This window comes from Pseudoalteromonas sp. SR44-8 (genome assembly GCF_014163635.1).
In the GTDB taxonomy this organism is placed as follows: Bacteria; Pseudomonadota; Gammaproteobacteria; order Enterobacterales; family Alteromonadaceae; genus Pseudoalteromonas; species Pseudoalteromonas rhizosphaerae.
Window position 1 is genome coordinate 1 of sequence record NZ_JACJDS010000037.1, and the last position, 51,052, is coordinate 51,052.

The 51,052-nt window shown below is 38.4% G+C and carries 44 protein-coding genes; 32 read left to right on the forward strand and 12 right to left on the reverse strand.

Annotated features, from left to right (window positions below):
* Positions 1–112: 112 nt before the first annotated feature.
* A complete protein-coding gene (gene trmH, locus H5183_RS16800; protein ID WP_182732244.1) occupies positions 113–799 on the reverse strand; it encodes a tRNA (guanosine(18)-2'-O)-methyltransferase TrmH in 687 nt (228 codons plus the stop codon).
* A gap of 54 nt (positions 800–853) precedes the next feature.
* Entirely contained in the window at positions 854–1,312 is a 459-nt protein-coding gene (gene asnC / locus H5183_RS16805) for a transcriptional regulator AsnC (RefSeq protein ID WP_145237092.1), read from the reverse strand.
* A 198-nt stretch (positions 1,313–1,510) separates the two neighbouring features.
* On the opposite strand from asnC, the gene asnA reads away from it, so the two are divergent.
* On the forward strand, positions 1,511–2,506 hold the full coding sequence (asnA, locus tag H5183_RS16810) for an aspartate--ammonia ligase (protein WP_145237095.1): 996 nt from the start codon (positions 1,511–1,513) through the stop codon (positions 2,504–2,506).
* 51 nt (positions 2,507–2,557) lie between these two features.
* On the opposite strand, the gene H5183_RS16815 is transcribed toward asnA, so the two are convergent.
* The 5 genes from H5183_RS16815 to gmk form a co-directional block, all read right to left on the reverse strand.
* Positions 2,558–4,162 (reverse strand): DUF342 domain-containing protein, encoded by a 1,605-nt coding sequence (locus H5183_RS16815; protein ID WP_145237098.1) that lies wholly within the window; start codon positions 4,160–4,162, stop codon positions 2,558–2,560.
* Positions 4,163–4,315: 153 nt separating this feature from the next.
* Positions 4,316–4,708, reverse strand: a complete 393-nt coding sequence (locus H5183_RS16820) for a RidA family protein (RefSeq protein ID WP_145237101.1) — start codon at positions 4,706–4,708, stop codon at positions 4,316–4,318.
* A gap of 12 nt (positions 4,709–4,720) precedes the next feature.
* Entirely contained in the window at positions 4,721–6,826 is a 2,106-nt protein-coding gene (gene spoT, locus H5183_RS16825; protein ID WP_145237104.1) for a bifunctional GTP diphosphokinase/guanosine-3',5'-bis pyrophosphate 3'-pyrophosphohydrolase, read from the reverse strand.
* A gap of 128 nt (positions 6,827–6,954) precedes the next feature.
* A complete protein-coding gene (gene rpoZ / locus H5183_RS16830; protein WP_064667923.1) occupies positions 6,955–7,230 on the reverse strand; it encodes a DNA-directed RNA polymerase subunit omega in 276 nt (91 codons plus the stop codon).
* 117 nt (positions 7,231–7,347) lie between these two features.
* Positions 7,348–7,968, reverse strand: coding sequence for a guanylate kinase (gmk, locus tag H5183_RS16835; protein ID WP_182718084.1), 621 nt, complete (start codon positions 7,966–7,968; stop codon positions 7,348–7,350).
* A gap of 342 nt (positions 7,969–8,310) precedes the next feature.
* On the opposite strand from gmk, the gene H5183_RS16840 reads away from it, so the two are divergent.
* From H5183_RS16840 to H5183_RS16850, 3 genes are all read left to right on the forward strand, one after another.
* Positions 8,311–10,506: an LruC domain-containing protein gene (locus H5183_RS16840; RefSeq protein ID WP_182732245.1), complete on the forward strand. Its 2,196-nt coding sequence runs from the start codon at positions 8,311–8,313 to the stop codon at positions 10,504–10,506.
* A complete protein-coding gene (locus tag H5183_RS16845; protein ID WP_182718086.1) occupies positions 10,506–10,970 on the forward strand; it encodes a hypothetical protein in 465 nt (154 codons plus the stop codon). Before H5183_RS16840 ends, H5183_RS16845 begins: the two co-directional genes overlap by 1 nt.
* A gap of 89 nt (positions 10,971–11,059) precedes the next feature.
* On the forward strand, positions 11,060–12,022 hold the full coding sequence (locus tag H5183_RS16850; RefSeq protein ID WP_259397372.1) for an endonuclease/exonuclease/phosphatase family protein: 963 nt from the start codon (positions 11,060–11,062) through the stop codon (positions 12,020–12,022).
* Between the two features lie 81 nt (positions 12,023–12,103).
* On the opposite strand, the gene H5183_RS16855 is transcribed toward H5183_RS16850, so the two are convergent.
* Entirely contained in the window at positions 12,104–13,030 is a 927-nt protein-coding gene (locus H5183_RS16855) for a glycosyltransferase family 2 protein (RefSeq protein ID WP_182732246.1), read from the reverse strand.
* A 210-nt stretch (positions 13,031–13,240) separates the two neighbouring features.
* Between H5183_RS16855 and H5183_RS16860 the strand changes: the two genes are divergently transcribed.
* The 14 genes from H5183_RS16860 (at position 13,241) to H5183_RS16925 (ending at position 30,631) form a co-directional block, all read left to right on the forward strand.
* A complete protein-coding gene (locus H5183_RS16860; protein ID WP_182732247.1) occupies positions 13,241–14,392 on the forward strand; it encodes a glycosyltransferase in 1,152 nt (383 codons plus the stop codon).
* 9 nt (positions 14,393–14,401) lie between these two features.
* Positions 14,402–15,814 carry a lipopolysaccharide biosynthesis protein gene (locus tag H5183_RS16865; RefSeq protein ID WP_182732248.1) on the forward strand — a complete coding sequence of 471 codons (1,413 nt, stop codon included), beginning with the start codon at positions 14,402–14,404 and terminating at the stop codon, positions 15,812–15,814.
* Entirely contained in the window at positions 15,807–17,159 is a 1,353-nt protein-coding gene (locus tag H5183_RS16870; RefSeq protein WP_182732249.1) for an O-antigen ligase, read from the forward strand. The genes H5183_RS16865 and H5183_RS16870 overlap by 8 nt, the downstream gene beginning before the upstream one ends.
* 4 nt (positions 17,160–17,163) lie before the next feature.
* Positions 17,164–17,868, forward strand: coding sequence for an acyltransferase (locus H5183_RS16875; RefSeq protein WP_182718090.1), 705 nt, complete (start codon positions 17,164–17,166; stop codon positions 17,866–17,868).
* 4 nt (positions 17,869–17,872) lie between these two features.
* Positions 17,873–19,009, forward strand: a complete 1,137-nt coding sequence (locus H5183_RS16880) for a glycosyltransferase (RefSeq protein WP_182732250.1) — start codon at positions 17,873–17,875, stop codon at positions 19,007–19,009.
* 131 nt (positions 19,010–19,140) lie between these two features.
* A complete protein-coding gene (locus H5183_RS16885; protein ID WP_182732251.1) occupies positions 19,141–20,634 on the forward strand; it encodes a GNVR domain-containing protein in 1,494 nt (497 codons plus the stop codon).
* Position 20,635: 1 nt separating this feature from the next.
* A complete protein-coding gene (locus H5183_RS16890; RefSeq protein WP_182732252.1) occupies positions 20,636–21,712 on the forward strand; it encodes a glycosyltransferase in 1,077 nt (358 codons plus the stop codon).
* A 10-nt stretch (positions 21,713–21,722) separates the two neighbouring features.
* Entirely contained in the window at positions 21,723–23,522 is a 1,800-nt protein-coding gene (locus H5183_RS16895) for a sugar transferase (RefSeq protein WP_182732253.1), read from the forward strand.
* A 166-nt stretch (positions 23,523–23,688) separates the two neighbouring features.
* Entirely contained in the window at positions 23,689–23,997 is a 309-nt protein-coding gene (locus tag H5183_RS16900; protein ID WP_149980667.1) for an STAS domain-containing protein, read from the forward strand.
* Between the two features lie 20 nt (positions 23,998–24,017).
* Positions 24,018–24,872: an OmpA family protein gene (locus H5183_RS16905; RefSeq protein ID WP_182732254.1), complete on the forward strand. Its 855-nt coding sequence runs from the start codon at positions 24,018–24,020 to the stop codon at positions 24,870–24,872.
* 4 nt (positions 24,873–24,876) lie between these two features.
* On the forward strand, positions 24,877–26,961 hold the full coding sequence (locus H5183_RS16910; protein ID WP_182732255.1) for an SLBB domain-containing protein: 2,085 nt from the start codon (positions 24,877–24,879) through the stop codon (positions 26,959–26,961).
* Positions 26,958–27,662: an AAA family ATPase gene (locus H5183_RS16915; protein WP_182732256.1), complete on the forward strand. Its 705-nt coding sequence runs from the start codon at positions 26,958–26,960 to the stop codon at positions 27,660–27,662. Before H5183_RS16910 ends, H5183_RS16915 begins: the two co-directional genes overlap by 4 nt.
* Before the next feature lie 7 nt (positions 27,663–27,669).
* On the forward strand, positions 27,670–29,130 hold the full coding sequence (locus H5183_RS16920; RefSeq protein WP_149980671.1) for a SpoIIE family protein phosphatase: 1,461 nt from the start codon (positions 27,670–27,672) through the stop codon (positions 29,128–29,130).
* A 97-nt stretch (positions 29,131–29,227) separates the two neighbouring features.
* Positions 29,228–30,631, forward strand: a complete 1,404-nt coding sequence (locus tag H5183_RS16925) for a sigma-54 dependent transcriptional regulator (protein ID WP_182718099.1) — start codon at positions 29,228–29,230, stop codon at positions 30,629–30,631.
* Here H5183_RS16925 and H5183_RS16930 read toward each other — a convergent pair.
* On the reverse strand, positions 30,626–31,651 hold the full coding sequence (locus tag H5183_RS16930; RefSeq protein ID WP_182732257.1) for a glycosyltransferase family 4 protein: 1,026 nt from the start codon (positions 31,649–31,651) through the stop codon (positions 30,626–30,628). The two genes, H5183_RS16925 and H5183_RS16930, sit on opposite strands and share 6 nt — an antisense overlap.
* Positions 31,652–31,672: 21 nt before the next feature.
* On the opposite strand from H5183_RS16930, the gene H5183_RS16935 reads away from it, so the two are divergent.
* Positions 31,673–32,005 carry an Hpt domain-containing protein gene (locus H5183_RS16935; RefSeq protein WP_182732258.1) on the forward strand — a complete coding sequence of 111 codons (333 nt, stop codon included), beginning with the start codon at positions 31,673–31,675 and terminating at the stop codon, positions 32,003–32,005.
* On the opposite strand, the gene yvcK is transcribed toward H5183_RS16935, so the two are convergent.
* Positions 32,002–32,874 carry a uridine diphosphate-N-acetylglucosamine-binding protein YvcK gene (gene yvcK / locus H5183_RS16940; RefSeq protein ID WP_182732259.1) on the reverse strand — a complete coding sequence of 291 codons (873 nt, stop codon included), beginning with the start codon at positions 32,872–32,874 and terminating at the stop codon, positions 32,002–32,004. The two genes, H5183_RS16935 and yvcK, sit on opposite strands and share 4 nt — an antisense overlap.
* A gap of 169 nt (positions 32,875–33,043) precedes the next feature.
* Between yvcK and H5183_RS16945 the strand changes: the two genes are divergently transcribed.
* The 11 genes from H5183_RS16945 (at position 33,044) to H5183_RS16995 (ending at position 46,818) form a co-directional block, all read left to right on the forward strand.
* Complete coding sequence (locus tag H5183_RS16945) at positions 33,044–35,041, forward strand: response regulator (RefSeq protein WP_182732260.1); 1,998 nt, start codon at positions 33,044–33,046, stop codon at positions 35,039–35,041.
* Between the two features lie 166 nt (positions 35,042–35,207).
* Positions 35,208–35,504 carry an IS66 family insertion sequence element accessory protein TnpA gene (gene tnpA / locus H5183_RS16950; RefSeq protein WP_182732261.1) on the forward strand — a complete coding sequence of 99 codons (297 nt, stop codon included), beginning with the start codon at positions 35,208–35,210 and terminating at the stop codon, positions 35,502–35,504.
* Positions 35,504–35,851, forward strand: coding sequence for an IS66 family insertion sequence element accessory protein TnpB (tnpB, locus tag H5183_RS16955; protein ID WP_182732262.1), 348 nt, complete (start codon positions 35,504–35,506; stop codon positions 35,849–35,851). Before tnpA ends, tnpB begins: the two co-directional genes overlap by 1 nt.
* A 95-nt stretch (positions 35,852–35,946) precedes the next feature.
* Entirely contained in the window at positions 35,947–36,813 is an 867-nt protein-coding gene (gene tnpC, locus H5183_RS16960) for an IS66 family transposase (RefSeq protein ID WP_259397375.1), read from the forward strand.
* 90 nt (positions 36,814–36,903) lie between these two features.
* Positions 36,904–37,545: an inovirus-type Gp2 protein gene (locus H5183_RS16965; RefSeq protein WP_182732263.1), complete on the forward strand. Its 642-nt coding sequence runs from the start codon at positions 36,904–36,906 to the stop codon at positions 37,543–37,545.
* A 201-nt stretch (positions 37,546–37,746) separates the two neighbouring features.
* The gene (gene mads1, locus H5183_RS16970) at positions 37,747–37,923 is read left to right on the forward strand and encodes a methylation-associated defense system helix-turn-helix domain-containing protein MAD1 (RefSeq protein WP_182732271.1); all 177 of its coding nucleotides are present in this window, start codon (positions 37,747–37,749) and stop codon (positions 37,921–37,923) included.
* Positions 37,920–38,852 (forward strand): restriction endonuclease, encoded by a 933-nt coding sequence (locus H5183_RS16975; RefSeq protein WP_182732264.1) that lies wholly within the window; start codon positions 37,920–37,922, stop codon positions 38,850–38,852. Before mads1 ends, H5183_RS16975 begins: the two co-directional genes overlap by 4 nt.
* A 37-nt stretch (positions 38,853–38,889) precedes the next feature.
* Positions 38,890–41,238 carry a class I SAM-dependent DNA methyltransferase gene (locus H5183_RS16980; RefSeq protein ID WP_182732265.1) on the forward strand — a complete coding sequence of 783 codons (2,349 nt, stop codon included), beginning with the start codon at positions 38,890–38,892 and terminating at the stop codon, positions 41,236–41,238.
* Positions 41,238–42,530, forward strand: a complete 1,293-nt coding sequence (locus H5183_RS16985) for a restriction endonuclease subunit S (RefSeq protein ID WP_182732266.1) — start codon at positions 41,238–41,240, stop codon at positions 42,528–42,530. The genes H5183_RS16980 and H5183_RS16985 overlap by 1 nt, the downstream gene beginning before the upstream one ends.
* A gap of 10 nt (positions 42,531–42,540) precedes the next feature.
* Complete coding sequence (locus tag H5183_RS16990) at positions 42,541–43,134, forward strand: hypothetical protein (protein WP_220496344.1); 594 nt, start codon at positions 42,541–42,543, stop codon at positions 43,132–43,134.
* A gap of 9 nt (positions 43,135–43,143) precedes the next feature.
* Positions 43,144–46,818, forward strand: coding sequence for a type I restriction endonuclease subunit R (locus tag H5183_RS16995; protein WP_182732268.1), 3,675 nt, complete (start codon positions 43,144–43,146; stop codon positions 46,816–46,818).
* A gap of 133 nt (positions 46,819–46,951) precedes the next feature.
* On the opposite strand, the gene H5183_RS17000 is transcribed toward H5183_RS16995, so the two are convergent.
* Entirely contained in the window at positions 46,952–48,187 is a 1,236-nt protein-coding gene (locus tag H5183_RS17000) for a site-specific integrase (protein WP_182732269.1), read from the reverse strand.
* A 197-nt stretch (positions 48,188–48,384) separates the two neighbouring features.
* Entirely contained in the window at positions 48,385–49,245 is an 861-nt protein-coding gene (locus H5183_RS17005) for a YicC/YloC family endoribonuclease (protein WP_145237110.1), read from the reverse strand.
* Between the two features lie 178 nt (positions 49,246–49,423).
* Between H5183_RS17005 and rph the strand changes: the two genes are divergently transcribed.
* Positions 49,424–50,137 (forward strand): ribonuclease PH, encoded by a 714-nt coding sequence (rph, locus tag H5183_RS17010; RefSeq protein WP_145237114.1) that lies wholly within the window; start codon positions 49,424–49,426, stop codon positions 50,135–50,137.
* 20 nt (positions 50,138–50,157) lie between these two features.
* Complete coding sequence (pyrE, locus tag H5183_RS17015) at positions 50,158–50,802, forward strand: orotate phosphoribosyltransferase (protein ID WP_145237117.1); 645 nt, start codon at positions 50,158–50,160, stop codon at positions 50,800–50,802.
* Positions 50,803–51,052 lie beyond the last annotated feature (250 nt).

Sequence of the window (51,052 nt, forward strand, 5' to 3'; positions counted from 1 at the left end):
CAACGCCTTTGAGGTCAGTGATTGGGTAGCGGCTTAAAGTTGGCTTTGACACAATACGCTCAAATCTTTCATTTTTAGATACTTTTTAGTTTACGTGCGAACAGGCCTGTCATCAAGCATGTTTTAATTTGTGCCAAAACTCATCATCAGCGATGATTTCACCATTTTCATCGAGGGCTGGATAGGGTTGCGATTTTTCTTTGCATTTTTGTGCAATGATTGGATGGCAACCTTCAAATAACATCTTATGTTTTATGCTCTCATCCAGCATAGTGCGCTCATATAAGCCGGCTTGCAGGCGTTGGTTTTGTGCCTCAAATAATATCAGTGCAGCGGCCACAGACACATTCAGAGACTGCGCCATACCTTGCATTGGAATAATAATGTTTTTATCTGCGTGGGCAAGTGCTTGTGGAGAGATCCCGGTTTTTTCTTGGCCGACAATAATGGCTGTTGGCAGAGTATAATCAATCTCACGGTAGTCAACAGCATCAGGGCATAAGTTAGTAGCGAGTATTTGTACTTGCGGATTATGCAGTCGCATCATAGCCACAGCGCTGTCGATATCTTTATGTAAGTGAGTTGCGATCCAATTTTTACTGCCCCCAGAGGTATTATTGGTGAGCCATTTTTGGTTTTGTGGCCATACTGCATGAACATTATGGCAACCCACAGCATCAGCGCTGCGAACAATTGCAGACAAGTTATGGTGTTTGTGCACATCTTCTAAGCACACGGTTAAATCGGTTTGACGACGATCTAGTACGTGTTTAATGCGATGATAGCGGGTGTTTTCCATTTTTAGCCTTGTCTGAACTCATAAAATTGCCGCTATTATACGGGAATTACCGTCTTAAGGCATTACTGAGCGGCTAATTGGGTTTTGCAGTGATATTAGCGTTTCGGTTGACTGAATAGCTTCGATAGCTTGAATCTTATTGATCAATACATCTTGTAAATGATCAATTGAACGGGTCATTACCTTAATAAAAATACTGTAGTTACCGGTTGTGTAATAAGCCTCAACGACTTCTTCAAGTTCCTTTAGATGCAATAAGGTTTGTGGGTAGTCTCGAGCATTATTGAGGTTGATGCCAATAAAACAACATACATCGTAGCCTAACTGCTTCGCATTGACGCTAACTTGGGTGCCTGTAATGATCCCGGCTTGTTTCATTTTTTCAATCCGTACATGAATTGTACCTGCGCTAACGGCGAACCGTTTGGCTAATTCTGCATAGGCTGTGCGGGCATTATCCATTAATGCGTGGAGGATCTGTTTATCAAGATTATCGATTTGATAATTTTCCATATAAATATCATCTTTAAATTATTGAATCATCATTTTTTATACCACTAAATTAATCAAATTAATATGGTAAAGGTGTTTTTGTTATTGGTTATTGAATTAAAGTGCAAAATGATTGAGGATTGCTTTAACGACATGGTTGCTCGTAGTGCAATCATGCATTTATGCAAGTAACAATAACTGGGAATGAGGCCAATTATTATGAGTTCACACTTTGTCCAGCAACAGCTGCAAATTAGTAAAGTTAAACAGTATTTTTCACACCAGCTAGAACAACAGCTAGGGTTAATTGAAGTACAAGCGCCTATTTTGGCTAAAGTAGGCGATGGTATCCAAGATAACCTAAGTGGCACTGAAAATGCGGTTGCGGTAAAAGTTAAAACTATTCCAGCGAGTCAATTTGAAGTGGTTCACTCTTTGGCAAAATGGAAGCGAAAAACACTAGCTGAGCACGGCTTTGCAATTGGTGAAGGTTTATACACACATATGAAAGCGTTGCGCCCGGATGAAGAGTCATTAAGCCCCATCCATTCTGTTTATGTTGATCAGTGGGATTGGGAGAAAGTAATTTGTGCCAGTTCTGAGCGCTCTCTTGATAAGTTAAAAGAAACAGTACAAGCCTTGTATAAAGGCTTAAAAGCAACCGAGCAATTTGTTGCTGATGAATTTGGTATATCACCATTTTTACCCGCTGATATTACTTTTGTACACAGTGAACAGTTACGTCAAATGTACCCTGATTTTACCGCCAAGCAGCGCGAAAAAGCGATTACACAAGAATATGGTGCGGTGTTTTTGATAGGCATTGGTGGGGCATTAGCCGATGGTAAGATTCATGATGTACGCGCACCTGACTACGATGATTGGTCGACTCAGACCTGCGAGCAATACAGTGGCTTAAATGGTGATATTTTACTGTGGAACCCTGTGCTTGAAGATGCTTTTGAAATTTCATCAATGGGTATTCGCGTATCACCAGAAGCATTAGTTGCACAGCTTGCAATTACCGGTGACCAAGCTCGTTTAGAATTTGATTGGCATAAGCAACTACTAGCTAAACAATTACCACAGACAATAGGTGGTGGCATTGGTCAATCTCGATTGGCGATGTTGTTATTACAAAAACCTCACATCGGTCAAGTACAAGTAAGTGTATGGCCGGAGGAGTTAAAACAACAAGTGGCTGGTATTTTATAACGTAGACGAGACAATAGAGACTATCTGCTGTTAGTCTCTATCTGCTTGCGATCAACTGGTTTTAAATTCAATCTCTATTTTTCCTTCTTGCAGTTTTACGTTACAAGGAGGATAGCTGCGATTTGTTCTTAATACTTTATCGAAAATGTGGATTTCTACCCCAGAATGCAATTTTTTATTGACCGCTAAATTAGCATTATCAAGTAGTTCATATAGACTTTGTTCTAGCGTTGTTAGGCGTTTTTCTAGCTGCTCTGCTTGTTGGCAATAATGTTGCTGAGTAGCTCCAATTTTAGCGAGCAATAGTTTTTTCTTATCTAAATCTTTTACTAAATCGGCCTTTTCTAGCGTTGCTTGCAGGGTGTCTAATTGCTCATCGGTTTTAGCTAATTCTTTAAGGCATTCATCGGTTTCAGTAGTAACAGACTTTCCTGAGGCAACCATGTTTATGAGCATTTTAGCGCCAGATTCATTACCAATTTCACCAGCGATAATCATTCCGGCATCCAGGATCTCTCCACCAAATAACTTCCCTTGTGGATTGTCTGCTTGGCCTATCTGTAAAAGCTTAGTCGCTTTCATTGCGCAGTGGCTAGCTTGGCGCTCAATAAAAATATTATTACCTTCAAGGTAGCTATATTGGGCGTGAGATAAATGAATATCACCGTTACAAATAATTTTGCACGAAAGTGTTTTATCATCTAGCTGGTGGCCAATCACACCTTGTTTAATGGTGATATTACCTTGCGCTGTCAGTTCTCCGGATTCAACCGTCCCCATCACAGTTATATCGCCTTTCGCGGTTACTTTCATGCCTGGCTCTATATTATGAGTGACAATAATGCTGCCATCAAAGTTTATATGGCCGCTTTTAACTGTGACATCGCCAATCGTAAAAATATCATCAACGCGCATGCCATTTTGTATTTCGACTGGTACGCCCGCAATACTTGAGATTAATTCAAGAGGATTAGTTTTTGATATTTCACTGCCCTCACCAGCAACTAGCGGGCTACTTTCTCCTGCTTTTGCCGGAAGTACATCGCCTTTTACGGTAAAACCTTCTTTACCAGGGGTTGCGGGTTGCTGTCGAACTAACAATGTACCGGGTTCAACACTTGCTAACTTGCCAAAGTCGCGCATATCGACAGTGCCATCTTCGCGCAGTTTCGGGGTATGCAAACGCTCTTTTAAAGTTAATACTTGAGGGAGTAATTTTGATGATTTGCCGTCTTCTGGTAAGCGACCTTTAGCGAGGATACCTTTAACGGTAGTGCCAGCGGGTAATTCAAATTGTTTTTGTAGCAGCTGCTCTAAAAATGCTTGTTTGTAGCCCCGAGCAACCCCAGCTTTGATCAGCTGCTGTTTCGCTTGATCAAGGGCTAAAACTTTGCCACCTTGTGCGAGTGTGAGTTCGCCTGTTGCTAACATTTTATCATCACTGAGTGTAACAGTTAGTGTGGCGTCATGCTTACTGGCAACCACTAAACTACGTTCGCTACTAGGCTCTTTAAAAAAAGCATTGATAGCATCATAGTCTATGCGACATTCACAGAATGTTGATTTTTCTAGAGCCTCAATAACAAAAGCGGCACTAGGCGGCGAATGTTCTATAACATCGAGTAGTACATTACCGTTATGAGCAAGCTTAAACACGGATCATCCTTTTACAACACTTAAGTTAAAGGTTTTTATAATTATATAAGGATAGAGTGCTAGAGATTTGAATAACTGTCAAGAAAATCGAGGAAAAGGGGACTGATGAGTTAATACACCTAAGCATAAATACTTAGGTGTATTGCTGTAAGCTTAATTTGTTGAAGGCAATTCCATAATACCGTCAATTTCAACTTGCACGTTTTTTGGTAATGCGCGCACGCCAATTGCTGCTCGGGCAGGATAAGGTGCTTTGAAGTATTGGCTCATTACTTCATTTACCGTCGCAAAGTTAGATAGATCAGTTAAATAGATATTAACTTTTACCAAGTCTTGGATGTTGCCACCGGCTTCTTCACATACCGCACTAATATTTTTAAATACTTGATGTGTTTGTTCTGCGAAATCTTCAGAGATCACTTCCATCGTTGCGGGAACTAATGGAATTTGACCCGATAAGTAAACTGCTGTACCAACTTTTACTGCTTGGCTATAAGTGCCGATGGCAGCAGGTGCTAGATCCGTAGAAATAAATGCTTTATTCATGATTTTCCTATGTTATTTTTTACGATAGACTTTTTGCACATCAGGCATTACGCGAATGCGGCGCATGATATTTGCAACATGGACACGATTTTTCACGGTGATCCCTAAATCTATCACGTATAAATTACTTTCTTTTTCATCTGTGGCAATTTCCACTATGTTTGCTTGGGTTGTAGCAATTACATTGGTTAGTTTTGCGAGTGCGCCTTGGTGGTTTATGATTTCCACACGCAGTGCTGCAATATATTCTTTTTCTGGATTATCATCCCATTTAACAACCAAGTACTTGGAGCGTTCAGTTTCCCAGCCGCGAATATTTTTACATTCTTGGCGGTGAACCGTGATGCCTTTACCTTGGCTTATATGTGCGGTGATAGCATCCCCAGGCACTGGTCGACAACATTTAGAATAATTAACTAGCATGCCTTCAGTGCCAATAATGGTCGCTTTAGCATTTTTAGTCATATCGCCTAAATCATCATTGTCATTTTGCAGTAAGCGGCGTGCGATCAGCATGCTCATTAAATTACCGCAGCCAATTTCAACTAATAGCTCTAATACAGTATTGAGTTCATGTTCTGCTAATACGCGACTAATATTTTCGTCAGGCAGATCATCGAACTTCGTTTCACCTAAAGCTGAGTCGAGTAAGCGACGGCCAAGTAATAAAGCTTCTTCATGATGTTGGCTCCTCAGGTAATTGCGAATTCCTAAACGTGCTTTACCGGTAACAATAAAGTTTAACCACGTTGCGTTAGGGTGCGCACCTGAGCTGGTAATCACTTCAACTGTTTGACCCGTATCTAATGCTTTACTTAACGGATGAGGTTTACGGTTAACGCGTGCACCCACACAGGTATTACCAACATCGGTATGGACCGCGTATGCAAAATCAACGGCGGTTGCACCCATAGGTAACTCGACTATGCGACCATCAGGAGTGAACACGTAAATTTCTTCTGGGAATAGCTCTGTTTTAACGTTTTCAACAAATTCAAATGATGAGCCTGCGCTTTGTTGTAATTCCAATAAACTTTGCATCCACTGACGTGCACGTTGTTGTGCAGTGTGGCCTGCGCTATCACCGGATTTTTTATACATCCAATGAGCAGCAACTCCTTTATCTGCCATGTGATCCATATCGTGAGTACGGATCTGGATCTCAACAGGGATCCCATGTGGACCAACTAATGAGGTATGCAACGATTGATAACCATTAGTTTTAGGTACTGCTATATAATCTTTAAAGCGAGTTTCAATTGGCTTATATAAATTATGGGCAACACCAAGTACCCGATAGCAGATATCCATTGAATCAACTGCAATTCTAAATGCGTAGATATCCATGACTTCATTAAACAGTAACTCTTTATTAAGCATTTTTTTATAAATACTATATAAGTGTTTTTCGCGCCCAGAAACAGTGGCTGTAATACCAGCTTCTTCAAGGCGTGCTGTTATCTCGGTTTGGATATTTGAAATGACTTCTTTGCGATTGCCGCGCGCTTTGGCAACTTCTGACTTTAAAGCGCGATGACGCATCGGGTAGAGGGCTTGAAAACCTAAATCCTCTAACTCATTTTTAATATCGTGAATACCTAAACGATTAGCAATCGGCGCATAAATCTCTAACGTTTCGCGGGCAATACGTCGACGTTTGTCAGGACGTAATGCTCCAAGAGTGCGCATATTATGAGTACGATCAGCAAGTTTGATTAAAATAACACGAATATCTTGTGTCATTGCCATAATCATTTTTCGATAGTTTTCAGCTTGGAATTCTTTTTTATCTTTAAAGCTGAGCTTATCAAGCTTGCTTACGCCCTCAACTAATTCGGCGACTGTCTCGCCAAAAATTTCGGCTAAATCTTGTTGGCTAAAGTCGGTGTCTTCAATCACATCATGCATTAATGCAGCCATTAACGTTTCGTGATCTAAATGCATACCAGCCAGAATTTGGCTTACTTCAACAGGGTGAGTAATGTAAGGTTCGCCACTTGAGCGAGTTTGACCCTCATGGGCCTCTCGGGCTACCACATAGGCTTTTTGTACCAGCTCTACATCAGCAGCAGGTAAGTATTCTGATATTTTCTTTTTTAGACCTTCAAAAAGATACATTCACACTCCAATGTTCTCGTGAAGCAAATAGGTAACGGTATGTTAAGAATATACGATGAAAAGAAGGGATTGCCAACGGCTAGAATAGAAATACTATACCGTTGGCTAAATCAGACAAGGAAGTCAGATTATTGGTTGCCGCCTACAATAGCTGCAACTGCAGCCATTTCAGCCGCCTCTTGATGTTGTTGCTCTTCACGATCAATAAGATCCATTGATGAGCTATCTACTAAACCAAGTTCAATTTCACGTAAAGCAACAACCGTTGGTTTATCGTTTTCAGGATCAACCAGTGGCTTTTTACCACCGACCGCGATTTGACGGGCACGACGGGCCGCAACTAAAATTAAATCAAAACGATTACCAATTGCATCTACTGCATCTTCAACAGTTACGCGAGCCATCTTAGCACTCCAAATAAATTTTTAAGCAAAGACGTAGTTTACTGCACCGAGTCAGATTCGCCAATAGCTTGTGGTTAATTTAAACAAATAAAATACTTACTGAACCCAAATTAGGATTTAACGCAGTAAGTCTACGAGTAAATCTTGATGGCGAATAGCTTGGCTTTGTAGCGATAAGCGTTTTGCCAATACGATCGTCTCAATTTCCTTCAGCGCAGTTGCAAAATCATCGTTAACCACGACATAGTCATATTCATTGTAATGAGACGTTTCAGATTGTGCTTTTGCCATGCGACCAGCAATGATTTCTTGTGAATCTTGGCCGCGATTATTTAAGCGCGCTTCAAGCTCAACTTTTGACGGTGGTAGGATAAAAATGGTTTCAACATCAGCGACCAGATCACGAACTTGACGTGCACCTTGCCAATCAATATCTAAAAATACATCAATACCTGCTGCAAGCTGCTCTTCAATTGCTTGCTTTGATGTACCGTAGTAATTATCGAACACTTGCGCCCATTCAAAAAAATCATTCTTTTCAATTAATGATTTGAATTCATCAACATTTACAAAGTGGTAATGCACGCCATTTGCTTCGCCCGGACGAGGCGAGCGAGTAGTATGCGATACAGATACTTTCATATCATTATACTTAGTTAACAATGCATTGATTAAGCTGGATTTACCCGCACCAGATGGTGCCGATAAAATAAATAAGTTTCCGCGAGAGTGTGCCATGGGTTTTTACCTAAAATAAACCGACTAGAGCTGCTAATAAGCTCCGCCTTAATTTTGGTATTGTACTTTATTTAGTGAAGTTTACTCAACTGCCGAAAGTATCCTAGTGAGGTGATTAAATTTTAACGTATTAATAACCGTATTTTTGTTACGGCAATGATGACTGTTTAAAAAACTCCCGCATTTTAACGATTATTTGTACTTAGTTGCATAATGCAAAAATGGTCGTTGCAAGTTGCATCTTTCATCTTCAACTTTATTTTATTTTGTTTTATTTCAATGTTTTATTTTTTGGAATGATGCCTGCATTGGTACAGTTACTTAATGATTGAGGGCTTACTAATGAGATTAACCCATTTAGCCATAGCGTGTTTAGTTTCACTTCCTTGTGCTGTATTTAGCCTGCCATTCGATAATTGCCCTAGTCAGGCATTTTTGATGCAGGATGCAAAGGCACAGCTTTACGGTATAGATTTAGTATCGGCTAAACCTACGATTTTATCATCGGCTTTGACGTTTGCTAGCGAGGCAAATAATGAAAGTGTGAATGCCGTCGGTTTTAATTACAAAGACCAATACTTATACGGTTTTAGCCGACAATCGCCTAAAAGCGTGGTGCAAATTGGTAGCAACTACGAAATGAAGCGGTTAAATGTTACTGGCCTACCCGATACTAATTTTTATGTAGGTGATATTCAAGTGACTGGTGAGCAAGCAAATCAAAGTGCGATGTATTATGTATATACTCCCAATTTTGGTTTATATGAAATCAATCTAGAGGGTGATCTAGATGCCCCCATAACTGCTCGGCTACTACCTGCAACCGACACATGGAACTTAGGTATATTTGATTTTGCATTTCATCCGCAAAGTAACCTGTTATACGCAGTTGAATCAAATGGTGATTTGCATGAAATTAACGTTGCAGAAAATACTACCAAGTTTATTACTCAAGTTGATATTGGTGATGATACGGGCGCATTTGGTGCTGCCTATTTTGATATCAATGGTCAGTTTTATTTTAGTAATAATAAAAGCGGAAAAATTCACAAAGTTGATTTAAGTATTAGTCCTGTTGTTGGTTATACGCCTGTTGCGAATGTGTTTACATCGGGCCCTAAGTCAAGTCAGAACGATGGGGCTCGTTGTGCTATTGCCGAAGTTGAGGTAACAGATAGTTCGATTGATTTTGGTGATGCTCCTCTACCTTATAACACCAGTTTAGAGCAAAGCGGAGCCAGGCATTTATTCGATCCTAACAGCACTGGCAGTAACCTGATTTATTTAGGCGATACAGTCGATGGTGAAAATATCAATACTGATGCCGACTTAATCAACAACCCAGTTGATGCATCAGATGATGGGGTGAGCTTTGTGACGGCAATATCGGCGGGTCAAGATAGCCAAATTATTGTAAACGCCTCTGCGAGTAGCTTTTTATATGCATGGTTTGATTGGGATCAAAATGGCGGCTTTAGTGAAAGTGAGCGCATAATAACTAAATATCAACTTAATCAAGGCGATAACAGTATTTTAATTAATGTACCTAGTAATGTTAAAGCTGGGCAGACATGGGCTCGTTTTAGGGTAACTGATGGCTCGGAGGCTTCGCTTATTACTGCCACTGGCGGTGTTTTAGGTGGTGAGGTGGAAGATTATGAAATAACAACATTTGCTAGTGCTGTATACCCAGGAGAAAACGATTGGGTGACACTTGCTTATGAAGATAAATGGCCGTTTGCAGGTGATTATGATTTTAATGATGTGGTCGTAAATTACCGTACTACTCAGCTCATTGAGGGCACTAATGTTGTTGGTTATAAAATTGATGGCCAGTTAATTGGTGTAGGAGCAACCTATCATAATGGCTTTGCGGTAAGCCTTAAAGAGACGGTAAATAATACAACTTACTCAATTTTAAGTAGAGAAGTCGATGCCGATAACATTCGGTTTGTGATTAATGGCGAACTACAAACAGGCTCATTTTTGGAAGCAAACACAGAGCAGGCTATTTTAATTTTTATGCAAGACACTTGGCTGCATGTGAATAAGCAATCAGGGTGCGAGTATTTTAGAACGGAAAGTAATTGCGACGTCAACAGCAAAGTAACTTTTAGTATGACTATCCCATTAAAAGTCCCTAAAGCGAAAATATTATCCCCCGGAACATTATTAGACCCTTTTATTTTTGCTACAGAGGGCTTTTATCATGGCGATTTTTTAGTTGGTAAAAATGCGCGCAGCTGGGAAGTACACATGAAAAATCAAGCGCCCACAGAAGTATTTGACGCGACTTTGTTTGATCTCAGTGGTGCAGATGATGTGAGCCAGCAAGAAAGTGGTTTGTTTTTCTTAACTGAAAACGGCCTACCATGGGCGATTGAAGTAGGAGTGCAATGGTTACATCCACTTGAAGGTGTAGATATAACCGATGCCTACGATAGCTTTGCTAATTTTGCTCAGTCGTCAGGAAAGCAAAATCCACAATGGTTCAATCACTACAACAGCAATAATGTGGCAGTTAGAGGAGAACAGTAATGAAAAAATTAACCGTTATTTTATGCTTATCATCATTTTTAGTTGCGTGTGGTGGTGGTGAAAGCGAAAGTACTGCGGCAGTACCTGCAGCTGTTGAATCACTACCATCGAGTGTCGTTCCTATCACCATCGACTCAGCCGGAATGGCCAGTTTAGTGATAGATGATCGTTTTGATTTATCAACGAAATTTAAACTAAAGATTGATGTAGATCTCTCTATAGGTGACGTAAGAGCTTACTTAAATATTTGCCAAAAAAAGGCCAATAGCCTACGTGCTGATTATGGAAACTGCTTAGTTAGAGCTCCTTTATCGCAAGGATCTATAAAAACTACGCTTGCAATGAGTAGACAAGATATCGAGCTGATTGCAGAAATTTGGTTTTACGATACCAGCACTCAACCCCTTTCATTCGCATGGCAGTTTGATACACAAGTAGAACATCAGATGTTTGAAATAAGGTAGTAAAAGTCAAAGGTAAGCAGTAACGGTAAAGTGATCAAGCTAAAGAATACACCTAGGTATATTCTTTATACTAGTTAGGGTAGTGATTTATGTTGAAGTTTCTTAATGATAACAATGGCGATCTTTTGCAAAAAAAGAGGCTAGTAAAATTTTTTGTCGCAGCAGCTGCGTTTATGCTAATTGCGATTGCCTATAATCCTTCGCAATATTATTACGCTGATCTTTTAGTATCATTGCGTATGCCATTACTAGTTATTGCCTTATGCTTTGCCATGTTGCTTTTAATTATAAAAGCAACATATTTAGGTGGGTCGCTATCAATTATATGCTTGATAAGTTTGAGTTCATTATTACCATTGCATTCGTTACCAAGTGAGCAAACCAAAAATGCGATTTCGATAAAACAAATAAACTTAAATTATAGTAACCCGTTTATTGAATCGCACTTAGTTCGCTTACAAAAACAATCTTGGGATGTATTAATTCTGCAAGAGTTTAGTGATTTAAATCGGCATTTGCTCTCTCGTTTTTTAACCAAGGCTAGTTTATTTGGTTATCGTGAAGTAGAGGGGATCCCTTACGGCATCGTTGTTATTTCGCGTTTACCTATAATTTATAGACAACAAGTAAAACTTCAAGGGGATAGGTTAGGTTACATTAAACTGCGCTTGTTATTTAATAATGAAGTTATCACTACGTATATTGCCCACCCACCATCACCAAGAACCAAGCAGCACTGGGAAAATAGAAATATTTTACTCGCGGCGCTGCATGCAGCAACAATACAAGAGCAAACACCATGGCTAATTGCAGGTGATTTAAATATTGTCCCTTGGTCACGTTATTTTAGTTGGCAAAGTACACAAAGTTGTTATGGAGCAAGTCCTTATAGTAGTTTTATGCCCTTAAATATTAAGCCGACACTGCTAACCGGGTTACCCATAGATCACTGTGTTTTTGACGAGCAATTTACGTTAAACAGCTTAATAGTGAGTAATTTTGCAGGAAGTGATCATAAGATGCTTAGTTATAGTTTGAGCCTTCATGATTAACCAAAGTTCAGCTTAGTTAGTTAATAAAAATAGCATGCAGGATTAACTACATGCTATTTGATTAAATAAACCAATGCGGATTTATTTTACTGTAATGGCAAAGGTCATTTTTAAGTCATGTAGTAAATGACGTAGGTTTCGCTTATGTGGAAAAAGTGTGAATGCAGCAGTTGCAATCGATAGGGCTTTAAATTTAGAACCTATTTCTCGATAGTACTCACCATAGCATTCTAAAATGCGTGCTTGTGCTTTTATTTTTGCCATAAGGCCAGCATCATGTTTACAACGCGAGACAATTTCTTTCATTGCATTGAGTCTATTTTTACGATTTGCAGTAATAGAACCCGCTCTCATCAAGTAATCCATTGCGATACGCGGTGAAAACGCAACATCACCGATCCTTGCAAGTTTTAACCAGCAATCCCAGTCGCTAGCGCTATTTAATTGGTTATCAAATCGGCCAATATAATTAATCGCTGAACGCTTAACTACAACCGAAGATGTGCCAATTACATTAGCAAAAATCAGTAAATCCATTGGGCATTTTAAATTTTGATAACCCATATTATTTTTATCAACAAATTTTGAAAATTCAGGCCAAAAAGAAAAACAATCGACAATGGGTTCATATTCTTCGTTAATATGCATATAGTTTGTGAAACTTAAAACGCACTCTGAGTGCTCTTTCATATAGCTTAATTGTTCGTATAACTTATCATCACTCCAGTAATCATCAGCGTCTAAAAAAGCAATGTAATCACCTTTTGCTGAGGCAATAGCGCGATTTCTTACATTGACAACGCCAGTGTTTTCTTGCTCTATAACAATTAACTGGGGAATTGTTATTTGGGCGGTTTTTAACCACTCAACACTACCATCTGTTGAACCATCATCAACCACAATAATTTCTAAATTCACGTTTTTTTGTTTAACAACACTACTAATGGCTTTGGCTAAATATTGCTTACAATTGTAGTTAGGGATAATAACGCTTATTTCTATACTCATGATCCGCATCCTAGTTCTATAAATTAACTAACTAAGTACTACGCAAGTTCAGCGCCAATTATTTTAATAGGTTTGCGAGGGGGTTTTTGTCTAATGCTTTGCATTTTGCAACAGATGTTCGCAAATTGACTTTTTAATCATGTTTTTGGTGTGTTTTAACTGGGCATGCTTCTTGCGAAATAACCATAAGTTATATTTGGAGTGTTGAGCATGAAACATATTGGCATTGTGGTACCGAGTTTCCATATCCCCTCAGAAACCTTTGTGGTAACTGAGATAAACGCATTAGTAAGAGCTGGGCACAAGGTCAGTGTTATCACCTTTGCAAATTTAAATAGTTGTACCAATCTTGATAGCAGTGTAAACGTCATTACTATTGAAAAATCGTTGTTATATGCGGCTAAGTTTGCCATGAAAAAACCGCTGGCAGCATTGAAAGCGGCATTAACAGCAACAAGGTTTACCTCAATCTCGGTCACTTCACTGCTTGGCTACGGATTAAATATTGCTGACATAATCAAACAACATGGTATTTCCCACATACACTGCCACTTTATGCATGCGCCTCTGGCGTACTCAATTATAGCCAGCAAAATTGCAGGCATTAGTATCTCCTCGATTGGCCACGGGCATGACGTATACGTTAATGATACTGATCTTAGGCTGAAACTCTCATTGTGTAATTTCTCCGTGGCCGTGTGCAAAGATATGGCTGAAAAGTTAGGTAAATACAAAGCGGGTAAAGTTGAGTTGCTGCATTGTGGAGTTGATCTAAGTTTATTTAACGCAACGCCTAACCGACTTAATGAGTCTGTGAAACTATTATTTATTGGCCGTTTAGTTGAAAAAAAGGGACTACAATTTTTACTACCCGCAATAAAAAAATTAAATAAAAAATACTCAATATTTTTAGATGTTGTTGGTGAAGGCCCTTTGATGAACGACCTAAAGTTTTTATGTGAAAAGTTAGGCATTGAAAAAGAAGTTAGATTTTTAGGCAAGCAAACGCCACTGTGGCTATCAAAAAACACCAGTAATTACTCTGCGTTAGTTGCGCCATTTTGCATTTCAAGTAACGGAGATAGAGATACTGGTCCGGTGGTTTTAAAAGAGGCTATGGCTAGTGGTATTCCAGTGCTCACAACTCAATTAATGGGAGCCAAAGAAATTGTTAATGACTCGGTGGGTTTTAAGTGTGAGCCGTCGAGTATTTCAGGGTTGGAGAAAATTTTAACGGAGTTTTGTGAATTAAATCCCTATGAGAGATACGCCAAAGGAATTAACGCCAAACGCTTAGTTGCAAATAAGTTTAACGCCAGCTCACAAGCTAAAAAATTGTCATCTTGGGTGCAAAACTCTTAAGGAATAAAGATGAATGGATTAAAGCAAATCGCCTATTTTGGACTATCAACCTTGTTACTTAAGGGGCTTGGCTTTGCTTTGTTGCCTATATCTACTCGTCTTTTAAGCCAAGCTCAATTTGGTGAGCTAAACTTTTTAGTTTCTATTTCCGCTGTTATGTCTTTGTTGTTGTGTTTAGGGTTACCCGAATTATTGTTCAAGCAACAAATGAAAAATGCGGTTTATAAACAAGCCTTGTTTAGAGACGCGTTTATTTTATGTAGTGTTTTGAGTGCGTTGTTTGTTGTTATTATGGTGTTATTTACCTGCTCATTTAGTGTGTTATTACCCATCTCCATTAATAAACTTGATCTGCAGTTATTAGCGGTTAATTTAGCATTTTCTGCTGTGCTATCCATTGTGTTTTGCTTTTTAAGATATTACGAAATGGCTAAGCAGTTCTGCTTTTTAGCTATTTTACAAGGAGTAGGGCAAACGCTACTCACCATTATATTACTTTACTTAGGCTATGGAGTAACGGGGGTTATGGTGTCGGGTGCTGTGTCGAGCTTTATTGTGCTGATGATTTCGTTATGCGCCATTGGCCGCACAATTACGATTAGTTTTAACTATGTTCCTTGGAATATAAGTTATAAAAATAGTTTGTTTTTATTAAGTATTATTGCTTCATCGCTGTTTGTGTATGCAAATAATGGCGCTGAAAACTGGTTTATTGCAGCCAGTGTCGGAAAAGAAAAGCTTGCCCAATATTATGTGGCAATGCAATTTGCAGTTATGACTTCGTTTACCTTTGAACCGATCAGAATGTGGTGGTTTTCTCGTCGTTTTAATGAATTAACTTCTTGTCGCACTCGTTATGTTTCTTTATGTGAGCTAAGTTTAGAAATCGCAATTGCGTTGTGTGCAGTAATGCTTATTGTTGCGCCTCATTTATTTATCTTGGTTTTACCACAAGGTTACTTACTAAATTCTTGGCTTTTACCCAGTTTAATATTTATTGTTGTACTTAGGCATCACAGCGATCTACTCAATATTGGTTGTTATATTCATTTTAACGCACTATTTGTCACTATTATTAATGCTGTTAGTGCAGCTTGCGTACTAATAGCATTGGGTATTCTAGTGCCTAAATGGGGAGTGCTTGGCGCAGTGGTCAGCTTAGTATTTGCACAAACTCTTAAAACAGTGTTGTTTGTTGTTGTTAGCCAAAAGCTCGAAAATCTGGCATTTAGTATTCAGCGATTAGTACCTAGCTGGCTCTGTTTTATTAGTATTTTTGCTCTGGGCGTAAGTGAAATTACTCATTATGTAATTTGGCAAATCGCGGCTTTAGTTGGCTTAATAGGCGTTTTATTTAATAAGTATCAAAACAGAATAATGGCAATACTGAATCAGTATGTAACAAGGAAAGCACATGGTTAATTGGTATAAAGCGCATTGCCACTTAATAAATGGCTTGGTGATTACTGTGCTCATTTTAGGTTTGTATTCGCTATTTGGCCCCATAGCCGCTTTTGCCTTGTTGCTATTACCGTTTGCGGGTTTTTTGGCGATACGTATTAGCACCGTGTTTATTATATTATTTATTTTGTTTAGCTATTTTAGAATCCACGAGGCGTTTGTTTTTCTAATGCCGCTTAAAATTCCTAAATTACTTGCTTTAGCATCTTTACTGGCCATTGCATGGCATTTATTTGTATCTAAAACTTTAAAACCACATTGGAGCTCTACGCATCTTATTTTTGTAATTTGGTTCGCTTGGCTCACGGTATGCGTATTTTCAGCTTCAAATAGAGGCGTTGCTATTGAGTATTGGTCTGGTGTGTTGGTTAAAGTATTTATTATGGTATTTGCTATTAGCTGGTGGTTAACGCGGTTTTCGCATTTTAGTTACATTAGGCTGGGTATTATGATCTCAGGTGTCACTATCGCTTTAGTGGCGTTGAATAACAAAATAAATGGTGTGGGGTTAGTTGAAGGAACTAGAGTGACTATTTCACGGGAATATCGCTCGCAATTAGGTGATCCCAATGATTTATCTTTGGTGTTGATGTTTCCTGTTTCATTTTTAGCAGCTGAACTTTTTGATACAAATAGTAATAAGTATCGACGTACTTTTGCCGGAGTTGGTTTGATCTTGGCTATTTCCGGTGTTATTGCCACTCAAAGTCGTGGTGGTTTATTAGGAATAGCCGCTATTTTAAGTTTCTTTTTATATCAAAAAGTCAAAAATCCCTTCGTAGTGGCTATGTGCGGTGGTGTCGCTATGCTTGCCATGATGATTTTTGCTGGTATTTCTGACCGACAAAGCGGTGGTGCGGCAGAAGGAGGTGTCGATGAATCAGCAATGGGTAGGATCTATGCTTGGCAGGCTGCAATCAATATGGCGTTGTCTAATCCATTAACTGGCGTTGGAGTTAATAATTTTTTTGTAAATTACTATTTTTACAGTCCTCATTGGGATGGCAAGAATCATGCAGTACATAGCACATGGTTTCAGGTGTTAGGTGAAACTGGCTTTGTTGGCTTTTGTATTTTTTTACTCGTGATAGCCAGTATTTATCGAAGTCTGTCGCGGGTTTATTGTATTAATAAACTTAGTTTTAATCCTGAAGTGATGGTGAACGCTAACGCATTAAAGGCCGGTTTAATTGGCTTTATGGTTGCTGGCACTTTTTTAACTCAAGCTTTTACATGGCCACTGTATATTATTCTGGCTCTGACTATTGCACTAGAAAAGCTTACTATAGAAAGTAATAAGGAATAACAATATGTTGATACAGCTTAAACTTTGGCTAAAAAATAGTAATAATCCATTAGCGACATGGTTGTTTCAATTTGCAAAGTCGCTTCGCAATCCGCAAATCATCGTAATCCCTGTGCTACATGCTTCACTTTACTATTTGCACTATTTTATAAAAGAGTTATGCCATGAGCTAGTTCGGATTTTTTATTATACACCTTTATTTAAAAGCCAAATTAAGGGCAGTAAAAAGCGCTTATATTTATATTCAGGTATGCCGCAAATACTTGGCAAGTTAAAAATTGAATGTAAAGACGATGTGAGAATTTCAGGGATCAGCACCTTATGTGGGCGGGTGAGTAATGAGCGAGAGCCGCTACTAAGTATTGGCAATAATGTTGATATTGGTTGGCAAAATGCTTTTTCTGTAGGGCGTACCATTATTCTTGAAGACGATGTCAGGCTGGCAGGACGAGTTTTTTTAGCCGGTTTTCCTGGGCATCCAATTGACTGTGATCGCCGCGCTAACTCTGAAAGCGATGATGAATCTCAAATTGGTGACATTATAATAAAACGCGGTGCTTGGCTGGGCACTGGAGTGACTGTACTGGGCGGTGTCACAATCGGTGAGGGAGCGATAATTGGTGCGGGAAGTGTGGTTACTAAAGATATTCCTGATTTTACTATTGCTGCGGGAAACCCTGCCAAAGTAGTTAAAAAAATTAAGGAGTAAGTGTATGAAATTTATTGTATTTGGTGAAGACTGGGCGAGTCATCCAAGCAGTACTCAACATTTATTTTCAGAGCTTGCTAAGCAGCATGAAGTACACTGGATAAACTCCATTGGTATGCGAAAACCAAGCGCTAAATTTCATGATATTAAACGTATGCTCAGCAAGTTAAAGCAGTTATTTCGACAGTCTAAAACTGCTGCAATAGCCACACCCAACAATATGACTGTTTATAAGCTGCCTGTATTACCTTGGCACGATAATCGACTCATTCGATGTTTTAACCGCTGGATTTTTTCTCGTTACCTTGCACCCTCAACTTGTAGTGAGCCGATTATGTATTGGTTAAGTGTGCCAACTGCACACTATCTATTTGATAAAAAAACCACGGATAAGTTAATTTATTATTGCGGCGATGATTTTTCTGCATTGGCAGGGGTTGATGCTAAACTCGTTGCCCCCTTTGAGCTGCAGCTTATTAATAGCGCAGATCTTATTTATGTGATCAGTGAGTTATTGCTGGCAAAGATGCCCGCTACAAAAACAAAAATGCTGACCCACGGCGTAAGTTATGAGCTATTTACAAGCGACGTTGAAAAAGCCGATGAAATACAAACTATAAAAGAACCTATTATTGGCTTTTACGGAAGTATTAATGCTTGGTTAGATATTGCGTTATTAACCGCCTTGGTGGCTGCAAGGCCGCATTATCAACTCGTGCTTATCGGAGATATTGTGACTCCTGTTACACAGCTATTGCAGTTTAAAAATGTTACGCATATTGGCGCAGTTAGCCACGACCGTTTAGTATCGTTTTCTGCTCATTGGGATGTGTCGATTTTACCTTTTGTGAATAATGAGCAAATCAGAGCGTGCGATCCGCTAAAACTTAAAGAATATTTAGCGACAGGTAAACCGATTGTCGCAACTGATTTTCCTGCAGTTAGTAATTATACGCCGCATATTTTTATTGCTCACTCTAGTCATGATTTTATTAACAAGGTCGATGAGGCGCTTTCGTTAACTCAGCCACAATTAACATTATTAAACAGCGTACAAAAGAATCTAGCAAAAGCGCACAGCTGGCAGGCAAAGGCGCTTATTGTTAACGAAGACCTGCTGCGACTAAATCCTCCACATTGAGCATTAAAATGTAATCTTGGCGCGCCCTGTGCAACTACCTTATTAAACTAGGCTATTTACAGTGTAAATTTTTATTATGCAAATAGCCGTTAAATTTCGCATTGCAATATGCAAATTAATAGGTAGGGATTATGTTAGTTAGAGAGCAAATAAAAAGGTTACTTTATTTAGCTTTGTATGCAGTTTATACAAGGGCGAAACTATTTGTTTTGCCTCTGTTCATCGTACCTGTTGTGGTTATTTTACTCGCTGCAACGGCGCAAAAGCAGTACACAAATCATGCAACAATCTTAATAGAAGAATCTGCATTACTAAACCCATATTTAGATGACTTGTCTTTTTCGTTTGATTTATCAAATCGTATGGCTGCATTACGCACGCTTGTAATAAGTCGAAAGGTGTTGATAGCTGTTGCGAAAGAAACAAACTTAGTTGCTAAAGATGCAAGCCCTGCTGTTATTGAAAAAATTCATCAAGAACTCTCACAAGCGCTTTCTTTATCACTGGTTGGTGATGAATTGGTGCGAGTTAACTTTACTTGGTATGACCAAACTCAAATGAAAGCAGTATTAGAAAAAGTGGTTGAGAAATTTATAGAGAGTTTATTAGCACCAACCAAGGCCTCGCTTGATACGTCTGAGCAATTTTTTTATCAACAGTTAGTCAGTTTACGAGAAGAACTCGAGGTTTCTGAAGAGTCGCTAGCTAATTTTAAAGCTAAAAATAGCAACACTTTACCTGCTGTTTTACATAGCAATAGACAAACGTTCGATAAGTTACTGAGTGATCAACAACAAAAGTCTATCGTCTTATCAGGTGCAAAAGCCAAGCTTGAAGCGCTAACAACAAAAATGGGCCAAGCAAACCCAATTTTAGGACGCATAGAAGAAAAAATCATTAATGCCGAATCACAGTTGAGCTTTTTAAAAACCCGTTATACCGAAAAGCACAGTAAAGTCGTGTCGAAAAAACGTGAACTGCTGAGTATTCGAGCTCGCCAACAGGCTTTAATAGAAAGTGGCAAAAATCTAGATGCAACAAACATAGATCAACTTTGGCAAATGGCCAATACACTTCCTGATGGCAAAGACAATGAAAGTAATGTGCTTGTTTCACAGATACTTGCATTAGAAGAAGCAAAAAACACTGTGCTCCAACATCAACAAGAGTTTGCCATGTTGGAGCAGCAAGTTAATACGGTGAGTGAAAGATTATTAGTTACAAGCGATATAGAGAAACAATTAAGAAAGCTAGAGCGGGATTACGACGTTAAGCAATCACTTTATAAAGATATGCTGGGACGTTACGAAATGGCAAAAGTAACGGGTAAATTAGTTAAATATGAAGGGCCTGACAAAGTAAAAACCATAGAACGAGCTTACAGCCCAACCCAGCCAATCAATACCTCTTTAGTTGTGGCGATTATTTTGGGGATTGTTTTAGGCATATTTACAAGCACCACCTGTGTATTTGTCGCGACATTATTTGATAGTCACTTAAAAGATATTCAAACCATTGAAAAACTATCTGCTTTGGAAGTAGTTACTATTTTACCTATTGTTGGCAAAGGTTCATTACATGTTCCTGCTAGCCCATCAATGCACTTTATCAATAAGGGGAGTTAGCATGAACGTCCTACATTTAGTTCAGCACTTTAAAATAGGCGGCCTTGAAAAAATGGCTGTGACCTTAATGCAAAAAAGCCAATTCGCAAGCACCAGTATTATTGTTTCGCTAGAGGGTAATGAGCAAGAAGCAGTTAGTGAGTGGCCTGCTTTAGCTTTATTTGAACAAAAACTGATTAGCTTAGATAAAGCGCCTAGGTTTGATCTAAGTATTATCAAAAAGCTCACTGAAATAATTAAAACACACGAGATTAAAGTGATTCATAGTCATCACATTGGTCCTATGTTGTACGCGAGTCTAGCCTGTCTTACAAATACTCAGGTAAAGCATGTCTCTACTATTCATGATGCTTGGTATTTAAAGAGCTTTAAACAGCGTTTAATTACCAAAACACTTAATAAGTTAACTAAAATTCACTGGGTTGCAGATGCACAAGTGGTCGCGAATGAATTTTATAATGAAACAGCGATCACGGCAGATAAAACCATTCTGAACGGTATCGACTTACAGCAGTTTAATCACATCAATGAAGCAACCGCACGGCTCAAACTTGATCTTCCTGCTGATAAAAAGTTAATTGGTTGCTCTGCACGATTAGAGCCGGGAAAAGGGCATTTGGATCTCATTAAACTACTGCCTTTGCTGCCTAAAGATATCGAATTAGTGTTTGCTGGTAATGGTAGCTTACGCTTTTCGTTACTCAGTGCGGCAGTATCGCTTGGGGTGGTAGAACGAGTGCATTTTTTAGGGAATGTACAGCATATGCAGCTATTTTACTCAGCTATTAACGTTATGTGTCTTTATTCACAAAGAGAAGGACTGCCCTTATCAATTTTAGAGTCAATGGCGTGTGGCAAAGTAATTGTGGCGACTGATGTTGGCGGTATCAGCGAGGTCGTTACAGAAGAGCAAGGCATATTAGTCAAGCCAAATGACTCTTTTGGCCTAAAAATTGCGCTATTGAAAGCATTAGACATGAAATATGGGCTGTGTATTCGAGAGCATATTCTCTCAATTGCAGATGCAAACAAAATGAGTGAAGCGTATGACCACTTCTATAATGGCTTAGCTTCATAAGGGGAATGCTATGACTTTTCTACTGATCACATTGGCTGTTTTAATTACACTGGCTTTATATCATCATGTTGGTTACTTACTGTTATTAAAGCTATTTAGTAACAGTAAACCGATTGAGATGACTGAAAATACCCAACCCAGTACTCACTTTGGTATTTTAATGTGTGCTTATAACGAACAAGAACACATAGCAGAGAAGCTTTATAACTTAGGCTCAATGTTATATAGCACTGAGCTATACACCATTCATGTTTATCTTGATGGCTGCACCGATAAGACTTATGACGAAGCGATGCTAGCGCAGTCGCATCTTGCAAAGCAAAATGTAGTTTGTCATTTGCATTTTAGTAAAGTGAATAAAGGCAAATCATTTGGCATCAATGAACTGATAAAGCTGAGTAAGCCAAATTATGATGTTTTACTCTTTACCGATGTTAGTGCGCTACTGAGTATTGATGTGCTCAATAAAATTGATGCCGATTTTAAAGATCCTAATATTAATGTGATCACCGGCGTATATATTTTAGATGATTTAGCCACTGCTGAGCAGCAACAGTACTGGCAATATCAAAACAAAGTAAAGAGTATGGAGTCGTCTTTAGGGGCTGTTATTGGCGTGCCAGGTGCTATGTTTGCTATACGCTCAGCTCATGCGGCTTTATTAGATGAAAACACCATAAATGACGATTTTATTATCTCTATGAAAGCGTTAAACCAAGGTGGGAAAGCCGTTGTAAACAGTGAAATAAATATCGTTGAGCGTGAATGTGATGAACAAAGTCATGATTATGCCAGAAGAGTAAGATTAGGTGCGGGTAACTGGCAGCAAATAAAAATGTTGTTTGAATTATTAAATCCGAAATTAGGCTGGGTAAGTTTTAACTATTTTTCACATAAAGTATTGCGTGGGGTCATGCCAATTATTCTGCTGCTGATTTACGCGTTACTTTTTTCACTTGCACTATCTTCAAGCTTGTTAATACCTAAAGTGGTATGTGTTGCGATAGTCTGTACTCATGGCTTAGGAGTAGCAAAAAAAGCTTTTAATATCAGGGCTAAGTTACCAATTGTAGATAGTGTAAATTATATCGTCAGCGCTTATTTTATGGCTCTGTGGGGGATTGTTAAGTTTGAGCGTGGTGATTATAACCAGCATTGGCAGCGCGTTCATCAAACCCAAGAATCAAATAAAATATTCATCAAAACCATTAAGCGCACTATTGATGTAGTTGGCTCTGCGGTTGGATTAATATTACTTTCACCAGTTATGTTAGCTGTTGCATTAGTGATTAAACTGACTTCAAAGGGCCCAGTGTTATTTAAACAGCTGAGAGTGGGACAAAGTGATGATGATTTTGTCGCTTTATTCAATGTTTTAAAATTTCGTTCTATGGTTGTTGATGCAGAAGCAAAAAGTGGCGCGGTGTGGGCAAGTAAAGATGATCCTCGTATAACTGCAGTTGGACGATTTATTCGCAAAACACGCTTGGACGAATTACCACAACTTTGGAATGTATTGATCGGTGAAATGTCTCTTATTGGCCCACGGCCTGAGCGACCAGTGTTTTATTCAAAGCTTGAGAAAGACATCCCGTACTTTTGTCAGCGTACTTATGGGATCAAGCCCGGTATATCGGGACTCGCGCAGGTGATGAATGGTTACGATGAGAGCATTGACGATGCGCGCAACAAAATAGGCTGGGATTACGCCTACATGCTAAGTACTTCATCTGCACGCAGTTGGTGTTATATGGAGTTTACTATTTTCTTTAAAACGTTGGCTGTTATATTCACTGGTAAAGGTCAGTAACGTCGTTTCGCATAATGCAATTGTGCACTCAAAAAGCAATTGCATTATGCATCCCTCCTCTAAAAAATAGTATAAAATAATTTAAAACCCTTAAATATCAGTTTGTTAATTCTGGCATTCTTCTTGTAATAGTCTATTTGTATTTATATTTTAATAGGTAATTCAGATGAAAAATTTAGCCAATAAAGTAGAACAAACAGTTGTCGTACTTCCTAATGATTTCTCCGGCTTTGCTGTCGATGAGTTAAAAGATCAGTTTGAACAGCTAGTCGAGCAAGGCACACACTTCGTGATTCTCGATTTTACTAAGACCGAATTTATCGACTCTTCAGGAATAGGTGCTATTGTTTTTCTATACAAAAGAATTGAAAAACAAAGTAATAAGCTATCTTTACTTAATGTAACGGGGCAGCCGTTTAAGCTAATGAACTTATTAAGAGTCGATAAAACCATTCCATTTATTGACTCAATATAAAAGGTATCAGGGAGAGTACAATGAAGGCACGCATAGTAATTGTTATTATAATGTTTTTAGGCGGCTGTGCTTCTTGGCCTGATGACGGCCAAGGTGGCTTAGCTGAAAAGTATCAAAACTATCCATTAGCCGATGAGCAGTACGATGAAAACTTCACTCAGCCCGAGGACGTTGTTAAGAGTGAATTTGAACACCTTGTACTTAAACTTGAGTTATTAAAATCGCAAGATATTAAAGCTTGTATGCCTGCGCAACTATTAAAAGCACAAATTTATGAAAATCGTATTCGTAGATTAATCGCTGGGCAAATGTGGGAAGATGCTGAGCATGATTTACTGATTCATTATCATGGGCTTAATCAGTTAACGAATCACTTTGATACGGTTAGAAAAGTTACGGATTGTGCCTCTACGACTAATGAGCAACCTGCGTCATTTAGTATCAAAAAACAAATTGCACAGTTATTGAATAGCGATAACCAATTTGCATTTAATGCGTTTGAAATAACCCCTAAATATGCCGTACGAGTTGCTCAAGCTGCAGATTTAGCGAAGCAACTAGGCAGTATTAGTATTTTACTTGTGGGTCACACCGACGCGGTTGGAGATTCAGGGAGTAATTATGAGTTGGCACTTAAGCGTGCCGATACGGTGAAGCATTGGCTTGGCGTTTATGGCGTGCCACAGCAAAATATTACAACCCTAACGCAAGGAAGTTTGCAGTCTTACAGTGATGCCGCAGAAACTGAGAGTACACGTCATTCAGACCGCAGAGTTGAAGCAATAATTCTAGACGCAAACACGCAAGGCTTAGAAAGCAATAAAGCTAAAGCGCTGATGAACTGGACTAAAATAATACAAAGCAAAAAGGAGTAAAATAATGAAATATTTTTTCACAATGTTTGTTTTGTTTTTTTTAGCGACCAACGGCTTTGCGGCAAATGAAGCGGATAACTCAATTGTGCAAGCGGGTAATAAACTCTTTTTATATGTGCCTGGCGAGGTTGAATTTGATGGCACGTTTGAAGTAGATAAAAAAGGCCAGATCAACATACCTGAAGTAGGGCAATTTAATGTTGCCAATAAAACAGTGGCGCAAATCGAACTTGAGTTAAAACCGGTTTTGGCTGAGTTGTTTGTTGCGATAGATGACTTTTATGTGGAGATCCGCAGCCGAGATATATTTATTAATGTGATGGGTTATGTCATTACGCCTTCCCAAGTCAGTATTCCTGATGATGGTAATATTCAAATGGTAATAGCTAAAGCGAATGGTTTAAAGCCTGGCGCTCAGCTCGATCGTTTGCAAATAAGACGAGGCGATGAGGTGATTGAGTTTAATTATAAAGCCTATTTAGATACAGGTAATATTAGCTTACTTCCAACCCTTAAAAGTGAAGATACGGTGTTTGTACCGGTATCTCCTTTACTTGGTAATGTACAAATAGACTTTGATGCACAAACACTTAGCGCAACGGGAGATGCCAGTGACAATAGCGCTATTACAATTTTGGGCGAAGTACATAATCCTGGTAGCTTTTCGTTTAAAGAAAATATGACCATCTTAGATGCATTAATGCGTGCCGAGGGAGTAACACGCTATGCTGATGTGACTAAAATTAGAGTCATTGTCGATAAGTCCCCAGTGATATTTGATTTAAAAGCATATTTAGATAAACCCACTGATAAGAATATGCCGCTTCTCAAAGCTGGTTCAACCATATATGTGCCAATAATGGTCGATGATGTAAACACCACTTCTCGGACTGTTTATATCATGGGGGAAGTGCAAAAGCCTGGAGCTTACGAGGCTGCAGATAGTACCAATTTTCTAGATATTTTAGCTAATGCAGGGGGGCCAACACGCTTTGCAGAAACACGACAGATAAAAATATTAACCCCGCAAGGTGAAAGTATTTTATTTGATTTACAAGGTTATAGTGAAGGTAGCATTACGACAAAAGTACCTGATTTAAACCCTGGTGATGTTATTTTCGTGCCCGAAAAAACAGATGTAAACGAAAAAAGCTGGTTAAAAATTCCGACTAAACGTGCGATTAAAATTATTGGTGCCATTCAATCTCCTGGGCGTTATGAATGGAGTGATGAAATGGATTTTACCGATTTATTAGCTCATGCGGGCGGGCCAACCAAAGGGGCCAATATTAATGATATTAAAATATTACGTAATGGTGATGTCACTCAGCGTTTCGACCTCGAAAAGTACACTATTACTGATGGAAAAACAGCGCTACCAAATTTGATCGCAGGCGATACAGTGATTGTAGAGGAGTTGCCAGTTGACCCAGGCGATAATAAATCACAATGGATACGCCAAGCGTCGAGTAAGTCTATTTATATTATGGGTCAAGTGGGCTCTCCTGGGCGCTACGCGTTTAATGATAATATGCATTTTATTGATATTTTAGCCGCTGCAGATGGCCCTAATGGCAATGCTGACATTCGCAATATAAGAGTAACGCACCGTAATGGTAATAGTGCCAAGGTTAGCAAGCTTGATTTAGCTCTGTACTTTGAAACCGGAGATGAAACTCTCTTTCCACATGTGTTGCCCGGAGACACTATTTTTATTCCTGAAAAAGATAAAGACTGGTTACGTACACCTAAAGAGAGAGTGGTTCGTATTATGGGGGCAGTGCAAAAGCCGGGTCGCTATAACTTTGATGACACTATGTCTATTTTAGATGTATTAGCTGAAGCGGGTGGGCCATCAAGTTCCGCACTCATTGATAAAATTGTTGTGGTTAATCATTCTTGTTGTAAAGAGCAGTCTCGAGTATTCAATCTTGAAGCATTTATAAAATCACCAAACTCGGCAAATATTCCGGTATTAAGGGCCGGCGATACTTTATATGTACCAGATAAGGGGCAAGATCTATTAAGTCAATTTAAAGATAATTTCTTAGATTTTATAACAATAATTGCTTTAGTGGTGAGTTTATGAAGTTAATTCCAGAGCAGTATCATGAGCTTGAAACGATTTGTAATACCCTCGTTGATAGTGATGCACGATGCGTTACATTTATTTCGCTGTATGGTGGCGAAGGTTCATCAACGGCGTGTAGCAGTGTTGCCCAGCGATTAGTTAGTCAACATAAGTCAGTATTGGTGATTGATCTTAACCCCATTAGTTCGTTTCGCTTAGATAAGCAGTTATCTAGCTTAACTAAGCTATGGCGATTTGATGATATTTCTTGCCAGTTAAGTGTATTACCTTATCAGGGGATAGATATTTTGAGCATACATAATTTAGAGTCCATTGATTCGGCTAAAAATAAACATGTACTCAATGAGGCTGTGATCCGTTTAAAACAAGAATATGATTATGTGTTACTTGATATGTCTCCTGCGTTAAAGCTCAATCGCAATAATATTCCGCTACACTCTTTAAGTTTATGTAGCGAACTGACTTTAGTAACAGTTGGTTTAGGTGTTAATGATGAAGAGTCTTTGTGTAACGGCGTTGCAGAGCTTAAACAAGCTGGCCATAGCAATATTAAATTATTAGTGAGCCAATATAGTTTTGCACCTTTGGGTGAACGAATGCTATTACTTTTACAAAGATATAGACCTCAATGGCCAAGAGTCTGTACGTTTTTAACAAACAAAATCAACAGGCAAAAGTGGCTGTTTAAGCATTATTGAGGTCTTTATGGATATATTATTTGAACGACGCTTTGAATTGTTATGGCCAACGTTAACCGAGATACGCCAAGTGTTAAAACATGTGTTGGGTGCATTATCAGTAAAACGGGATGAAGCGGATGCTGCCGGTTTAGTTGCAACGGAGTACCTCACTAATTTGATTAGGCATAATCAGGGGGATGAGCACGTTATTATGTTGCGCATCAGCCAAACGAATACTGACACATATCATTTAACGTTTGTAGATGAATTGAAGCCTTATAATTTATTCAAAAAAAATGACTCATCTTGGACAATCGAATCGCATGAATTAGTTGAAGGTGGAATGGGGGTTGAGTTAATTCGTCATTACTTTGCAGATGCAACGTATGAAACAATAGCCTCTAAAAATTATTTTTCCTTTCCTTTGATTAACATAGATAAAAGGCCAAGTATTATTTATGTTGATGATGATGTTGTCCAGCTTGCATTAATGAGCGCCTATCTTCAAGACAAGTTTCAAGTGATCACCTGCGAAAATATTGAGGCGGGTTGGCAGGCTATTTTAACCTCTGATGCCAGTATTTTATTACTTGATCACCAACTAAAAAAAGGCACTTGTGAGCCATTATTAGAAAAACTAAATAAATCTAATCTCAAATCACAATTATCGGTAGTGATGTTAACCGGTGATGACAGCGAAGAAGTGATCAGTAAAATTAATCGCTTAGGAGTCGATGATTACTTAATTAAACCAGTGAAAAAAAATAAGCTTTTGCAAAGTATTGAAAGGGTAACGCACCGGTTCGCTTACTTATCGTATCAGAGCACATTTGGCTTAACACCATCAAAAGTGTTATTAGCAAATAATAAAACAGCGCATATATTTGGTTCAATTGCGGTCGGTAACGGTGGTGACTTTTTTATGCCGATTAATGATGAAGGGACTGCTTTTATCCTCGGTGATATGATGGGGCACGGCTTGCAAGCACTTAAAGAAAGCTTTGCGATTAAAGGCTTTATCAGTGGCTTTTTAGCAACTGGATTGGCATATCAAGACATGCTGGTGGCGCTTAATAATGCGCTTTATAAGCAGCAACTATGCAAATCGAGTTTAGTTACACTGGTAATTTGTTTTTTAGAAAATAATAAATTGTATTGGCTTAATGCCGGACATCCACCGCCAGTTATTATTGATAAAGATGGAAAAATATCTCAATTAAAGGGAACCGGTCCATTGTTAGGCCTTTCTAATGATCATCAATACACCCTTTATGAAGCTGAATTAGAAAATATTGAACATATTTTACTTTATACGGATGGTTGGACCGATAATCGCTTTACTGACAAAGATGAAATGGCTGAGTTAAAAACAATAATCCCAACACAGAGCAACTCTGCTGAGGACTTTGCCCACTCATTATGGAAAAACTCGCAAGTGACACTCTCCAAAGAAATTGATGATGCATCACTAATAATAATTAATTGAATTTGATTTAATGAGGTAACTATAGTTAACTTAGCATTCATAAGTTAATATTTTTTATCTAAATAATTCTTAGCGGGCTGCTAAAAGGAAAGGGATTATGCCACCAACAATACTCATTGTAGAAGACACCCAGTCGCTCGCTATGTTGTATCAATCTTATCTAGTTCCTACAGGTGTTAATACTCTGGTGGCAAATGATGGTGCAAGTGCTTTAGCGATTATTGATAAAATAAAGCCTGATCTAATCGTATTAGATGTCATGTTACCAGACATGAATGGTTTAGATATTTTAGCCAAGTTAGCTCCTGATAATTTTCCTCAGGTTGTTGTTTTAACTGGTCATGCGACAAAAGAAATGGCCATTCAAGCGATCAAGCTCGGTGCCAGTGACTTTTTAGAAAAGCCCGTTGAGGCAGAGCGCTTTCGTATTACAATAAACAATGCGCTAAAAATAAAAGACCTAAAACAAACCGTCACGAAATATAAAAATACCTACGAAAATGGTCGATATTTTGATTTGATTGGTAGTTCAAAGCAGATGCAATCTGTCTATCAAATAATTAGCTCGGCATCGGTAAGTAAAGCTACGGTGTTCATTACCGGTGAAAGTGGCACAGGAAAAGAGCTCTGTGCAAGAGCGGTACATCAAGCATCGAATCGCGCTGATAAGCCTTTTGTTGCGTTAAATTGTGCTGCGATCCCTAAAGATTTAATTGAAAGTGAAATTTTTGGTCACTTAAAGGGCGCATTTACAGGAGCTATTGCGAATCGTCTCGGGGCTGCGGGTCAAGCTGATGGCGGTACCTTATTTTTAGATGAGCTATGCGAAATGGACGTCAACTTACAAAGTAAGCTGTTGCGTTTTATTCAAACCGGCACTTATCAGCAAGTAGGCAGTGAAAAAGTTGTTAAAGTTGATGTGCGATTTGTGTGTGCAACCAACAGAGATCCACTTGTTGAGGTCGAAGCCGGACGGTTTCGAGAAGACTTATATTATAGATTGCATGTGATCCCTATTGAGTTGCCACCATTAAGGGAACGCAGTACAGATATTATTGAGATAGCAGAAGCTTTGTTTATCAAAATAGCTCGCGAAGAGCAACATCCGTACAAAGGTATTACAGAGGATGTAAAGCGCTTACTGGCTCAATATGATTGGCCTGGTAACGTGAGGCAGTTAGAAAATGTGATCCGCAATATTTTAGTGCTCAATGCCCAAGAGTGGATTGATGTAAATATGTTGCCCAGCTTGCCACAAAGCTCTCAGAAAGAAATACCAAATTACAAGCCAAACGAAAGCTTTACTCATACTAAAATACAAGAATTTGAAGAGTTACCGCAAATTGAAAGTGATATAAAAGCACTTTGGTTAGCAGAAAAAGACTATATAGAACGTGTTATAAAAATATGTTCAACAAATATTCCCAAAGCAGCAGCATTACTTGAAGTTAGCCCTTCTACCCTTTATAGAAAAATTAAAAGCTGGGAAGAAAACTTATAAGCGTAAGCGTGATTTTGCGGTGTACGCATTTTGTAATAACAAAAATTGGTTTTTACCAGAAAACCTTTCTTTAAGCATGACGTAAGCGGCTTGTGCCATAGCGCTTTTTTGATCAGGAGACTGTATTAAAAGTGCGTTAATACAATTTTGACACTCTTGTGCATCACCTGTTTTCATTAGTAAGCCATTCGTATTATTTTTTATGATACTTGGGATGGCGCCAACAGGACTGCTAATTACGATTTTATGGTGCGCCATGCTCTCAAGTAATGTCATGGGTAAACCTTCCTCTCTTGAGCAGATAAGCAACACATCGATTTGATGCCAAATATCTTCGCGATTGGTTAAACCATGATAGTGTAAGTTTTCCAGTTGCGGGATGGTATTGCGCATCGGACCGTCACCAAAAAGGTGAAACATCACATTGTTACTGTTTTGCATACTTTCGGCTAAGGTATAAAAAATATCAGGAGCTTTTTCATACGATAACCGGCCAACAAATCCAATTCTAAGAGGGGACGAGAAAAAGTTAACCGTAGGTGGTTCTTTAATATCAATAAAGTTTTCTAGTAATGTGGCATTCTTAATTGTTTTGCTGATTTGCTCTGAGACTGCAAAGTTGGTTGATAAGCATGAAAGCCACAGGTCTAGTTTGTTATATAGCCACATTTTACCTGTCCCAGCATCACCTGCGTGGTAAGTGCTGATACAATGTTTATGAGTAAGTTTACAGGCTAAACGGCCTAAAATACCCGCTTTATAACCATGGGTATGAATAACTGTATTGTCATCGTAGCGGCGCAATTGCTTAATTAAACTCGAAGGTGTGCCTTGCAGAAAATCATAGCGTATGCTTTGCTTATCAAGTAACGTATAAAAATCATTATTGCCATGATTTTTATAAAATAAAACAGAGCAAGAAACGTTATTTTTACTGAGTAGTTTGTGTAGTTCCACGATGTGGGTTTCAATACCACCGATCATGGAAGAGTCAACAAACAAAATAATCTGGCAATTCATAACGAACCTCAAAAGAAAAATATGATAGATATATCTGTAATAGAACAGCTAAAATATGATGTTGGCGACAGCATGGCTATTGAGTTACTCAAAGTGTTTGTTGACGAGTCTAAAAAATTAGTAGAACAAATGCTTAACTCAACCAACACTAATGATATAGAGCTTCATGCACATAGCTTAAAAAGCAGTAGCTATAGCTTTGGTGCAATACATCTAGCACAAACATGCCAGCTGATTGAGCAAAAAGTTAAGACCAATGGCTTAAACCCAGAGGTCAGGACTTTGTTAAAATTAGCTGACTCGCAAAGTAAAAAAACTTTTCAACAAATTAATCAATTAATTAATAACGCTTAAGCGTGTGTCTCTGCATTAAAAGAGCTTTTTAATAATTCTGAAAATACATTATTTAACTCATCGATATTATGTAAATGTTTACCCGTTTTATTGCATTTATTTCCGTGTTGCAAAATTTCCATAATCGCTGGAGGAGAAATACTTAAATCGTATATTTTAGCGCCGAGCTTTTTTTGTAACCAATCAATACCTGCACTATGAGTGTATTGCATGACACTGTTCTCTTGCGCTGTATTTTCAATAAATACACGACACGCAGAGGTTTTTTGAATAGCGAGTGCAATATCATCGATTAAAAAAGCGGGCATAATACTGGTTATGATACTACCTGGGCCAATAATCACTAAGTCAGCATTTAAAATAGCTTCAACAGCGCCTGGTGATGCAGGTACTTTTTTAGATAAATATACTTTCTCAGGCAGTAAACTTAATGCATCTATCGCACACTCACCAAACACTTTTTCACCGTTATCAAGCTCAGCGACTAAGTCTGTTGGTATATCAGACATGGGTAAAACGGTTTCACAATTACCAAGTAGTTTATTAAAGCATGCAATAGCTTGAGTAGGAGAGGCCATAACTTGAGTCAAACCTAAAAGAGTTAAATTACCTAAGCTGTGACCTTCAATATCGCCGCTCGTAAATCTGTGTTCATACACAGAATGAGCAATTGAACCTTCACCCGCTAGTTGAACACAGCAACGGCGAATATCACCAAGGGCGATGCAATTTTGTGCTTCTCTAATCCTACCCGTACTGCCGCCATTATCGGTGGTTGCAACGATTGCTGTTAAGTTATTACACAAAGGTTTTATTGCGCTTAAAACTTGTGCCAATCCGTGCCCACCGCCTATGCAAACTATTTTCATCGTTTTGCCTTGGTGTTTGTTATTTACATTAATTAAGCAGAAATCATTCCACTCTAGCAAAAAAAATAACTCAATGATTTATATTGAATTTTGTTCTATATTAAATAGTCATGTCATCGGCTTAAGTTTTTTTTGCAAAACGCGATGCATTTTAAGTGGGGAAACCGGTATGCAAAATAGTGATTTAATTACTGTTAGTGAATTACAAAGGCAGTTAGAGTCATTATCTCAATGTAATGATGAAATTGATATTTTAGCGACTATCTCCGCTTTTTTGCAGCCGTTGCTTCATTATCAAGATTGTATAATCCTACAAAAAATTGATAAGCATTATCAAACTATAGGCACTAGCAATATTGATTTTTATGATCAGAAATGGCCGCATTGCAGATTGTTTTTACAGGTATTAAAAAATAGCTATGCATTTTGTAACAATCCGTCAGAAGATCTCGAATTTAATTTTTTAGAGGGCAATGCCAAAACTGCACTTAAAGCGTCTTTATTGATAAGTGTTAGCACCTCCAATCAGCAAGGCGTATTTATTTTTACTAATGTAGACATAAATGGGGTCAGTGACGTTGTAGGTTCAGATCTTATAAAGCTGTTTTTTCAACAGGCGTTCTATGCTTTTTTGAACTTAATGAAGTTACACGCTCAAACTCACCAATCTATTTTACTGCTTGATAAATTTTCTCAACTCTCTAGTTTATTTAAAGAGCTTGCTAGTGAGTGGTTTTGGCGCACAGATCTTAATATGACGTTTATTAGCGTTAATAATATTGAAAGCGAAAATAACACTTACGCCCAACTTTTTATTAATAAAAAAATTGATAATTTACTCACTATTAATGAGCGAAAAAACACACTGAAATGGCAGCAATTCTCAGCTTTACTTGCAGAGTATGACGATTTTAGTGGTTTTGAATTTGAAGTTTATGCAGCTAAGCCCCTTTGGGTATCTCTTAATGGCAAATCACAGTTTGACGATCAGGGAAATTTTATTGGTTATTTAGGGATTGCCAAAGATATTACTTTTTCAAAAGAGCGAGAGGCCGCACTTGAAAGTGAAAAATTAAAAGCTGAAGAGGCCAGTCAAACCAAGTCAAAGTTTTTAACGATCATGTCACACGAGATCCGTACTCCAATGAATGCGATTATGGGGATGATAGAGTTATTACTGGATACTGAGCTCACTAAAGAACAACGACAGTGGCTGGACTATGCTAATTCAAGTGCTGATATTCTATATGGCTTAATCACTGATGTGCTTGATTTTTCAAAAATCGAATCAGGAACAATTTTATTGGTTAATAAACCTCTTAATGTAAAATTATTAATAGAGAATATAGTAGGGCAGTTACACATAATAGAAGACAGTGACGATATAATCTTCTCAGTATCAATAAGTGACGACATACCTACCTTTATAATGGGAGATGAGTTTAGATTAGGGCAAATACTCTTTAATATTATTGGAAATGCATTCAAATTTACGCGCTCTGGACGTATTTTATTATGCGTAAGTATTGTTGATGGAAAGCTTAACTTTACTGTCCAAGACTCTGGTGTTGGTATCGCAAAAAAAGATTTGGTTTTTATATTTCAGCCTTTCAGGCAAGTTAACGATGGCATTAACAGAAAGAATGAAGGAGTTGGTCTTGGGTTAAGTATTTCAAAAAACCTAATTGAGTTAATGGGGGGCTCAATTACTGTTGATACGCAACTTGGGCTTGGCAGTACTTTTACTATTTTAATTCCATTTGCAGAAGCACCTATTAGTGAAATGAAGCCTGAACTATCTGCAGAGCATCCTGTTTTATCGATCCTCGTTGCTGAAGACAACAAAACCAATCAGGTATTAATTAAAGCGTTCTTACAAAAATTAAATCATAAAGTGACAATAGCTAATGATGGCGCCGAAGCGATTGAATTTATGAAGCTCAAAAAGTTTGATTTAATTTTAATGGATATTATGATGCCAACGATGGATGGGTTAACTGCTACACAATACATACGTAATGAATTATTAAGCGATATTCCTATTTACGCACTCACCGCCAATGCTGCAACCGACGATAAAGCATCGTGCTTTAAAGTCGGTATAAATAAAGTACTGACCAAACCAATTAAGTTTGAGACTCTAAAAGCATCTTTAAACTCGCTGTAATGCGCATAAATAACAACAGATTAAAAAAGGCCGTAATGAGTTAAAATTACGGCTTTTTTTAATTTTATTATTCTATATTCTGGATCGTAAGCGTCTAGCAAAGTGCACCTGCCAGTCACTGGTCAAAACGAGTAAGCTATTTCCGAATTTCAATGAGGAGATAGCCATGAGGAAAACACGTAGCCTTGAGCAGTGGCGCAACATTGTCGAAGAACAACAAGCCAGCGATTTAACTATTACTGAGTTTTGCCAGCAACATGCCTTATCAAAAACAAGCTTTTATGCGGCACGAAGTAAGCTTACTGCTGCATCTGGTAGTTTTGTTCGCGCAAAAGTCACTAAACACGTTGATCCCACTGAACAGCAACAGCCAATCATCCTTACGATTAGCAAAGTAAAAGTCTGCTTACCATCCACAACGCCTGCATCTTATCTGGGCCAATTACTACGCGAGTTTGCCTGATGAAAATGTTTGTTGAACCTAAATGTATTTACTTACACCGCGATGCTGTGGATTTTCGAAAATCCATTGATGGTCTGGTCGCACTGGTTGAAGGCGAGCTTGAACGTGATGCTTACACTGGTGCATTATTTTTGTTCTGCAATAAAGCGAAGGATAAACTCAAGTTGGTTTACTGGGATAAAACGGGGTTTGCTTTGTGGTATAAGCGCTTAGAAAAACAAAAGTTCAAATGGCCAACCAAAGCCTGCTTGCAAGAGTTTGAGCTCAGTCCTCAACAACTGGATTGGTTATTGTCGGGATATGATGTGCTTGGTCATGAAGAATTACAGTATCAGTCTATGATCTAATTGATCATATTCACAGTAAACGATCATTGCCACACATCAGATTTTATCTGCTATGCAAACGAGAAAGGTGCATGAAATTTTGTTAAGTTGCAGGTATGAAACTTGATGCCCACTCATTACCTGACGATCCTGTACAACTCAAGCGCATGTTGCTTGAGTTGCAACAGCTTATGGATGAAAAGTTGGCTGAAAAAGACGCGCAAATTCACGAATTGCTACAAGTTTATAACGCTAAGCTTGCCAAAGAGTACGCGAAAAAATCTGAAAAGATGCCGGGTGCAGGCGACGTATTCAATGAAGCCGAAGACATTCTTGATGAACATGATAAAGCGCTATTGGCCACATCGGCCTCAGTAAAGAAAGAAAAAGCCAAACCGAAACGCCGGCCACTGCCAGCACAGTTACCCCGAGTTGAGGTCGTTGTTGACCTTGATGAGGGTGATAAAAAGTGTGATTGCTGTCAAAGCCCACTACATAAAATGGGTGAAAGCAGCAGTGAAGCGCTCGAGTTTGTGCCAGCGCATATCAAAGTCATCAAAACCATTCGCCCGAAATATACGTGCCGCCATTGTGAGCGAGAAGGGATTGAAAGTGTGGTAAAAACCGCCCTTATGCCCGCAACAGCGATCCCAAAAAGCATCGCAACGCCCAGCTTGCTGAGCCAAATAATCATGTGTAAATACCAGTTTGGCTTACCGCTTTATCGTCAAGAAACAGTGTTTGCCGATATCGGTATTGAGTTGAGTAGGCAAACCATGTCGAGTTGGATGCTACGCTGTGCTGAATTGTTGTCACCGCTCTATCAACGCTTAAAAGAGGTGTTGTTATCTCAAGCCGTTATTCATGGCGATGAAACCCCGCTCAACGTTATTAACGCAGATAAAGCAACGAGCTATATGTGGCTGTATTGTTGCGGCGATGATAAACCGGGTAAAGGCACTAATATTGTCCAGTTTCATTAGACCATTACAGTTTGGGGCAAGACGTATTGCATGGAAGCGTAGTGATATCCAAAACTGGATTGAGAGCAAAATCCAAGCGAGGAAATCATAATGAGTAGCAAACAAAGTGCAGTGGCAAAGCGTCTAGACCGGAGATATTACAAAAGCTACTCAGTTGATATCGATTCGGGAGAGTTGTCTATCCCCCTGTTACAAAAGTTAACCGCGGGCTTTGAAAACTCCATCCGACGATTACCAAATTGTTATGTATTTAGGTTTAAGTTAAGGGTGCCTAAAGCCTATCAACAAGATGCTAATAAAAAATTAAACAAATGGTTTTATTATTTATCTAAAAAAATCTCAGTATCTGAGGCGATAAACATGATTTGGGCAAAAGATATGTCTGATGACGGCTCAGTATTTTATCATATAGCGCTCTTTTTTAGGGCACCAGAATGCGCGACTGAACAGGGGGCACTTAACGCAAAAGCGTTTTTTACAAAGAAAATAAAATCAACATGGCCACATATTTTATTTATCAGCGACTCTTATGCTGATTCGTTGTGTTCATTCACAACCGCAAACATAATTCCACTAAACCCCAGCAAGAAGTCTTACAACCAAGATGCTCGTTACTGCTTCTTTATCTTAAGCAAGCTAGCAAGAAAGTCTCGCTACCCTACTAACAATCTTGACGATGTATTTGGCATTAAATACAGCAGAAACCCAAACAAGAGGTGGAATAGAAGTTAGTGATTGGACCTGATACTAAGCCAAGCATGAGAACGATAACTAAGGATACCTTAAAGTAAAAACCACCAAATAGCCCAGGTCATTGATGGCCTGGCTTTTATGCCGTTTATTATTTTACCAAATAGACCTAATTGGGTAATTACATTGACCATTCCTCAATTTTCTCATATGCTAACTTTGTTCACAGTTAGAGATGAAGCAATGAGTGACGAAATACTGACGATTCAAGAGCTTGCAGAGTACCTAAAGCTTAATGAAAAAACTGCTTACCGTTTAGCTGGAGAAGGCAAATTGCCTGGTTTTAAAGTTGGTGGTTCATGGCGTTTTAAGCGAGTAGATATAGAAGCATGGATAGAAAAACAAAAGGATAAGGAATGATACCTAGCTATAAACAATTTATGCAACCTTTTTTAGAAATAGTAAAAGAAGCTAATGGATCAGAAGTAAAGCTTAGAGATGTTATCAATCAGCTCGCTGATAAATTTAATCTAACAGATGAAGAACGCGCAGAAACTTTTTCTAGTGGTAAGCAGACGGTATTAGATAACCGTGTTGGTTGGGCACGAACCTATATTACTAAAGCTGGATTATTAGAAGCCACTAAACGCGCACACTTTGTTATTACCCAAAGAGGTTTAGATGCGTTAGCAGACCCCAACACTGTTATTGATAATAAATACCTCAGCCAATTCGATGAATTTGTCGCTTTTAAAGGACAAAAATACGATAACATTTCTGCAAACATTGATGAGCAAGGCCTAACAGATGACAGCGCTGATGAAGACGCTACCCCTGATGAAGCTTTACGCATTGCATATAAGAAAATCAATGATGCATTATCCGCTGATATCCTCGATCGTACACGTAAAGTTACTCCTGCCTTTTTTGAAGATTTACTCATTAAATTACTTCTTGCCATGGGCTATGGCGGTACAGGTGAAGGTGCAGCGCATGCGTTAGGGCAAAGCGGAGATAATGGTATTGATGGTGTTATAGATCAAGACCCTCTAGGTGTAGACCAAATTTATATACAAGCGAAACGTTATGCTCATGGGAATAATGTAGGCTCTGGTGATATTCGAGATTTCTTTGGGGCTTTAAATCTCAAAAAAGCACAGAAAGGTATTTTTATCACCACCTCTGGTTTCACACCATCCGCAGTACAAACCGCCAAAGACTTAGGCATGCGCATTGTACTTATCAACGGTAAAGAATTAGCCAAACTCATGCTGCGCTATAACATTGGCAGCAGAGATGAACAGGTATTACACCTGAAAAAAATCGATGAAGAATTTTTTGAAAACTAGGCCCTTACCTACAACAGAATCAATGGATAAATAAAAAATGATAGAACTTGGACAATTTAAAGAACACAGTAATAAGGTATGGGAAATAGCAAACTTACTACGTGGGCCATACAGACCACCTCAGTACCGTAGGGTAATGATCCCTTTAACTGTATTAAAACGCTTAGATTCTGTATTAATTGAAACGAAACAACAAGTATTAGAGCAATACGAAAAGCTAGTTAAAGCAAATCAAGATGAAGAAACCATTGAGCAGATCATTCTTCAAAAGTTTGATTTAAAGTTTTTTAACACATCAAATTTCACCTTTAAAACTTTATTAGATGACCCTGATAAATTAGCAGCAAACTTAAACAAATTCATTGCCGGCTTCTCTGAACGAGCACGCGATATTATCGAAAAATTTAGCTTTGCCGAAGAAATTGAAAAACTTGAAGACGCAAACCGTTTGTTTGAAGTTGTTAAAGCTATGGCTGATGTAGACCTTCATCCAAATAGAGTACCCAATGATAAAATGGGCAATGTTTTTGAAGATCTTGTACGCCGGTTTAATGAGCAAGCTAATGAAGAGGCTGGAGATCACTATACACCTAGAGAAGTAGTTAAGCTGATGGTTAATCTACTATTTACAGGTGAAGAACAAATTCATAAAGCAGGTAAAGTAATTAAAATTTATGACCCTGCTTGCGGAACAGGTGGTATTTTATCTGAGGCAGAACGTACCATTATTGACGATCTCAATAGCGATGCAAATATAGAACTATTTGGCCAAGAGTATAATGCAGAATCTTACGCCATATGTGGTTCAGACTTAATGATTAAGGGTGAAGACGTAAATAACGTTGTTTACGGCAATACCTTAGGTACAGGTAAGTTTAAAGAGGGTTTCGCTGATGGTGACGGCCATCCAAATGAAAAGTTTCACTACATGGCAGCCAACCCACCATTTGGTGTTGAGTGGAAACCAGAAAAAGATAATGTAACCAAAGAGCATGACCAATTTGGTTTCAATGGCCGATTTGGCCCAGGTTTGCCACGTATTAATGACGGTGCATTATTATTCTTAATGCACATGATGTCTAAAATGGAACGACCACCACAAACATACAAATTACCAGCACCAGGAGGGGTTGAGGGTGGTAGAGGTTCAAGAATAGCGGTGGTTTTTAATGGTTCTCCAATGTTTACTGGCGATGCTGGTGGTGGCGAAAGTAATATCCGTAGGTACATTTTAGAAAACGACATGCTAGAAGCCATAGTTGGTCTACCTGATCAAATGTTCTATAACACGGGTATCTACACGTATATCTGGATTGTTACCAATCGAAAAGAAGCAAGACGCAAAGGCACGGTTCAATTAATTAATGCTACTGACTTTGCCTGGAAGATGAAAAAAAGCTTAGGTGATAAACGTAAAAAGATTGGTGAAGGCCCTGTCAACGGTGACGCCAAAGAGCCAGATCATATAACTGAAATTACCCGTCTTTATGCTAATTACGAAAATGATATTACCAGTACATTAAATAAAATTGGAACTAATCTCGATAGCCCTAAAGATAAAAAGCGTGACAAAGACAGGGATATCTTTGTTTCTAAGATATTTAACAATCAAGATTTTGGTTACTTCAAGGTCACTGTCGAAAGGCCTCTACGCTTAAACTTTATTGTTAATGATGAACGTATTGAACGCGTTAAAGAATCTGACTTCTTCATAAACTTGGCAACCTCAGCAAAACGTAAAAACAAAGAAGCCATTGCTGATGAAATTGCCGCAGGTAAAATAGATCAAGAAGAACTGCTACGTATATTTTTAGAAGCAAAGAAACTCTACGCTGACAATGAATTAGTTAAAGACAGAAAAGTTATTGAAGCACAATTTAAGAAGCTCTTCGCAACATCTGAGCTTAAGTTTGATGCTGCAATGAAAAAAGCACTACTCTCGCACGGTGCATTCGGTGAAAAAGACCCTACAGCAAAACCATGTTTGAACACTAGTAATAAGCCTGAGCCAGATGCAGAACTGAGAGATTACGAAAATATTCCTTTACCTGGTGGCATATTAATTAATGGCAAGCGTGATGAAGAAAATGCACTTATCGACCTGCCTTTACCGCTTGATTACGAAACAAAGAAAACTAAAGGAAAAGTAGACACCACAGAACTATTAGCTTTAGCAAAAGTTCATTGTGAGCGTTTTTTAGCTAAAGAAGTACTGCCATACCGCGACGATGCTTGGATTGACTATTCCAAAATCAAAGTGGGATATGAAATTTCGTTTAATCGCCATTTTTATGATTACCAAGAACCACGCCCTTTAGCAAAAATAGAAGGTGAAATAAAAACGCTAGAAACAGACATTATGAAAATGCTAGCGGAGGTCATTTAATGAAGCTAATTAGCTACGATAATTTAGCCCCCAGTGAAGTAATAGATGGACTAGACCTCCCTGTGCATTGGCGCAAGATAAGGTTTCGTCACCTATTTAGCTTCGACAGAGGCTTAGGTATTACTAAAGCCGATTTAAAAGACGAAGGCATTCCCTGTGTTAATTATGGTGAAATTCATTCTAGATTAGGGTTTGAAGTTATCCCCGAAAAAGACACACTGAAATATGTAGATGAAGATTACCTTGAAACGGGCAAAAAATCCTTGCTCCAAAATGGAGATTTTGTTTTCGCTGATACCTCTGAAGATTTAGAAGGCTCGGGAAATTTTACTTATTTAAATAGTGATGAAACGACTTTTGCGGGTTACCACACAGTAGTAGCAAGACTCCAATCTGACGATATCCCTAGGTTCTTAGCATATTTGTTTCATTCTGAGCCTTTTCGAACACAAATTCGTCAAAGGGTTACAGGGGTAAAGGTCTTTAGTGTCACACAAGCTATTTTAAAATCTTGCTTTATTTGGCTACCTCCAAAAGAAGAACAGCAATTAATAACTAATTTCCTAGATATTAAAACAAAAAAAATTGATCTCCTTATCGAGAAAAAACAAAAAATAATTAAATTACTAAAAGCACAAAGATCAACACTTATAAAGAAAACAACAACTACAGGCTTGGATTCTAACGTAACTAAAGTTGACTCAGAAATACCTTGGTTAGGTGAAATACCTAATCATTGGAAAGTAAAGCGTTTAAAGTTCCTAGCTAACATCAAAAATGGCTGCGATTATAAACATGTAGAAGTACCGGAATATGAAGATGGTTATCCCGTTTATGGTTCTGGTGGTGCTTTTAGAAAAGCAAACTCTTATTTATCTGAAGGGCCTTCACTATTATTTGGCCGAAAAGGCACTATTGATAAGCCTATTTTAGTCCAAGGCAAGTTTTGGACAGTTGATACAATGTTTTATTCAATTATCAACGATGATGTTGTTCCTGAATACTTGTACTATTTAGCTTTATATTTTGAATACGCATTTATTTCAACTCAGACGGCTTTACCAAGCATTACTCAAAGTGATTTAGGAGGTTATTTTGTTTGTCTCCCACCATACAATGAGCAGAAAGAAATTTCTCAATACTTAAATACTGAAGTGAGTAAAATAGACTCTCTAATTAGCGTTAATGAAGGTGCAATAGAACAATTAGTTGAGTATCGAACAATAAATATTCACTCAGCTGTAACAGGAAAAATAGATCTTCGCGATATAGAAATTCCTGAGGAACATTAGCGATATGGCAGTGGATGCAAATAAATACTTCAGAGGTTTGAAAGCTTATTTAAATACTAATGCTTATGAAATAACTAAGCGGGACAATGGTCGAATCGTACTTGAAGAGAAAATATTTCTAGCGGGTGGCGCTGAGCGAAAGCAGAAAGTGCGTATAGCTTTTAGCGGTGAAGTTATCGCGTTAAAGTTAGATTTAAAAAATAAACAAGGGAATACAGATCCGCTTTTTCATTTTTTAGAAGATGATGCAAGGCCTTGGTCAAAGCGGTGTGATTTTGTTATTTTTCAACTTTACCGCAATAAGCTCTCTGTGTATTGCATAGAGTTTAAATCAGCCTCTTTGCCTGCAAGTTTAGTCGACCAACTTTCATCTACAGAGTCTTGGTGTAAAGCAGTTCAAGCGATTATTAACTTATATACCAATGAGAAAAAACGACTTCATTTAAAGAAGTTTGTATTTTCCACCATGGTTGACCCTAGCCGCTTTGTTGATGAAGAAGGTTATATAATTAGAGATCACAGTATTCGTCATTACCATTATGATGACATTAACGGTATGAAATTAGAAGAATTAGACAATCAATGCCCTGTGCTTGTTGGGTAAGGAAGTATAATGAAAAAACATACGGAAGCAAGATTTGAAGATGCTATTGAAGCTTGTTTATTAGAACAACATAAATATCAACAAGGCAACAGCAAAGACTTTGATACCGACAGAGCACTAGAGCCAAAACGTGTAACTCAGTTTATTGAAAGCACTCAACCAAAAACGTGGAAAGCACTTAAAGCCATTCATGGTGAAGGTACAGAAGACTTAGTAGTTGAAACACTTCATAAAGAGCTCAATACCCGAGGAACATTAAAAGTACTTCGTCATGGTTTTAAGTGTTATGGCAAAAAAGTAAAAATGGTTTTTTTTGCGCCAAACAACCATAAAAATGATGATACCTGGCGGCTCTATAATAAAAATATATTAAGTGTTACCCGCCAGCTATATTACTCTGGTCAACATAGAAACTCACTTGATGTCGTTCTATTTATTAATGGTATTCCTGTGGTCACAATGGAGCTTAAAAATGAGCTGTCAGGTCAGGATGTTGAACATGCCAAACGTCAATATCAAAATGACCGTGATCACAAAGAGTTAATCTTTGAATTTAAAAAGCGTACTTTAGTGCATTTTGCTGTAGATACTCAGCTTGTTTTTATGGCAACGCGACTCAACGGCTCAAAAACCTTCTTCTTACCATTTAATAAAGGCTGTAATCATGGTGCTGGTAATCCAGAAAACCATGAAGGTGATTACAAAACAGCTTATTTATGGCAAAAAACATTTAGCCGTGACAGTATGCTCGACATACTGGGTAAGTTTATGCACTTACAAGTTGAAGAGAAACGGGTACTTACTGATAAAGGCATTAAAAAAGTAACAAAAGAAACGATGATTTTTCCTCGTTTTCATCAACTTGATGCCGTTCGCAGTTTAGTTAACCATGCTTATCAATCAGGTCCTGGTCATAATTATCTTGTAGAGCATTCAGCGGGATCTGGAAAATCAAATTCTATAGCTTGGTTAGCCCACCGTTTAAGTAGCTTACATAATGAGAGCGAAGATCGAGTTTTTGATTCTGTTATTGTTGTTACAGATAGACGCGTTTTAGATCAGCAATTACAAAATACTATTTACCAATTCGAACACAAGCAAGGCGTTGTAGAAAAAATTGATGAAGATACACGTCAATTGGTAAATGCATTAGTTAACAGCACTCCGATTATTATCACTACACTACAAAAATTCCCTTTTGTTACCGAAACCATAGACAAATTGAATGAAGAAAATCAACTTGATGGCGCAATGCAATTTAGTACTGCGGGTAAAAACTTTGCTGTAATTGTAGATGAAGCTCATAGCTCGCAATCTGGCGAAACAGCTATGGAGCTGAAAGGTGTTTTAAATAAAGATGGGATTAAACAAGAAGCTGCTAAATACGTAGTTGAAAATGACATTGAAGATGAAGACATTGATAATTTTGAGGAAGTTTGCCGTGAAATGATGAAGCGTGGTAAACAACCTAATATTAGCTTCTTTGCTTTTACAGCAACGCCAAAATACAAAACTAAGCATGTGTTTAATGAACCTAACCCAGTAACCGGTGAAGTACCTTTTCATAAGTACTCAATGCGCCAAGCTATTGAAGAAAAATTTATTCTCGATGTTTTGAAAAACTATACAACTTATACCGCATATTTTGGTATTGCTAAATCGTCTGAAGACGATCCACATGTAGAGCGCAAGAAGGCAGCAAAAGCGCTTGCTAGAAATCTAAATCGACATCCAACAAACTTATATCAGAAAACCGAAGTTATGGTTGAGCATTTTAGACAACATGTTCGACATAAAATTGGTGGTAGAGCCAAAGCAATGGTTGTTACGGGGTCTCGCCTGCAAGCCGTTGAATACAAAAAAATGTTTGATCAATATATTCAAGAAAAAGGCTATACCGATGTTAAATCGCTAGTGGCGTTTTCTGGTTCAGTTGAAGACCCAAAAATACCAGGAAAGGAATACACTGAAGTTGGTTTAAATGAAGGTATTAAAGAAAGTGAATTGCCTGAACAGTTTGATACTGATGAATATCAATTATTGTTAGTTGCTGAGAAATATCAAACAGGTTTTGATCAACCGTTGTTACACACAATGTATGTTGATAAAAAACTTTCAGGCATACAGGCTGTGCAAACGCTATCACGTTTAAATAGGATGTGCGCAGGTAAAGAAGATACTTTTGTTCTAGATTTTCAGAACAAACGAGATGATATTTTTAGAGCTTTCAAAGACTTTTATGAAGAAGTAAAGGCCGATGAATTGACTGATCCGCAACATTTATATCGTTTGCAAGATCAAATCAATGAACAAGGTATTATCTTCCAAGATGAAGTAGCACAATTTTGCGATGTTTATTTTCAACCTAAAAGGCAGGAAACTAAAACAGACCATGCGAAGTTTAATAGCATCCTTGATAAAGCCATCAGTCGCTTTAAAGAGTTAGAAGAAGAGGAACAATCTGAATTTAAAGGCTTACTTGTTGATTTTAGAAACATGTACGCTTTTATGTCACAGGTTATTCCTTATCAAGACTCTGATCTTGAACAGCTATATACATATACCCGCTTCCTGCTAACCAAACTTCCTAGAAAAGCGAGTGGCACTGATTACCGTGTTGAAGATGATGTTGAACTTCAGTATTACCGACTTCAAAAGATTAGTGAAGGTCAGATAAACCTTAATATGGGTGAAGCGAATCCACTTAAAGGCCCTTCAGATGTAGGAACTGGTCAGCAAGGTGAAGATATGATTCGCTTATCAGAACTTATTGACTTGCTAAACGACCGCTTTGGTACTGATTTTACTCAAGCCGATCAATTATTCTTTGATCAAATTCAGCAAGAAGCTGTAGAAAGTGAAAAACTACAAATGGCTGCTCATGCAAATAATATTGATGACTTCCGATATGTTTTTAATAAAGCATTTAGTGGTCTTGTTATTGATAGAATGGATGGCAATGAAGAAATTTTTAATAAACTTATGGGTGATTCTGATTTCAGAGGGTTAGCATCTGAACACTTGTTGCATAGAGTTTATAACTCATTGAAAACGAATACAGCCAAAGCGCTTAAACCTATTCCACTAAACTTTGGCGATAAAACGTTATATAGAACATTACAAATTGAAACGCTTAAAAATGCAACTCAAGTCGCTTTACTTACTATAACTACAGATATTCCTTATGTTGATGATGTAATAGGTTTGAGTGTATTAGGAAACTTTCAGGAGCTAAAAGAGGTTGGTGTATCAAGCCCTAAGCACCTTGAAGCTTACTTTGAGTTAGTAAATGAGCTGCTTCCATGTCTTAGTGAATCTGGTATTAAAGAGCTCAGTGAAGCCAAAGTGGATGAAAGCAGCTTAATATTGTCATTGACATCCGTTAGTGAAGGAAGTTCTATTTTTGAAATTGCGGTAAATTATTATCAGCCGGTAATAGAGCTTGGTAAAGCAGCTATCGACATAGGTTCTGGAGCAATATCAGTAGCAGAGACAGGGCTTACAGTTGCCGGAGCAGCAGCGTTATTGCAAAAGCCTTATAAAGCTATCAAAGAGAAGTTAAGCCGTAAGATGCTTGATTCTGAAGTTGAAAATGAAGAACGTGATGATAATAAAGAATCAAAATCATCACTTATAATAACTGAGTTTAATTTTCAAGATGTACTTAAGAATCGAAATAAGTAAGTAAAATGATGTGTATAGTGGTCAGTTGACACTGATCACTAATTTCAAATATTATAATTTATCATTTTTATCAATGGGTTAAAATTTGAAAAATATACTACACCGAAATCCCCAGGGTTTAATATTTCATTATTTAACTTTGAGATAATCCACAAACCTTAATAACACAACCAGCTAGTTTTTCTAACGCCTTTTTTCGCTCCTCAAGATAGTCATGCTTGTTATAAATACCCTCAACCCCTTTAAGTTTGTGATTAAGGCTGCGCTCAGCAACATGCCCTGGCGTCCCCTGCTGAGCAAGTAAAGTACGGCAAGTACGGCGTAAGTCATGAACAGTAAAATGAGGCATATCACCCATTAAGTTTGGTGGTTGCTTCTTCTTGCCGGCTTCATGGCCGAATAGTTTTGTAATGGCACGATTCAGTGTGTCTGCGCCCATATGAGGCTTCTTGCTGGTTCTGCGACTAGGAAATACATATTCAGAACCAAAGGCTCGTACTTTTAACTCATCAAGCCAGGTAAGTACTTCAGGTGCTAACGGAACCGTAAAACCAATATTGGTTTTACTTCTTTCAGCCGGCAAGTTCCATACCTCTTTTTCTAAATCAAACTCATCCCACTTAGCTTCGCACAACTCTGATTTACGAACGCCTAAGCAAACCAACAATAAACAGGCTAGGTAGTTCTCTCGACTAAAACTGTCGTTATGTTTTTTGGCTGTAGCAAAAAATTGTTTGAGTTCATCTTCACTCAATGCTCGTTCTCTGCTTTTTTCTACGCCGCCAGCATCCTTAAAAGTAAAGGCGGCAGCAGGGTTATAGGCGAGTAAATCGAGTTTTATGCCGTGATTGAATAATTGTTTACAATAGCCTAGTGCATCATTAGCAATAGCCAATCTACCTGAAGCCTTTATATCTTCTATCGTGGTACGGATATCTCTGGCGGTTACCTGGTCAATTTTAAATTCACCAATATGTGGGGCAATATCTTTGGTATAAATGCGTTTGGGGATTTTTGGGTGTTTAAGTCTCGCTTCGAGTGTTGGATACCAGTCTTCGAATAGATCATCCACTGTTTTAATGCTTTCTTGCTCGGCACGTTTTTTTGCTAACAGCGGATCAAGGCCTTCTCTGAGTTGCTTCATTTTAGAAGCTGCTTCAAATCGCGCATCTTTTAACGAAAGATCAGAGTACTTACCAAGCGTCATTTCTTTACGCTTTTTATTGGAAGTGTAACGAACCATCCAATAAGCTGAGCCAGACTTTGGAACAACAAAATACAACCCATCACCATCGGCGTAGCGACCTACCTCTTCTTTTTTTATTTTAGAGTCTAGTTCTTTAACCGTTAGGTTACCCGTAGTACTCATAGTGCTCCCCAAGCCTTATATCTCTTGAGGTTCAGTTTACCCACCACTAGTGCATTTGTAAACACCCACCTACCCACCAATTAACCCACCACTTAGGTATGGATTTTGGTGGGTAACTGTGAACAACTACGAACGGAGATTTTAATTTACTCCTTTAAAATCAGTGAATAAAAGACACCTATGGAGGTTGGTGAATATCACTCAATATTCTGGATCTGCTCACGCATTTGCTCTATCAATACTTTAAGCTCAACCGCAGCATTGGTGATGTCGCTATTGATTGATTTAGAGGCGAGGGTGTTTGCTTCGCGGTTAAACTCTTGCATCATGAAATCTAAACGACGACCACAAGCGCCACCTTTTTTAAGGATTTTTTTAGTTTCTTTGACATGAGATTTTAAACGGTCTAGTTCTTCAGCTACATCTTGTTTTTGTGCAAGGTAGATGAGCTCTTGCTCAAGGCGAGCTTCGTCAATATTTGCAGTTAAATCTTCTAATTTTTGTGCTAATTTTTCACGCTGCCATTTGGCAATTTCTGGCATGTGAGTTTCAACTATCGCTACTTGCTCTAAAATTGCATCAAGACGAGTGGCTATCATTTCTTCAAGATTAGCGCCTTCATCGCCACGTGCAGATTTAAAATCTTCAATCACTTGATCAAAACCAGCAATGAGTGCGGTGTTAACGCTATCCATATCTAGTTCTTCAGCTTCCATAACACCAGGCCAACGTAAGATGTCGACAGGATTAATATCGCCATTACTTTGTTGTTGCACCCATTTGGCGCTATTGATCAGTTGTGCAGCCAACGCCTCATTAATTGAAAGCTCACCAACATGGGCTGGGTTTGCCACAAACTTTAAAAACACTTCGACCTTGCCGCGTTGTAAATGTTTACGTAGGCGCTCACGGATCACCGGCTCCATGCCACGAAATTGCTCAGGTGCGCGAATAAAGGTTTCAAGGTAGCGTTGGTTAACTGAACGAACTTCCCACGTGCCAGTGCCCCAATCGCCTTTTATTTCGCGACGCGCGTAAGCAGTCATACTGTGGATCATGGATGGTTTCCTAGTTTTATTAAACAATATTAAAAGTGATTATACCGTAACACTGGTTAAGCTCTAGCGGAAATTTTTGTTGCTGCGAATTTTACAATTTGCTTTTGTTTAAATCAGCATGGCATCTACAGCTATATATACATATAATGTGGGAAATTCTGAATTAAGGGGATCGTGAATGCGTCCAAGCGAAAGAACACCTAACCAAATTAGACCGGTTACATTTACACGTAATTACACTTTGCATGCTGAAGGCTCTGTGTTGGTTGAGTTTGGTAACACAAAAGTACTTTGTACAGCCACTGTTGAATCAGGTGTACCGCGTTTTATGAAAGGCCAAGGTAAAGGCTGGATCACAGCTGAGTACGGTATGTTACCGCGCTCTACCCATACCCGAAATGGCCGTGAAGCGGCGCGTGGCAAGCAAAGCGGTCGTACTATGGAAATTCAACGTTTAATTGCACGCGCACTTCGTGCCGCAGTTGATTTAAAAGCGTTAGGCGAAAATACCATTACTATTGATTGTGATGTTATTCAAGCTGATGGCGGAACTCGTACTGCATCAATCAGTGGTGCTTGTGTTGCTCTAGTCGATGCGTTAACACATATGCGTAGCAAGGGTATGATCAATTCAAATCCTCTTAAATTTATGATTGCAGCTATTTCGGTAGGTATTTATAAAGGCCAAGCTATTAGCGATTTAGAATATTTAGAAGATTCTGACGCTGAAACAGATATGAACGTAATTCTGACCGAAACAGGTAAAATTATTGAAGTGCAGGGTACAGCCGAGGGCGAACCTTTCTCGTTTGATGAGCTTGATGAATTACTCACTCTTGCGAAGCATTCAATCCGCGAAATCATTGACGTTCAGAAGCAAGCATTAGCTTAATAAGTAATAGGTTTATAGTAATGAAAGATTATCAAATAGAGTTTATTGAATTCGCCTTAGAAAAACAGGTGTTAAAGTTTGGTGAGTTTACTTTAAAGTCTGGCCGTACTAGCCCTTACTTCTTTAATGCGGGGTTGTTTAATACAGGTCGTGACCTTGCACGTCTTGGTCGTTTTTATGCTGCCGCCCTTGAAGATGCAGGCATTGAATATGATGTTTTATTCGGTCCTGCTTATAAAGGTATTCCAATTGCAACAACTACCGCAGTAGCACTTGCAGATCATCACAATAAAGATGTGCCTTATTGCTTTAACCGTAAAGAGAAGAAAGCACACGGTGAAGGCGGCACATTAGTAGGCTCTGAGCTAAAAGGCAAAATCATGTTAGTAGATGACGTGATCACTGCTGGCACAGCAATTCGTGAGTCTATGGAAATTATTGCAGAAAATGGTGCGGATCTAAGTGGTGTCTTGATAGCTCTTGATCGTCAAGAAAAAGGCAAAGCTGAACTGTCTGCAATTCAAGAAGTAGAACGTGACTTTAATACTAAAGTAGTTTCAATAGTAAAACTTGCAGATTTAATTAGCTACCTTGAAACTAAAGGTACTATGAACGAGCATCTTGCATCAGTAAAAGCTTATCGTGAGCAATATGGTATAGCTTAATCTAAGTATACTTAAAGCTATTCAACAAAAGCCCGATGATTTTCATCGGGCTTTTGCGTTTTATAACCGTATAAAGTTATTTTGAAGTTAAAAAAGTATCTCTTTTGTAGGGTTTGGCTTGAATTTTGAACGAACAGCACTTTATTTCAAGTTTTCTTTAAAAAACGCTTGCGTAAAATTCGCCGCGCCCTATAATGCGACCCCACTGAGACGGCAGACAGCAACGCTTAGCGAGGCAAGAGTTAATCAG

Coding starts and splice junctions, on each gene's coding strand:
- H5183_RS16860 (WP_182732247.1), top strand. CDS start 13,241: ATGAAACATATTGGCATTGTGGTACCGAGTTTCCATATCCCCTCAGAA.
- H5183_RS16895 (WP_182732253.1), top strand. CDS start 21,723: ATGACTTTTCTACTGATCACATTGGCTGTTTTAATTACACTGGCTTTA.
- H5183_RS16935 (WP_182732258.1), top strand. CDS start 31,673: ATGATAGATATATCTGTAATAGAACAGCTAAAATATGATGTTGGCGAC.
- spoT (WP_145237104.1), bottom strand. CDS start 6,826: ATGTATCTTTTTGAAGGTCTAAAAAAGAAAATATCAGAATACTTACCT.
- H5183_RS16865 (WP_182732248.1), top strand. CDS start 14,402: ATGAATGGATTAAAGCAAATCGCCTATTTTGGACTATCAACCTTGTTA.
- H5183_RS16850 (WP_259397372.1), top strand. CDS start 11,060: ATGTTGAAGTTTCTTAATGATAACAATGGCGATCTTTTGCAAAAAAAG.
- pyrE (WP_145237117.1), top strand. CDS start 50,158: ATGAAAGATTATCAAATAGAGTTTATTGAATTCGCCTTAGAAAAACAG.
- H5183_RS17005 (WP_145237110.1), bottom strand. CDS start 49,245: ATGATCCACAGTATGACTGCTTACGCGCGTCGCGAAATAAAAGGCGAT.
- H5183_RS16880 (WP_182732250.1), top strand. CDS start 17,873: ATGAAATTTATTGTATTTGGTGAAGACTGGGCGAGTCATCCAAGCAGT.
- H5183_RS16945 (WP_182732260.1), top strand. CDS start 33,044: ATGCAAAATAGTGATTTAATTACTGTTAGTGAATTACAAAGGCAGTTA.
- asnA (WP_145237095.1), top strand. CDS start 1,511: ATGAGTTCACACTTTGTCCAGCAACAGCTGCAAATTAGTAAAGTTAAA.
- tnpA (WP_182732261.1), top strand. CDS start 35,208: ATGAGGAAAACACGTAGCCTTGAGCAGTGGCGCAACATTGTCGAAGAA.
- H5183_RS16975 (WP_182732264.1), top strand. CDS start 37,920: ATGATACCTAGCTATAAACAATTTATGCAACCTTTTTTAGAAATAGTA.
- H5183_RS16900 (WP_149980667.1), top strand. CDS start 23,689: ATGAAAAATTTAGCCAATAAAGTAGAACAAACAGTTGTCGTACTTCCT.
- H5183_RS16870 (WP_182732249.1), top strand. CDS start 15,807: ATGGTTAATTGGTATAAAGCGCATTGCCACTTAATAAATGGCTTGGTG.
- tnpB (WP_182732262.1), top strand. CDS start 35,504: ATGAAAATGTTTGTTGAACCTAAATGTATTTACTTACACCGCGATGCT.
- gmk (WP_182718084.1), bottom strand. CDS start 7,968: ATGGCACACTCTCGCGGAAACTTATTTATTTTATCGGCACCATCTGGT.
- H5183_RS16920 (WP_149980671.1), top strand. CDS start 27,670: ATGGATATATTATTTGAACGACGCTTTGAATTGTTATGGCCAACGTTA.
- rpoZ (WP_064667923.1), bottom strand. CDS start 7,230: ATGGCTCGCGTAACTGTTGAAGATGCAGTAGATGCAATTGGTAATCGT.
- H5183_RS16985 (WP_182732266.1), top strand. CDS start 41,238: ATGAAGCTAATTAGCTACGATAATTTAGCCCCCAGTGAAGTAATAGAT.
- H5183_RS16820 (WP_145237101.1), bottom strand. CDS start 4,708: ATGAATAAAGCATTTATTTCTACGGATCTAGCACCTGCTGCCATCGGC.
- H5183_RS16885 (WP_182732251.1), top strand. CDS start 19,141: ATGTTAGTTAGAGAGCAAATAAAAAGGTTACTTTATTTAGCTTTGTAT.
- H5183_RS16905 (WP_182732254.1), top strand. CDS start 24,018: ATGAAGGCACGCATAGTAATTGTTATTATAATGTTTTTAGGCGGCTGT.
- yvcK (WP_182732259.1), bottom strand. CDS start 32,874: ATGAAAATAGTTTGCATAGGCGGTGGGCACGGATTGGCACAAGTTTTA.
- H5183_RS16965 (WP_182732263.1), top strand. CDS start 36,904: ATGAGTAGCAAACAAAGTGCAGTGGCAAAGCGTCTAGACCGGAGATAT.
- H5183_RS16855 (WP_182732246.1), bottom strand. CDS start 13,030: ATGAGTATAGAAATAAGCGTTATTATCCCTAACTACAATTGTAAGCAA.
- H5183_RS16890 (WP_182732252.1), top strand. CDS start 20,636: ATGAACGTCCTACATTTAGTTCAGCACTTTAAAATAGGCGGCCTTGAA.
- H5183_RS16915 (WP_182732256.1), top strand. CDS start 26,958: ATGAAGTTAATTCCAGAGCAGTATCATGAGCTTGAAACGATTTGTAAT.
- H5183_RS16910 (WP_182732255.1), top strand. CDS start 24,877: ATGAAATATTTTTTCACAATGTTTGTTTTGTTTTTTTTAGCGACCAAC.
- H5183_RS16980 (WP_182732265.1), top strand. CDS start 38,890: ATGATAGAACTTGGACAATTTAAAGAACACAGTAATAAGGTATGGGAA.
- H5183_RS16930 (WP_182732257.1), bottom strand. CDS start 31,651: ATGAATTGCCAGATTATTTTGTTTGTTGACTCTTCCATGATCGGTGGT.
- asnC (WP_145237092.1), bottom strand. CDS start 1,312: ATGGAAAATTATCAAATCGATAATCTTGATAAACAGATCCTCCACGCA.
- trmH (WP_182732244.1), bottom strand. CDS start 799: ATGGAAAACACCCGCTATCATCGCATTAAACACGTACTAGATCGTCGT.
- H5183_RS16875 (WP_182718090.1), top strand. CDS start 17,164: ATGTTGATACAGCTTAAACTTTGGCTAAAAAATAGTAATAATCCATTA.
- H5183_RS17000 (WP_182732269.1), bottom strand. CDS start 48,187: ATGAGTACTACGGGTAACCTAACGGTTAAAGAACTAGACTCTAAAATA.
- H5183_RS16995 (WP_182732268.1), top strand. CDS start 43,144: ATGAAAAAACATACGGAAGCAAGATTTGAAGATGCTATTGAAGCTTGT.
- H5183_RS16845 (WP_182718086.1), top strand. CDS start 10,506: ATGAAAAAATTAACCGTTATTTTATGCTTATCATCATTTTTAGTTGCG.
- H5183_RS16840 (WP_182732245.1), top strand. CDS start 8,311: ATGAGATTAACCCATTTAGCCATAGCGTGTTTAGTTTCACTTCCTTGT.
- mads1 (WP_182732271.1), top strand. CDS start 37,747: ATGAGTGACGAAATACTGACGATTCAAGAGCTTGCAGAGTACCTAAAG.
- H5183_RS16925 (WP_182718099.1), top strand. CDS start 29,228: ATGCCACCAACAATACTCATTGTAGAAGACACCCAGTCGCTCGCTATG.
- rph (WP_145237114.1), top strand. CDS start 49,424: ATGCGTCCAAGCGAAAGAACACCTAACCAAATTAGACCGGTTACATTT.
- tnpC (WP_259397375.1), top strand. CDS start 35,947: ATGAAACTTGATGCCCACTCATTACCTGACGATCCTGTACAACTCAAG.